Origin of the sequence: Psychrobacter sp. Pi2-1, from assembly GCF_904846645.1 — a bacterium.
Taxonomy (GTDB): domain Bacteria; phylum Pseudomonadota; class Gammaproteobacteria; order Pseudomonadales; family Moraxellaceae; genus Psychrobacter.
Map to the genome: position 1 here is coordinate 1 of NZ_CAJHBO010000017.1, position 57,671 is coordinate 57,671.

Genomic DNA, 57,671 nt, shown 5'->3' on the forward strand with positions numbered 1-57,671 from the left:
GCTTTGATAATGCGCCCATAGAAAGCTTCTGGGGCATATTAAAGAATGAGTTGGTGTATCACGAAGACTATAAAACAAGGTTTGAAGCCATCAGTGATATCACTAAATATATTGAGCTTGAGTACAACCAGACTAGAATCCAAAAGGGTTTAGGCTATAAAACGCCAAGACAGGTATGGTTTGACTTTTATCGTCAGGCTGCGTAACTAAAATCTCCCAAGTCAATGTCTACAGATTTGACAGCATAGGTCAGATAGACCATACAGCTGATTTAATTCAAACGCCAACCTGTCCAAGGTGTAACGGTGAGATGATTAAGAGAGTAGCAAAAAAAGGCCTGAATCAAGGTCAGACCTTTTTTGGTTGTAGCAAATTTCCTAAGTGTCGCGGTGTAGTGAATATTGATTAGTCGTTAGCCATTTTAACCTTAGCCATCCTAACTTTAGTCACCTTAACCATATATCTCTTCTAAACGTAAACAAGCAACCAATCGACCGTCCCATTCGCGCAGTTGCGGCTCTACTTCGCTGCATTGCTGTTTGGCATATGGGCAGCGTTTGTGTAGGGCGCAGCCACTTGGTGGATTTAGTGGACTTGGTAGCTCACCTTGTAGGGTTAAATCATTTTTATGGCCATTTACCGTTGGAGCAGCAGCCAATAACGCGATGGTATACGGATGTTTTGGTTCATTATAAATCGCTTCTTTGGGGCCGTGCTCAACAGCTTGACCTAGATACATCACCATCACATCATCAGCGACGTGGCGCACGACTGACAAGTTATGCGAGATAAAGACGTAAGCGGTGCGATACTCATCCTGCAAATCCATAAATAAGTTTAAGACTTGCGCCTGAATCGATACATCGAGCGCGGAAGTCGGCTCATCAGCGACGACGATTTTAGGGTTGAGCATCATGGCGCGTGCGAGGGCAATACGTTGACGCTGACCACCCGAAAACATATGCGGATAACGACCAGCGTGTTCGGGTCGTAGACCCACATGTCTCATCATCTCGTTAATTTTGTCACGTTTTTCTTCTTTGGACAGTTTGGTATGGATATCCAATGGCTCTGTCAATTGATAGCCAATAGTATGGCGCGGATTTAAGCTACCATAAGGGTTTTGAAAGACCATTTGAATTTCAGTACGCAACTCTTTTAACGCTTTTCTGCTATAGCCTGTAGTGCCTTCATTGTTGATAAATAGCTCACCATGTGTAGGCGCTTCGATCAGCGTCAACTGTCGGGCAAGGGTAGATTTACCACAGCCTGACTCACCAACGACGGCCAATGTCTTGCCAGCTTCAAGCTCGAAAGAGACACCATTGAGCGCTTTCACGTAGGCCTTTGCTTTGCCCAGACCTTGTGATACTGGGTAGTGCTTGTGTAGATTGTCTGCTTTTAGGACCACTTTGTTACTCATACTTGTGACTCCAAGATAGCAGCGTGAGATGGGCGAGAAGTAATATTAGAATCAATACAACGCACCTTACCATTGGGCGTATCTAAAATAGGTGGCGGTACTTCGCAAGCAGGCTCCTTATACGGGCAACGAGGAGACAACAAGCAACCAGTTGGCCTGTCATATTGACTTGGCACGACCCCTGGTAAGCTATTTAATCTATCTTGACCGATGGCTAATTCAGGGATGGCTTGTAGCAATGCTTCCGTATAAGGGTGGGCAGGGTTTTGGAAAATTTCTGGCACGGTACTGGTTTCGACCACTTGTCCCGCATACATAACCGCGACATCACGCGAGTTTTGTGCAACCAGACCTAAATCGTGGGTGATTAATACCATGGCCATTTGTTTTTCGCGTTGCAATCGGCTCAGCAAGTCCATAATTTGCGCCTGTACTGTGACATCGAGCGCGGTGGTTGGCTCATCTGCGATAAGTAGTTTTGGCTCACAAGCAATCGCCATCGCAATCATAACCCGTTGACTCATACCACCTGATAGTTGATGCGGATATACCTTGAGTCGATTTTTGGCATCGGGCATCTCGACCAACTCTAGCAGTTCTAAGATGCGTGTTTGTACTGCTGCGCCTCGCAAACCAAGATGCTTGCGTAGCACTTCACCTAGCTGCATCTCAACCGTAAAGCTTGGATTTAGGCAAGACATCGCATTTTGAAAAATCATAGAGATGTCTTTACCAATGATACCGCGTCTCTCTTTGGCTGACATACTAAGCATGTCTTTATTGTCAAAGACCACTCGTTGTGCGCGTACGGTCGCGGAAGGTGGTAACAGTCCCATCAATGCCATCATCGTGACCGATTTACCTGAGCCAGATTCACCCACGACAGCGATGACCTCACCTTGGGTAATCTTCAACGATACATCATCGACTGCGCGAAAGGCACGCACTCCTTGTCCGAAAGTGACAGACAGGTTCTCAATATCTAGCAGCAATGGTGAGTCTTTTGTTGATGCACCATTCATAGACGTATGAGTGATAGGTGTGTTCATTAATGGTTCAGTCATCTTAGGTCACCTGCTTTAATTTAGGATCTAGCGCATCGCGTAAGCCATCACCAGTCAGGTTGATCGATAGTGCAGCTAAGAAGATAGCGACACCCGGCCAGATGGCTAGCCAAACATTACTTTGAATATATTGACGCGCCGTACCTAGCATCGCGCCCCATTCGGCATCTGGTGGCTGTACGCCAAAGCCTAGGAAACCAATCGCACCTGCTTCTAAAATAGCAGACGAGAAAATCATCGTTGCCTGTACGATAAGCGGTGCCATACAGTTGGGCAAAATGGTGATAAACAACAATCTGAGCACGCCAGCACCCATCACTTGTGAAGCAATAAAGTACTCACGTTGTAGCTCTACCATTGCTGTGGCACGAGTCAGACGAATAAATGGCGGTGTACAGACCAGTGCGATCGTAATAATCGTATTGGTCATAGATGGCCCTAAGATAGCGGCAATGATAATCGCCAATAGCAAGCTCGGATATGACATCAAAATATCATTGACTAGCATGACCGCTTTGCCCCAGACCTTTGGCCAAAACGCAGCACTTAATCCTAAAGAAATACCAACCAACATCGCCAAAGTCGTTGCGCTTAGACCGATAAATAACGAATAACGTGCGCCATACATCACTCGAGACAATGTATCTCGGCCCGCATCATCAGTACCTAGCCAAAACATCGCATTACCACCATCTAAAAAAGCAGGTGGCAATTGCTCTTGACCGGTGAACAGCTCATAAGGATCGTGAGGCGCAATAGCAGGCGCGAGTATAGCAACTAGAACCATTAATGCCAGTACGATAAAACCAATCACGGCGCCTTTGTTTCGGCAGAACGTCGATAAAAATAGCTGCCAAGATGACGGCGGTGTGGCTGCCATCAGATTGACATCAGAGGGGAGAGCAGAAGGCTTCATGAGCATTTCCTATAGTGGCTAGCGCATTGGATTCGTTTGGGCTTCCTTCCTAATAATCATTAGAAATTTGCCAAAAACCTTTATAACCATGCAAGTGCTAATCATCACTATTTATAATGTGAGTATTTATCAATGTTAGATTAAGAAGTATGGCGGATACGTGGATTAATCAGACCATACAAAATATCAATAAATAAACTAACCAAAATCAGAGCGGTGGCGACCAATAAAATACCATTTTGTACAATAGGGTAGTCACGAGTGAAAAACCCATCGAGTAGCCAATTACCAACGCCTGGCCAGCTAAAGATGGTCTCGGTAATAATGGCACCTGCGAGCAATGTTGCCATCTGCAAGCCAACGACGGTAACCACAGTAATCAAGGCATTACGCATTACGTGGACTAGTATCACTCGGCGTGGAGATAAACCTTTGGCTCGCGCTGTACGCACATAATCCTCATCCAATACCTCTAGCATCGCAGAGCGTGTCATCCGTGCAATCATCGCTAACGGAATGGTCGATAGAGCAATAGATGGCAATATAAAGTGTTTGACCACGTTCCAAAACGCACCAGGTTCTCCTGAGCTTAGTGAGCCAAGTAACCATGAGCCATACAATGGCTGCACATCTAAAAACTGTGCGACAGATATCACACCAGCGACGGGCAAGAGGCCTAAATAGTGAGCGAAGATACCAGTCAGGATAGGGCCCAATAAATAGATGGGCATAGAGTAGCCTGCCAACGCGCCTGACATTAGGGTGTAATCAATCCATGTACCACGGCGCAAGGCAGCAAAGATGCCTAAGCTAACACCAATGACACTAGCGATAACAATAGCGCATAACGCTAACTCTAAAGTCGGAACAAAGTGAGCAAAGAAGTCTTGTAGTACAGGCGTACGAGTACGAAAGGACTGACCGAAATCACCCGTTAGGATACCAGTCAAATAATCCCAATACTGGGCAACGAGCGGTTTGTCTAATCCTAGCCTTTCTAACGCACGAGCATGTAGCTCGGGATCGACCATACGCTCGCCCATCATAATCTCGACCGCATCTCCAGGTACGAGACGAATCAGAGTAAAAGTCGATAGCGTTAGGCCAAGATAGACGGGTATTAAAATGGCAATACGACGCAGAATATAAAGTAGCATGGGCTGCTCAATAGTTGTGGTTCAATGATTAGAGTATTAGCGATGATGAAGAGGTCCGTGACAAAGCGCTTAATTCATATTGTTCATATCATTCATATAAGTGCGGCTGGAGCAGAGTATCTGACCCAGCCGCACTTATATGGATGAATAAAATGAATAAATCGCGAATGTCGTAACGGAATTAATCAGTCAAGGTTATTCAACTTTTACACCATCGAAGCGTATTGAGCCAAGTGGGCTAATTTTATAATCGACCACGTTTGGTGCGGTGAATACGGTTACTACCGAATGCGCCATCGTCGTCCAAGGAAGCTGCTCTTTGAATATCTGCTGAGCTTGTTCATATTCACTGACACGCTCATCTTGATTGTTAATCTGACGGGCATTGGTCACCAAATTATCGAAGTCTTTATTACACCAGCGCGAGTAGTTGTTACCACCGACAGCGTCACAAGACAATAACGAACCAAGCCAGTTGTCTGGATCACCATTGTCGCCAGTCCAGCCGGCTAGAATGACATCAGGTTCACCTTTAGCAGCGCGCTTTAGGTACTCGCCCCACTCATAAGTCACAAGCTTGGTATCGACGCCAATCTTCGCCCAATCTGCTTGTAGCATTTCAGCCATTAGCTTGGCATTTGGGTTGTACGGACGCTGAACTGGCATATACCATAGATTGATAGAAAGGTTATCCGCGCCAGCTTCTTTGATCAGTGCTTTTGCTTTCTCAACATCGTAAGGCGCGTCTTTAAGTGACTCGTCATAGCCCCACTGCGTTGGCGGCATTGGGTTGGTTGCCTTGAGGCCTTCGCTCTGATAAACCGCATTGATAATAGCGTCTTTGTTGATCGCCATATCTAATGCTTGACGCACTTTAAGATCGCTCAGTTGAGGTTTTTCTACGTTGTAACCGACATAGCCAACGTTGAAGCCAGGCTGATCGAGAACAGTGGCTTTACCTGATTTTTTGACAGATTCGATTTCGGCAGGTTTTGGATAAGCGGATACGTGACATTCCCCAGCTTGCACTTTCTGTGCACGAACTGCCGAGTCTTTAGTGATGACAAACACTAGGTTGTCGATATAAATGTCGTCTTTATTCCAATAGTCTGGGTTTTTGGTATAACGAATTTGCGCGTCTTTTTGATAAGAAGTAAAGACGAAAGGTCCAGTACCGACTGGCTTAGTATTGATATCAGCAGCGTTGCCAGAGGCTAGCAATTGATCTGCGTACTCAGCAGAACCAATATAAGCAAAAGGCATCGCTAGGTTCTGTAGGAACGGCGCATTGGTTTCGCTAAGGGTAATTTTTACCGTATAGTCGTCAACCTTTTCGATATTAGAGATAATATCAGGTAGTCCCATGCCGACTGAATATGGGAATTCAGCAGGATAAGCTTTATTAAATTCAAAGTCTGGGTCAGTGATACGTTCTAGCGTAAAGACAATGTCATCCGCGTTGAAATCGCGAGTCGGAGTAAAGTAATCAGTTGTACCGAACTTAACCCCTTTGCGTAGATTAAAGGTATAAGTCTTGCCGTCTTCGCTAATATCCCAACTCTCCGCAAGTCCTGGTTGAATCTCAGTTTCCGCTCTTTTGAATTCTACCAAGCCATTATAAATAGGGAAGGCACTCGCATCAAAATCCGTACCTGAAGTATATTGCGCTGGATCGAATCCAGCAGGGCTACCTTCTGAGCAATAGAGCAATGTTTTGGCGGCTTTGGCATCTGAGCTAGCAGCAGAATCATCCGTAGTTTTGTTGTCTCCACTACAGGCGCTGATACCTAAGACAAACGTCGCCAGCATCGTAAGTTTGAAGAGTGATTTTTGCATTATTACATCCTATGTAATGGTAGGTAGGTACTCATGTATCCATATGTTCGTTCTCGATCATGAATACGATGAGAAAGCGTTTAGTGACCTCTAAAGTATCTATCTATGCAGTATTTTATATATACAAAATAAAACATATTAAAGCTTGTTATAACTTTAAATTATATGGATATAAACTAAAAATATAAATAAGTCGTTCGAATATACTCTTTTAATCTGTGATAATGCAAGCGATAAATAGACTAATTTTGATAAAAACTGCACGATTTTGCCGTATTTAGCATTAATAAGATATTAAATACTAAATTCTATGGCTTTATGTTTATTTACTCTAAGTAGCAAAGAGACACGCTTTTAAATCGCTAACTAGTTACAATTTTACTCATTGTTAACAATTAGAAATAATAAAGTTATGTCTCTTTGAAGTAGCCAACTATAAGCCGTTTGTCCAATGCAGCATTAAACAGGGCTATGATTCGCTTTAATGAGATCGGCTATTTTTTCGGCAATCATAATAGTTGGCGCATTGGTATTGGCGCTAATAAGCGTTGGCATCACTGATGCATCGATGACTCGTAGTCCGCTCACACCTCGTACCTTCAATTCCAAATCAACCACAGAACTGTCATCTGAGCCCATGCGGCAAGTGCCTACTGGGTGATAGATGGTATCTGACTTATTACGGATATAGCCGAGCATGCCGTCTTTTTCGAGGTAAGGGGCAGGGTAGTCTTCAGTAATGTATTTAGCGAGTGCGGACTCTTGCATGATGGCTCGAGTACGCTCGGCACCAGCTACCATATACTCTACATCTTTTGGATGCGACAGATAGTTTGGATCGATCAAGACAGCATCAGAAGGGTCGGCTGAGTCCAACCTAACAGTACCTCGACTTTCAGGCCGTAAGTAGCAACTGTGACAAGAGACAGCGAAGCCGCGTCTGAGATCACGGCCATGCTCTATCACGCGCGAGATGACAAAGTGCAGCTGGGTATTTGGCCACTCCTTTGGATCGTCACCGACGCTAAAGAACGCACCTGCCTCTGCATAGTTGGTAGACAGCAGCCCTGTACCGTCTTTTCTCCATTGCCGAATACTTTTGGTTAATGTCGAAATCGATGCCATGCCAATACCGATGACATCAGTAGTATTGACCTCATAATCAAAGACGACGTCTAAATGATCCTGCAAATTACCACCGACTTCAGGTGCATCTACCACCACATCGATACCATGAGACTGCAAATGCTCTGCAGGACCAATACCTGAGAGCATCAGAACTTTGGGTGAACCAAATGCGCCACCTGATAACAGGACTTCATGACGCGCCGTGACAGTATGTTCGACACCGTCTTTTTCGTAGACGACGCCTGTCGCTTGATTGTCTTCGATAATGACGCGGTTAGCCTGCGCATGAGTGATAACCGTCAGGTTGGAGCGGTTTTGGACAGGATGCAGATAGGCGGCCGCAGCAGAACAGCGTTGGCCTTGTTTTTCGCCATGGAAATGAGTGACTTGATACAATCCTGTACCGTCTTGCTTTTCGCTATTAAAGTCGGTGTTATGATCTAGGCCATTGGCAATCGCAGCTTCTACGAATGCTTTGGAGATGTCTCGTGGACTGAGTAGGTCGCTAACATGCAGCGGCCCGCTATCACCATGTAGATCATCGCTACCACGAACGTTGTTTTCAGCTTTGATAAAGTAGGGAAGTACATCGTCGAATCCCCAGCCAGTACAGCCTTGCTCTACCCAGCGCTCATAATCTAGCTTACTACCGCGCGTATAGATCATGGCATTGATAGCTGATGAGCCGCCCAGACATTGTCCACGCGGCTGAAAACCTTTACGGTTGTTAAGGTGCTCTTGCGGAGTAGTATGAAAGCACCAATTGTTCAATTTAAGCGGTTTACCAGGAACCATCAGAATCAGTCCAGCAGGCACGCGTACTGCTAGATCTTTGCCATCACCGCCGTACTCTAATAAACAGACACTGATATCTGGGTTTTCAGTGAGACGGCTAGCGAGCACGCAACCTGCTGATCCACCACCGACGATAACATAGTCAAATGTTGTGTCAAATTCCATTTTATATTCCTTATAGCATCCATGCTAATTAAAATAGGGTACGCTTTACAGTAACTATTATTCTGCTGAAATAATAAAATAAAAATGACTCTGCGGTATCTATTTGCGTCAATATCTTAGGACAAGCGAAGACTGTTATATTCGGTATGTTATATAAAATTAATGCTACTTAATTTTGCACTGAACAAGCTTATATCGAACAGATTTCTGAGCGTACGATAAAGCGTTTGCCTTCAGGTATTTCTAACGAAAAACTCGCACCGCGACCATTGACGACATCAATGGTGAGATCGGTATGCTGCCATAAATTGTACTGTGCCTTACCCATATAGAATGGACAGCCAGCAATCTCACCAACCAGCACATCCTGACCGCCTACCTTGAACTCTCCTAATGGATAGCACATGGGCGAGCTACCATCACAGCAGCCGCCTGATTGATGAAACATTAAATCGCCATGCTTTGATTTCAATAGCTCAATGAGTGCCTTACAAGACTCTGTTGCCGTAATTTTCATACTCAGCTCCTATGCTATCAGTGTCGAAAAACTATACTATTCTGAAAAGCTATTATTCAAAATATGGCTTTTTACGACCTCCTAAAGTGAAAATGCAACCTATCTTGCGACAGATTGCATTTGTTTTCTAAGTACTGTCATGCGTTCACAGGTTAGATTAGAAGAAACCCATTTTTTTAGGGCTGTACGAAACCAGCATGTTTTTGGTTTGCTGATAATGATCGAGCATCATCAAATGGTTTTCGCGGCCGATACCTGATTGTTTATAGCCACCGAATGCAGCGTGTGATGGATATAGATGATAGCAGTTGGTCCATACGCGGCCCGCTTGGATACCACGTCCGAAACGATAGGCTTTATGTACACTACGTGTCCAAACGCCAGCGCCTAGACCATATAGGGTGTCATTGGCAATTTGCATGGCTTCTTCGTCGTCTTTAAAGGTGGTGACAGCGAGCACAGGTCCAAAGATTTCTTCTTGGAACACGCGCATGTCATTGGTGCCTTCAAAGATAGTTGGCTTAACATAATAGCCGTCTGCTAGGTCGCCATCGTGTTTGGCTTGATCGCCACCGACTAGGACTTTTGCGCCTTCTTTTTTACCGATATCAAGATAAGATAAAATCTTTTCTAACTGATCTGAGCTGGCTTGCGCGCCAATCATAGTCTCAGTATCTAGTGGATTGCCCATTTTGATGGCTTCGACACGAGCGATACAGCGTTTGATAAATTCGTCATAGATGCTTTCGTGTACGAGCGCACGTGACGGACAAGTACAGACCTCACCTTGGTTTAAGGCAAACATGACTAGGCCTTCGACCGCTTTGTCCAAGAAGTCATCGTCTTCGTCCATGACATCGGCAAAGAAGATATTTGGACTTTTGCCGCCAAGCTCTAGCGTCACTGGAATGATGTTTTCGCTGGCGTACTGCATGATGAGGCGACCCGTTGTGGTCTCACCAGTGAAAGCAACTTTGTTGATACGAGGGTTTGAGGCAAGTGGTTTACCAGCTTCGACACCGAAGCCATTGACAATGTTTAACACGCCCTTAGGCAAGATGTCAGCGATACCGATCGCTTCTAACATATATAGTATAGAGGCAGGCGTTTGCTCAGCAGGCTTCATAACGATACAGTTACCCGCGGCTAGAGCCGGGGCGATTTTCCATACTGCCATTAGAATAGGGAAGTTCCATGGGATAATCTGCCCGACAACGCCTAGCGGCTCATGGAAATGATAAGCAACGGTGTCTTCATCAATTTGACTGATACCGCCTTCTTGTGCGCGGATGGCACTGGCGAAATAACGGAATTGATCGATGGCTAGTGGAATATCTGCCATTAAGGTTTCGCGTACAGGCTTGCCGTTTTCGTAGCATTCAGCAATAGCGATCGCTTCTAGATTGGCTTCCATGCTATCTGCGATTTTTAATAATAAATTGGCACGTTCAGCGACGCTGGTTTTGCCCCAAGCGTCTTTGGCAGCATGCGCGGCATCTAGGGCTTTTTCGATATCTGCTTCTTTTGAACGGGCGACTTGGCAAATGGTTTTACCATCGATAGGACTTGGGTTGTCAAAATACTCGCCATCGACAGGAGGAGTCCACTCACCATTAATAAAGTTATCGTATTTTTCGCGGAATTGGACGGGACTGTTTTCAGTATTGGGATAAGCGTATAACATTAACCACTCCTTGTTGTGTATTATGGTTATTTAAAATATGGTTACTTACGTATGACCATTTAAAAATACATTCTTGGTCTTCCTAACCAAGTTATCATCCTATCGTACTGAGCTTTTTAGCAGAACGATAATGACTTTTTATAATGATATATTTTGTATCGTATAACTTTAAGTTATGTGATATGAGTCGGTTAAAATGGTTCGCAAACGGTATGCAGCTGTTATAATTGTGAGCATCTACTTTGGCTTGCTATGGTTATTAAGTTAGTCATGGCGGCTTTCTTTTTGTACTATTTCTTCTTCATAATATTGGTTGGTTTGGATCTATGCGTCAATCTTCTGCTCTTGATATCCTAAAAACAGGTCAAAACGTCTTTTTGACCGGCTCAGCAGGTTCAGGTAAGACTTATACTCTCAATCAATACATCGATTATTTACGCGCCCGCCGCGTCCCTGTTGCGGTGACAGCCAGTACGGGTATTGCTGCCACGCACATGAATGGTACGACGATTCATAGCTGGTCAGGCATCGGTATCAAAGATGAGCTAACTGATCGGGATTTGTCCGCCTTATCACGCAAACAGTTCTTAGCAGACAGATTGAAAGATACAGCGGTCTTGGTCATTGACGAGATATCAATGCTACATGCCAAGCAGCTTAACTTGGTCAGCCAAGTGCTCAAGCATATTCGCAAAAATGACAAAGCGTTTGGCGGTATTCAGGTGGTGGTTGCAGGAGACTTTTTTCAGTTACCGCCGATTGGTAGTAAAGGTGAAACGAATCGTGAAAAGTTCGCCTTTATGTCTGAGGCGTGGCTCGATGCCAAGTTTCATATTTGCTACCTGTCTGAGCAGCATCGTCAAGTCAGCGATGCAGCCAATGGCGGTCTCGATTTAGACGATATTCTTAACCAAATTCGTCGTCAGGAAGTAACCTTTGAGGCGATTGCCGCTTTAGAAGCGACTTATGACCAAAGCGTCGATATCAAGCGCACCCGTCTGTATACCCACAATCTCAATGTTAATAAAATCAATGACAAAGAACTGGCGTCTCTAGATGGCGAGATGATGCGTTTTGAGGCGACGGCGACAGGCGATAGTAAGCTGGTTGAGACGCTAAAAAAGACCGTACGTACCCAAGACGAGCTGATTCTCAAAGTCGGCGCCAAGGTTATGTTTATCAAAAATAATGCTGAGCTTGGTGTCTCTAACGGGACGATGGGCGAGTTGGTAGGGTTTGCTGCTGTCAAAATAGACGATAAAGACAGTAATGACGCGTTAATCGAAGACGATAGCAGTGATGACGTTGATGAAGATGCTGCTAGCGAAAAAACGACAAAAGGTAAGAAGTCCGCTGCTAAAAAAGACAAAGAAAAACCAAAGTCGAAGAAACCAACGACTCAGAAAATGCCTGTCGTGCGGCTTAATTCAGGACGAGAGGTCATCGCTGAGCCTGAAGAATGGATTATCGAAGATGAAACGGGTGATGTGCTGGCAAGTTACTTACAAGTGCCGCTCTGTCTGGCATGGGCGATTACCATCCATAAATCGCAAGGCATGACCCTCGATGCGGCTGAAATCGACTTGTCGCGTACTTTTGAGTTGGGACAAGGCTATGTGGCATTGTCACGCCTCAAGTCGCTATCAGGTCTACAGCTGTTGGGTATGAACGATATGAGCTTGCAACTCGATCCATTGGCTCGCGGCGCAGATAAGCGGTTTTTGGTATTGTCTGAAGAAGCGGATGCCAACTATGCGATGCTAGATGAAGAAAGCATGCAGCAGGCACATGAAAAATTCGTGCTGAAGTCAGGTGGGACATTAAGCAAGTCGGTAATCGATGCTTACGCCACCCTACAAAAGAAGCGCCGCGAACAACAGCAAGCTAAAATCGATAAAAAACAGAAATTAGGCAATCAGGTCTCTGATAGGTCAGACAGTACTCTACTTGCGACCAGAGTGTTGTTAGAGGAGAGTTTGACCATTGCGGAGATATCACAAGCCCGTCAATTGTCACAGTCGACCATCATGCGTCATATTGCTGACCTAAAATCACAAGATCCAAGCCTTGCCTGCGATCATTTGCGCCCAGATGATGAGGTAATGACAGCCGTTGGCAATGCTTATGTCGCTATTAAAGTCGCTAATAATCCAAATGACTTCAATGATGACGGTAGTATCAAATTGCGTCCGATATTTGATCATCTTAAGCAAAGCATTGACTACAATACCATTCGCCTCGCATTGATTTTTATCACCCCATAGTTTTGCTGCCTATAATTTTATTGCCTATAACTTTGTTACCTTTATTTTTATAGGCTTTCATTTTACTATTTTTTAGTATTCAGCAATCATTAGCGCACTCAACGTGATAACGCTCAGTTTCTACCCCCATTTATAGCGATACCCTTTATGTCCAATGTTATGCCTGATTTTTCGAGCGCTACTTATCAATTGACCTCTGACCCGATAGCGGCGACGTTCCGTACCACTGGTGAGCATACACAGCCACTGAGAGTTGCTATCAATGGCTTTGGGCGTATAGGGCGCAATGTACTTCGCGCTTTGCTAGAGCGCTTTGAAGTGTTAGGCCGTGCGATTCATGTGGTGGCAATCAATGACTTAGCGCCAGCGGATATACTGCTGCATTTACTCAAGTTTGATAGCACCCATGGTCGCCTCAGTCGATTAGGCGTAAATGCTGAGATTGTAGAAAGTGAGTCAGGTGATACGAGCAAGACCGAACTCTGTCTGACCAAAAATAATCTGACTTACTGCATCAATATGCTATCAGAGCCTGATCCCAAAAATTTACCTTGGCAGGCGCTGGGTGTCGATGTGGTTTTAGAATGTACTGGGCATTTTCGCTCGTATGAACAAGCGACGCTACATATCGATGCTGGCGCGCAGCAAGTGATTATCGGTGCCGCGCCATTTGACGATGTGGATGCTTGTATCGTGATGGGCGTGAATACCGATGCGCTCACGCTTGAGCTGCCGATTATTTCTAGTGTTTCTTGTACCACGCAGGCATTGGTACCGTTGATTGATACGCTAGATAAGGCGTTTGGTGTGCAGTCCGCCATGATGACAGAGATTCATGCAGTTACCGCTGATCAGACAGTGCTCGATCAAGCACATCGAGATCCAAGACGGGCGCGCGCTTCTGGCTATAATATCATTCCAACGACATCCAGTAGTATCGCTGCGACAGAGCGGGTGCTACCAGGCATGGTCGGCAAGATAAATGGACATTCGATACGAGTGCCCACTATCGACGTGGCTGCGATTGATGTTACCTTTGTGTTTGATACGCCAGATGTCGATGTCGAGACAGTACGAGAGGTACTTAAATCTGCCAGTCAGGCGCATTTGCATGACATCATGGCATATACCGATGAGCCGTTGGTATCTAGTGATTTTATCCATCAGACTGAGTCGCTTATCATTGATGGTCAGCAGCTTATGCAAGTGGGTGGTCAATATAAGGTTTTTGCATGGTACGATAATGAATGGGGCTATGCCAATAGGCTGCTCGATATGTGCTTACATCTGGCCTCAAGCAAGCGATAATGCACCAATTTACAAGTATTCGAAAATTAATTGGATTTTTTTAGTTTAGGGGCTTGCATTATAAAATGATATCTATATAATGATGCACCAATGGAGACGTGGCAGAGCGGTTGAATGCACCGGTCTTGAAAACCGACAAGGGTTAATAGCCCTTCGAGAGTTCGAATCTCTCCGTCTCCGCCAAATTCGAAAAAGCCCCAATCAGCAATGATTGGGGCTTTTTTTTATGGTATCGATAAAAATATTAATTAGTACCTTTCATAAAATCCTCAATAGTAGGTTATACAGCTACTTCACCAGTGAGTTTTCAAATTCGATTGTCTGATCGTCTACTAAGGTAAGCGTACCTTTATTAATCTCGATAGTGATGCCACTAGCGTTTTTGATAGCGCGCATGACATTGATATCCTCAATGCTGCTTTCAATAATGATCTTGCCGGATTGTTCTGGTGCGATAGGTGGATCAAACGTTGTCAAAGGCACATTAAAGTTTTTGCCCTTTGTCAGGTTGGCATCCTTCATGGTCAGCGTCCCTTTAAAACTTTTTATCGCGCCTTTGCCATGATTAGATAGCATAAACTGCATTTTGACTTGATTTAAGCTATCGCTATCACTGGTTTTCACAGGGAGCAGGGCGACAGGATACATCTGTGCAGTAGCGTTCGCCGCCTGACCTTTGACAATTGGGCTTTTCTTGCCCGTTGGGTTATTTGGATGCAGCCGCTCGTATTCACGCTGTTGTATCAGCGCTTGCTTGATAGTGGTGCGCGGCATGGCTCCTGATTCATAAGCATCGCTCAATTTCATACGCAGCATATATCGGCTAAGTACTTGTTGATCGGACTCAGACAATTGCTCAAAAGTTTGCCCTAGCTTTTTTTGCCATTGGTCAGAATCTGTCGGTATGGTTGTTTTACTTGGATCAGTCTGCGGTGATGAGCAGCCAGTCGCAATCACTAGCATTGCTACCGTCATGGTTGAAAACAAATTTTTGTTTAAAAGCTGATGTAAGTCCGTCATCGTACCCCTCCTTACAGATCTTTATTATGTTGAAACCTTATAAATAGTCGCGACTATATTCTTAATATACCTTGTTTAAACATCTGTTGTGTTTAATTATGGCTAACTAAAATTGCAAATATCGCAGAGTACTTAAAAACATATGTACTATGAATCAGGTGCAAGAAGGACATAACAAGAAGAGAGTTAGAGAAGAATCAGTAATGCTTTAACTTTTATAGCAGCCACAAAAAAGACCAAGCTCGCGTTAGCAAACTTGGTCTTTTTTATTTTAATACTATTTAGCAGCGATACTATTAATTAGCAACGATATTATTAATTGTTTAATCGTTGTCTTGTAACTCAGATAGCGGATGAGTGATGTTATTATTATGCGTCACTACAATCGCTTCATCGATAATGTGCTGGCTAACGCCGCGTTTACGTAGCGTTTCGATGAATACTTCATCATGGGCAAGCGTATAATCCTGATGGTCACGATCCAAGCCCTGACGAATATAAAGACGGATAAGCCCTTGAATGCGCTTAAAGCCCAAGTCTGATGACGTCGTTTCTAATAGACCAATCATCTCTTCAGACAAACGAATACTAATCGGGCGCATGATCTTTTGCGGATGATCAGAAAACTTATTTTTTATACGTACAGGTATCATAATAAACCATTACTTTTAGTGAGTAAGAGCGAAGCACTCAAACAAAAACGAACCCAATCAAAACTAATCTTACCATACAACAAAAATGTCTAAAAGAACACCACAGCCGTGCTAATATTATTAGAAGTAAATATAAAAGACACAGCAATAAAAAAACCTCCATCAAATTATGATGAAGGTTTTTAGTATATGGCTCTCCAACCTGGGCTCGAACCAGGGACACACGGATTAACAGTCCGTTGCTCTACCAACTGAGCTATTGGAGAATAGCTGGTCATAACAGCAAGTTATTGACGCTTTATATTAAAGCAGTTAATTAGCTTGTTTGCGTTATGTGGGGCACATTTTAGCCAAGTCACTACAGGCTGTCAACCTTATTATGCGTTTAATTATAAATATTATCGCAATTATTGAAAATTAACGTCAATCCCTTATCAGATAGGCTATTTCAAGACAGAACTCAGTAGAAAATGACGATAAATGTGTTTTAAAAATAAAATGTGCTTTGGAAATAAAAATTATTTTCAGAAAATTTTATAGGGCACATAGGATAAACGATAAGAATATGGAACCAGACATCGATTCGGCAAAGTAAAACTGAATTTGGTGCTTTGTATTTTTGAATACAAAGGTGATGCGACACCGTTTGACACAATAAAGTTGCAAGACAGCCCTTCACATTGGCAGTAGAGTTCTATAAAATACCGACCATGTGGTTTCTTTGCTATGTTTTTTCATAGCATGCGTTGAACAAAAGCGGGTGTTCTAAAGATGAGTCCTACTACTACTATTGCTTATGGTTACTTAGCCATTGCCATCATTTGTGAAGTGATCGGCACTACTTTTTTGATGAAGTCAGAGCAGTTCACCCGTTTGGTGCCGACGATCATTATGGGTTTGCTTTATGTCATCTCATTTTATCTATTGGCTCAGACGCTCAAGATCATACCGCTAGGTATTGCGTACGCACTGTGGGGCGGACTCGGAATCGTACTGACATCGCTTGTTGGCTTGGTGTTCTTTAAGCAAAATCTTGATACAGCAGCAGTGATCGGTATCGCGATGATCGTCGGCGGTGTTGTTGTGATGAACTTATTGTCTAATTCTGTGGTGCATTGATATGGAAAATGCTTATAAGCGTAAAAAACAGCCAGAAGTTATTCGTCGTGCGTTGTTAGATCAGGCAGCACGTATCACGTTGGAGCAAGGCTTATCTAAAGTGACGTTTCAGGCAGTCGCTGATGCGGTTGGAGTGACAAAGGGTGGGGTGATGCATCATTTTTCTACCAAAAATGCACTCGTGCTAGAAGTTTTCAACGATGCAATGGCTAAGTTTGAGGCAGAAGTAAACGCAGCAATGGCTGACGATCCTGTTAAGTACGGTTCATTTACCCGCGCTTATATAGACGCCACTATCAGCCTCGGCGAGCAAGGACAGGAAGAGTACGATAACCAAGCGACCTTATATGTATTGATGCTAGGCGATAGTGAGCTGCGTGAATTGTGGGCTAAATGGGCGAATGAGCAACTCAAAAAGCATGCAGCAACGGATAACACTGAGACATTATGTATGGTTCGCCTCGTCGCTGACGGTATTTGGCTCTCAGACTTTTCAGGTATTAATATCGCAGACAAACAATCATTACGTGATCGCTTGATAAAAATGACGCAACAAGACTTTGATTTATAAGACGATGCTGATTTATAAAATAATTTTTATTTTACTATTTAAAGACTAAATTTCTTAAAGACTAAATTTCGAAACTTAACTAACGACGACACTATTCGGCCTGAGTACTTTTATATAGCTACTTTTGCCAATCGTCCTAAGGAGAATTTATGACTGATTTTAATAATTTGACAGATATTATCGATTTAGACCAAGTACAAACAGCCTATATCAATGGTCGCTATCTAGCGGTTGATGAATCGCTGACGACTTTTGAAGATATCAATCCAGCCACTGGTGAAGTATTGGCAACGATTCAGCAAACCAGCAATGAGCAGATTGACGAGGCCGTAAAAGCCGCACATAAAGGTCAAAAAGTTTGGGCGGCGATGACAGCGGTCGAGCGTGGTCGCATTTTATCAAAGGCTGTTGAGATATTGCGCGATCGCAATGATGTGTTGGCACTACTTGAGACCAAAGACACAGGTAAAGCCTACTCTGAGACGAAGTATGTCGATATCGTCACTGGTGCTGATGTCGTTGAATACTATGCAGGTCTGGCACCAATGATTGAAGGTCGTCAGATTCCATTACGTGATACTAGTTTTGTATACACTCGCCGTGAGCCACTTGGCGTGGTCGCGGGTATTGGCGCATGGAACTATCCGATTCAAATCGCGATGTGGAAAGCGGCGCCTGCACTGGCTGCTGGTAATGCGATGATTTTTAAACCATCAGAAGTGACACCGTTGACGGCATTAAAACTGGCAGAAATATTGACAGAAGCTGGATTACCAGATGGTGTGTTTAACGTCGTACAAGGTAACTATGAAGTGGGTCAGGCGCTGACTGAACACCCGGATATCGCAAAAGTATCGTTCACAGGTGGTGTACCAACTGGTAAAAAAGTCATGTCGAGCGCGGCAAGCTCATCTCTAAAAGACGTAACTTTAGAGCTTGGTGGTAAGTCGCCATTGATCATATTTGATGATGCAGATATCGATACGGCTGCTGACATCGCTATGATGGCCAATTTCTATAGTACTGGTCAGGTATGTACCAATGGTACGCGCGTATTCGTCCCTAAAGCGCTACAAGCGAAGTTTGAGCAAGCTATCTTAACCCGTGTTGAGCGTATCAGACTGGGCGACCCTATGGATGAGAACATCAATATGGGTCCGCTAGTTAGCTTCCCGCATATGGAGCGCGTGCTTGGCTATATTGAACAAGGTAAGAAAGGCGGCGCACGTCTACTAACAGGTGGCGAGCGCGTTACAACAAACGATCTTGCAAACGGCGCATTTGTCGCACCGACAGTATTTACTGATTGCACGGATGATATGACTATCGTACGCGAAGAAATCTTTGGCCCAGTGATGTCGATATTGACTTACGAGACCGAAGAAGAAGTCATTCGCCGTGCCAATGATACCGATTATGGCTTAGCAGCTGGGGTTGTGACTGCAGATCTAAAACGTGCGCATCGAGTCATCGCTCAGATTGAAGCTGGCATCTGCTGGTTGAATACATGGGGCGAGTCGGCAGCACAAATGCCAGTAGGCGGCTATAAGCATTCTGGTATCGGCCGCGAAAACGGTATCGAAGCGCTCGAACACTATACTCAGACCAAATCTATCCAAGTAGAGTTGGGTGTGTTTGAATCTGTCTTTTAAACAATCTTATTGAGAAAAACGAAGCCAGTAAGGTTGCTTATTAGCTTTTATTTAGCCTTTTTAGTAGACCTTACTGGCCCTAAACGATTTATGTTTTTTCAATATTATGGAGTATGTTATGACATCAACCACACCTGAGTATGACTATATTATTGTTGGAGCAGGCTCAGCAGGAAATGTGCTGGCTACGCGTCTGACCGAAGATGCCAGTATTAAGGTACTGCTGTTAGAAGCAGGTCGTCCCGATTATCGTTTTGACTTCCGTACCCAAATGCCAGCTGCACTTGCCATGCCATTGCAAGGGACGACTTATAACTGGGGTTATAAGACAGATCCTGAGCCATATATGAATAACCGTGTCATGGACTGTGGCCGCGGCAAAGGGCTAGGTGGCTCATCACTGATTAACGGTATGTGCTATATCCGTGGTAATGCGCTAGATTTTGATGATTGGTCTAAGATAAAAGGTCTGTCAGACTGGACGTATTCGGATTGCTTGCCGTACTTCAAAAAGCTAGAAAACTGTGACGCTGGCGAGAATGACTATCACGGCGTGGGCGGTCCTGTTGAAATGACTACCTCAAAGCCAGGAGTCAATCCACTGTTCCAAGCTATGATTGAAGCGGGCGTACAAGCTGGCTATCCACGTACCGAAGATCTAAACGGCTATCAGCAAGAAGGTTTTGGTCCGATGGATCGATTCGTGACGCCTAACGGTCGCCGTGCATCAACAGCTCGCGGCTATCTTGACCGTGCTAAACCGCGTAGCAATATCACGATTTTGACGGGTGCGTTGACTGACGTAATTTTATTCGACGGCAAGCGCGCTGTCGGTGTCAAAGTCGAACACGAAGGCCAGACCAAGAACTTCCATGCCGCTCGTGAAGTAATTGTTTCATCTGGTGCGATTGCCTCACCGCAACTGCTGCAGCGTTCAGGTATCGGCCCAGGTCAGTGGTTAAAAGACGCTGGCGTGACCGAAATATTGGATCTGCCAGGGGTTGGTAATAATTTGCAAGACCATCTAGAGCTATATATGCAGTATGAATGCAAACTGCCAGTGTCAATCGCGCCTGCCAATAAATGGTGGAATAAGCCTGCGATTGGTGCGGAATGGTTATTCAATGGCACAGGTCTTGGTGCGTCTAACCAATTCGAAGGTGGCGGTTTTATCCGTACGGATGAGAAGTTTACCCATCCAAATATTCAGTATCATTTCTTGCCACTAGCTGTACGCTACGATGGCCGCAGTGCTGTTAAATCGCATAGCTTCCAAGCACACGTTGGCTCATTGCGCTCACCAAGCCGTGGCCGCGTCAAGCTAAAATCACGTGACCCGAAAGCGCATCCAAGCATTTTGTTTAATTACATGTCACATGATCAGGACTGGCAAGAGTTCCGTGCTGCAATGCGTATCACGCGTGAAATCATGCATCAGCCAGCACTTGATCCTTATCGTGGACGTGCGATTGCACCGACCGATGATCTGGTCACCGATGCTCAATTAGATGAATACGTACGCAATCATAGTGAGACGGCTTATCATCCATCTTGTACTTGTGCGATGGGTGAGGACAACGATTCGGTAGTGAATGGCGTAGGTCTGGTCCATGGTATTGACGGCTTGCGAGTGGTTGATGCGTCTATCATGCCAAATATCATCAGTGGTAATCTCAATGCCACGACCATTATGTTGGCAGAAAAAATCGTCGACAAGATGAGAGGCGTACAGTTGCCACGTTCAACGGCAGATTATTACGTGGCCAATGGTGCACCGCTGCGCTCAGAGCCGATGCGTGATTATCTCTCGACAGTGTAGGCTGCGATATAAGCCTGCATACAGGATACTGAATAAATAACGATATGAGAAAATTTTAACCAAAAGGCCTTTCCAAGTAGAGGCCTTTTCTATCAGCGCTAACGTATTAGAATAATGAATACCGTTCAGGTTGAATTTGTTTATAATTTTATTAGCTTTTTATTTATTGGTACTGCTTTGTCCGTCATGCGGTTGGTTCCACGTATACGGTTAAAGATCATCAGTCTACTATTAGACGATGCCGGACAAAGCAATATCGGACCCTGTTTAATTTACTTATTGAGGTCTTTTATGTACAGTTCGCCATCACAAGATGTGACGAAACCTCTGACCCTAAACAAAACCGTGTTTATGGGCTCAGCTATTATTTCTATTTTATTGATAATCTGGACCATCGTTTTTCCAGATTATAGTGAGGCCTTGTTGAGCGCAAGCATGACTTGGGTATCAGACAAGTTTGGCTGGTATTATATGTTGGTGGTTGCCGCTTATAGTATCTTCGCGTTGTTTGTTGGTTTTTCTAAGTACGGTGATATAAAGCTTGGTCAAGACCACGAAAAAGCGCAATTTCCATTTTTAGCGTGGGCGGCCATGCTGTTCTCAGCGGGTATTGGTATTGACCTGTTGTTCTTTGGTGCCTCTGAGCCTTTGATGCATTATTTGACCCCTCATACAGGCCTAGAGCCTGCTAGTGCTGAGGCCATGCGTGAAGCGCTTGCTCAGACCTTCTTGCACTGGGGTCTACATGGTTGGGGTATTTATGCACTAATCGGTATGGCGCTGGCTTACTTTGCTTATCGCAAAAACATGCCACTCGCGCTACGCTCGCCGCTAACACCGATATTCGGTGAACGCTTAATCAAAGGTTGGTTAGGCGATGGTATTGATACCTTCGGCGTCGTCTGTACGTTGATGGGTATTGCGACCAGTTTGGGTATTGGGGTATTGCAGGCCAATGCTGGCTTGACCCATGTGTTCGGTATCGAATCTAGCAAAACGGTTCAGGCGCTCATCATTGTAGGTGTTGTCGCTGCCGCCGCTATTTCTGCGATGACAGGTGTCGAAAAAGGCGTTCGTCGTCTATCTGAATTCAACATGCTGTCGTCAATACTGTTGTTGCTTGCCATATTGGTTATGGGCAATACGGTGTATCTATTAAATACCTTTACTCAAAATATCGGTCAATATTTCCAAACCATCATTTATAAAACCTTTGACGTTTATGCTTATGACGGTGCTGCTGGTGCCGAGTGGAAATCTTGGTGGACGATATTTTTCTGGGCGTGGTGGGTTGCTTGGGCACCATTTGTAGGTCTGTTTATCGCGCGTATTAGCCGTGGCCGTACTCTACGTGAGTTTGTATTTGGCGTGATGTTTATTCCGCTTGGTTTTATCTTCGCATGGTTCTCTATCTTTGGTAATTCAGCGATAGATTTGGTTGCCAATGGCGCAACAGAGCTAGGCGAAATCGCAGTCAATGATGCAGCAATGGGCATGTTTGCGCTGTTTGAGTACTTCCCTTACAGCGAAGTGTTGTCATTTGCTGGTGTGGTTATTGGTCTTATTTTCTTTGTGACTTCTGCTGACTCAGGCGCGTTAGTACTAGCGAACTTGAGCTCAAGAGGTATGACCAATGATACCGATGCTCCTGTTTGGTTACGTCTGTTTTGGGCAGCAGCCACTGGTCTTATTACGTTAGGACTGCTATTTGCAGGTGGTTTTTCCTCACTACAGTCTGTCTCTGTCATTGCAGGTTTACCATTCTCTATTATTCTTGTGCTTTACATGATGTCTATGTGGAAGTCGCTAAAAGAAGAAGGCAATAAGCGTAAAGCCAGTACAATCGGCACGGCAAATGTGTTGGACAGTGGGAAGAGCTGGAAAGCGCGTTTGCAACGTATTGTGAGTTTCCCAGGACATGCACAGGTTGAAAAATTCTTGCATACGGTCGTTATGCCAGCGATGTCTGAGGTCGAAAAAGAGTTTAAAGCAGGTGGTCTCAAAACCTCGTTAGATACCAAAAACCTTGCTAGTATTGGTGAAGGTATCGATGCAGGCATGGACCAAGATAGTGGTCAGGTAGACGGTCTAAAACTACGTGTTGGTCATGGCGATGAAGATGACTTTATTTATGAAGTCAATCTGATTAAAGCTCATCGTCCTAACTTTACATTGAGCACATCTACCAAGCACGCAGAGTACTACTACCGTGCGGAAGTGTTCTTGAGCGAAGGCTCGCAAGAGTATGACTTGGTTGGCTACTCAAAAGAGCAAGTATTGGTTGATATCTTAAATCAGTACGAACGTCACTTGCAGTATCTGCATTTAGAGCGTTAATCAGGCACACTTTTTAAGTAAAACTATTAGTAAAAATGTCCCCATAAGTTGCACGCAGCTTATGGGGTTTTTTATGGATAACCATTTATAAATAACTATTGTTTGAATTGAGGGTATATCCCAAATAAGTGGCAAACAAGCGCCGCAAATATAAGGTAAAATTCATTAAGATTAAATTGATCGACTAATACGCTGCAACGTATTAGCAAAGGATACATTTGTGACCAAATTAAAGTACATAGCGCATTACTCAGAACAGATTCAAACTCAAGCTGCTCAGCTTATAACTGAGGATAGGTTGGGCGAGTATCTGGAAAAAAAGTACCCAACTCAGCATCAAATCCAAAGCGACAAAGCGCTCTATCAGTATATAAATGAGATAAAAACTCAATACATGCGTAAGATTGGTCAGCTATCAAATGTCAGCTATAGCAGTAAGCTCAAGGTTTTAAAACATGCCCTAGGTATCCATACGACGCAATCGCGTGTACAGGGCAGTAAGCTCAAATCGCACAATAGCATCACGGTAGCCAGCCTATTTAAAGACGCGCCGCCAGAGTTTTTGCGCATGATAGTGGTGCACGAGCTTGCCCATTTCAAAGAGCATGAGCATAACAAAGCTTTTTATCAATTATGCTGCCATATGGAGCCTGAGTATCATCAATTTGAGCTGGATACGCGACTGTGGTTACACTGGCGAGAGTTGTAACACTAATATAGTCATTCCACTATAAAAGTATTACGGCGTTAACCTCGCTTGAAGTATCAAATATACCTCTGCACTCGGTTGCCTTGTACTACTTTTAAATTGAATCGACTATAGTATGAATAACAACCTTAACAAGGTTCATAGTGATGTTAACAGCCGCCACATAAATATCGTGTCTTCTTTTAAGCCAATCATCTGAGCCGCCAGAATTACGTTATAATCCTAACCACACACGATAGATATAGTCCATAAAAGGTTGTAAACAATGATCAGTACCAAAATATATAAAGCCATTTACACCTTAGCCGAAGAATTATTAGAAGCGGACCGCAGAGGTAATCAAGAGAAATTTGATTCGCTGTATGCTGAACTAAACGCCATTTGTACCGATAATGAAGGCACTGACAAAGACCACCCAGAACAATGGGAAACGCTTGCTGACTTCACAGAAGATTTGGACGCAGCACTGGTGATTTATGACAAAGCACTGGCCAAGGCTACTGCCATTAACTCAAAAGATCATATGTCATCGATTGCTTTTTCTATGGCGGTGCTACAGCTTGAGACAGGCGAAAAAGAAGCCGCTGTCCAAAGTCTACAAAATGCTAAAGTCACAGCCAATAAAATTGAAGACAAAGAGTTCAAGGTTGAGATTGATGAGATGCTTACTAAGCTATTGGCAGAGTAGTTTGGTTTATAGTTAGTCCTCCAAAAATTGGGTACGGTGTCAGTCTCGCTTAGCTTACTACTTGTCGTACTTTCACTAGGCTTCCTTGTATCCAAGTTATATTGAACCGACTATAAATAGAGCAATCCGATATGCAAGACATACCTGTGGTAATCGTTGGTGGTGGGCTAAGTGGATTATATGCTGCCTTCTTATTAGAGCAAAAGGGTATAGCGTATAGACTGCTAGAGGCGTGTGATACCTTGGGTGGTCGCATTGCAGTTGCTAAATATACAGATGCGCATGCTACTGATAACAGTACTGATATCGATCAAGCAGAATCAAGCGCGGCGTTTGATTTAGGGCCGTCATGGTTTTGGCCTGATTATCAAACGCAGTTAAGTACGCTTATTGAGTCGTTATATTTATCACGTTTTTCGCAGTTCGAAGAAGGCAATATGATGGTTGAGCGCGCTGCCAACCAGCCACCTGTGCGTATGCAAGGTTATAAAAGCGCACCACCTTCTATGCGTCTAGTTGGTGGTATGGCCGCTTTGATTGAGGCGCTATATGCTCGCCTAGATGCTAGTTGTATTATGACCGGTCAAACCGTACAGCAATTAAACAGGACGCCTCAACATATCGAAGTACAGAGTGAAGATACTTCTGGACATGTGAACGGACATGTGACCACGCTCCGAGCGCAGCATGTGCTACTTGCATTACCGCCTCGATTGGTAGAAGGTCAGATAGTATTTCAGCCAGCGCTACCGCAAGACTTAAGTGAACAGTGGCGCGAGACAGCCACTTGGATGGCTCCCCATGCCAAATATGTCGCTGTTTATGAATCACCATTTTGGCGTAATACTGGTCTCTCGGGTGCCGCGCGCAGTGCGATAGGGCCGCTCACTGAGATACATGATGCCTCTACGCTAGAGGGCGATGGGGCATTGTTTGGTTTCTTTGGTGTTCCTGCTCAAGTACGACAGAGTGTCTCTGATACAGTGCTAAAAGAACATTGCCGTGCCCAGTTAGTGCGACTATTTGGTGAGCAGGCGAGCACACCAAAAGCTGAATATCTCAAAGACTGGGCACAAGACCCATTAACAGCGATGCCCGCTGATGCTAGCGGCAACGGTCAGCATGCAGTAGCACCGGCGTCCAAGCCAAAAACAGGCGTGTGGCAAGACTGTCTAACAGGTTGTGGTAGTGAGTGGTCAGCGCAATTCCCTGGCTATCTTGCTGGGGCAATTGATGCAGCAGCCGTCGCTGTAGGAAGCCTACCTGCTACCATTTTGCGCCAGTAGCTATTAGGGTGCTGTTATACGTTATTATAAAAGCCATCAAACATGATTAAGAAAATTCGTCATCCAATAGGATAGTCGATGAATGACTCGCTCAAGCAAACCAGTATTCACAAAACCACTTGGCTGTTGCCTTTCGTTTGTCTACTGGCAGGTGGCGCACTCACTGGTATCTCGACCAATGTGGCAAAGTACGCTATCGATGTCGGTCTGACCCCATTAGGGTTTTTGTTCTGGTCGATTACTGGCGCTGCTGTTATTTTATTTATGATAGCGCTCATCAGAAAAGAACTCCCTCCTCTTAATGCGCGCAGCTTAGAGTATTATTTCGTCGCGGCGCTTGTCAGTGTCGCGGCCGCCAACTTACTGTTATTTTCTGCTATTCCTCATGTGGGCGCAGGTTTCGTCGCCTTAATCCTCTCATTGCCGCCACTGCTAACTTATCTTGGTACGCTGATACTACGTATAGAGCAATTTTATATTGTCCGTGCGCTTGGGGTCATCGCAGCACTCATCGGGGCAGGAACATTAGCCATACATAAATTCTCTGCGCCAGATTCTAGTGTGTTTTGGATTTTAATCGCGCTTTGTGGACCAGTGCTACTCGCTATTGGCAATATATATCGGACATTACGCTGGCCTGATAATGCGTCTTCTGGCGCACTCGCTCCAGGTATGTTGATTGCGGCAGCGCTGCTGCTAGGTTTATTTAGTGCGATGTCAGACTTTTCTATCGCTGTATCTTTAGAGAGTTGGCTACCGCTAAGCATGATAGCTATACAAGCATGCGTATTCGCTGGACAGTTTTTACTATTATTCCTACTACAAAAGACAGGTGGGCCCGTGTTGCTGAGTTTGTTAGGTGCGGTAGGGGCCATTGTCGGCGTACCCGTCGCTATTTTTTTGCAAGGGGAAAGTCCACCAGAAGGTTTATTTTTAGGCGCCACCTTAATTGCGATTGGCGTGGCATTGGTGACATGGGGTGGTATAAAAATAGCAAGAGTAAAAGAAGAAGTCTCATAAATGTGTATAGGCGATAGCATTAAACTATAGAGTTATTAAAACCGTTACTGCCTAATGGGTACTTCTTATCTCACTCTCGTTATCAGTATCTAGCTTATCAATAGCTGCTATGACTCAATAATTGGTTACGATTAACTTCAATCACTTTTTGTGGATACGACAAAAAAGGAGTATAAGTATCGTGGTTATCGTTGTCATGGACTCAGGCTATGAATGCAGCCACGCGTTATCGATTATTAAATAATTTTACGATTCTGATTAGTGTCATCGGGGTAGCGATTGCCTTGTTAGATAGTGGTTTTACACTACCGACGTGGCTCCAACAAGTGTTCCATATTTTCTATTTGGTCATTATTTTTCTCAGCTTTATGGTGACCGCTGGGCGTTACGTCTATACCAAAAAGCCATTAACGCTTAATAAAGTCGCCGTCTTTGACGCACTGACCAGCATTGCCATTATTATTTTATTGACCGCGCATTTTACGGACTTAGTACGTTCGGGCCTATCTGCTGCCGTTGATGGCTTTGTCGCGATAAAGATAGCAGTGTTTGTCACCTTCGTCCGCGAACTCTCCGATCACAATTTCAATCTCAATCGTACCTTTCTACATCCTGCCCAGTTTTTTATTCTAAGCTTTTTAGTCGTGGTGCTGGTTGGAGCATTGCTATTGATGATGCCCAATGCGACAACGCAGCCGCTGTCTTTTGTGGATGCGCTTTTTACCGCGACCAGTGCGGTTTGTGTGACAGGGCTTATCGTAGTGGATACTGCCACCTATTTTACGACTTTTGGCCAAGTCATTATTATGGGGCTGATACAAATTGGCGGCTTAGGTATTTTGACCTTTGTGACCTATTTTAGTTATTTTTTTAAGGGCGGTGTCAGCTATGAGACACAAGCCAGCATCAGCGAGATGTCTTACATGCGCGGTATGGGTGATGTGGTGTCGACACTCAAGTCTATCTTATACGTCACATTTGCTGTCGAGGCGGTAGCGGCTGCGCTGATTTATATCAGTATTTATGACATACCCAATATGGATTGGTCTGAGCAGCTATTTTTTTCGGTCTTTCATGCGATTTCTGCTTTTTGTAATGCTGGGTTTTCTACCTTTAGTGCTGGCTTGTACGATGATTCGCTACGTTTTAATTATTCACTACAGCTGATTCTGGCAATGACATTTATTTTTGGTGGTATGGGTTTTACCATCGTGGTCAATGTGCTTAGGTATTTACGTTATCGTGCTCAGCGGCTGATAAATCGTCATGACCAACGCTACATTTATCAGCCTTGGTTACTTAATATCAATAGCCGTATTACTTTGATTACCACAGGCGCATTATTGCTAGTCGGTCTGATTGGGGTGATGATATTTGAATACAATAATGTGCTCGCTGACCACACGAGCTTCCTCGGTAAGCTAGTGACAGGGTTCTTTACTGCGGCTACCCCGCGCACGGCAGGGTTTAATGTGATTGATATGGGCGAACTTACATTTCCAACGGTGATGCTGACGATATTTCTGATGTGGATTGGGGCGTCACCAAACTCTACAGGTGGGGGTATCAAGACCAGTACCTTTGCGATTGCGTTATTGAATACATTGAGCCTAGCTCGTGGTCAGACCAAGATAGAGGTATTTAAACGAGAGATTGCGGAGATTTCAGTTCGCCGCGCGTTTTCTATTATGTGGCTGTCGCTACTGGTCATCGGTACGGGCGTGACACTCATCAGCTATGATCAGCCAGAGCTTGATTTGATCAAAGTGGTATTTGAGTGCTTCTCAGCTTATAGCACGGTGGGCCTAAGTTTAAACCTGACAGCAGACTTATCAGATTTTAGTAAAATAGTGGTTTCGGTCATTATGTTCGTTGGCCGCGTCAGTATGCTGACAATCTTTATTGCACTGCTTAAAAATATGCGCCAACGTAATTATCGCTATCCTACTGAAGAGATTACGATTAACTAATCCGTCGCAATCAGACTGAGTCGTTCTTAATAAATAGCAAAAAAATATTAACAAAGGTTGTATAAATTATGAAGTACATCATCGTAGGACTAGGGAATTTTGGGGCATCATTGGGCTCGGCATTGACCAGTCAAGGGCATGAAGTGATTGCTATTGATAGTAGTATGCAACGGGTTGAAGCTTACAAAGAAGTGATTTCGCATACGCTGTGTATGGATGCCACGGACGAGTATACGGTTAGCGGATTACCAATCGTTGATACCGATATTGTCATTGTGGCGATTGGCGAAGATCAAGGGGCCAACGTTATGGCAACAGCGCTATTTAAGACGTTAAAAGCCAAGCGTTTAATTAGCCGTAGTATCAATCCACTACACGAAAAAGTCCTGCAAGCTATCGGCGTGGACGATTTGATTCACCCTGAAAAAGAGGCGGCCAATCGCTGGGCCAAGCGTCTGTCATTACGCTATTTTGTCGATTCGTTTGAATTGAGCGATAACTTTAGCATGGTAGAGATTAAGATTCCAAATGTATTGATTGGTAAGACTGTCGACGACTTACAGTTAGAGCAAAAGTTCAATATCCGATTGCTTAGTACGTTGCGCTATGAGTATTATGAAGACAGTTTCGGTCGTACGCAGAGCAAGCCTAGCATTCAAGGTTTGGCGACGCCTGAGCAAGTATTGCAAGAGCGCGATGTATTAGTGATTTATGGTGCCAACAAACACATTAATCAGTTCTTACGTAGTGTGGGTATGAAAATCAAATAGCAGCTTGCCATCGCAGTGATACCAGAAGGTATAGGGAAATGATTATGAATAAGCGAAGTATATCTGTCCTATTGATCGCTATAATGGCACTACTGTCAGGTTGTGATCAATCAGCGCAAGACCCGAACGTTCTTTTGTCTGAGCATCAAAAAGACCCGATTAAAGAGTTGGCGATTACCTCAGACGTGGATCACAGTCAGTTTGGTTACAAGCAAACCTTTTATGTACCGATTTATTCTGATATCTATACCGATAGAGACGCTCGCAAAGTGCTGCTATCGGCCACGCTGAGTGTACGTAATACCACGCTCAAAAAGTCACTGTATATCAATAAAATTGATTATTACGATACAGATGGAGCATTGGTCAAATCATATCTAGATAAGCCTATCGAGCTACCAGCGATGGCCACGCTCAACTATATCGTCGAAAAAGAAGAAGACAAAGGTGGCTCTGGTGCCAACTTTATCATAGAAGTCGAAGGTGTAGATGAGACAGTCAGACCAGTGATAGAAGCAGTCATGATCGGTAACTTTAGCAATAAAGGCTTTGCCTTTAGTACAGAAGGCACGCCCGTGATACATTAAAGGAATGTATTCAGTGAAGTAATAAGTAACAAGGAAAGTTTAATTCAACTCAAGGAAGCGTTATGTCTGCAACCAAAGAAGAAATCAGCGCCTTTATGGCATTGGAGTTTCCCCAAACCAAATGCGTCGTCGAGACGGTCAACGAAAATGGTGCGACCTTATCGCATGAGATCGGTATAAATGAATTGCGTCCCGGTGGCACAGTTTCGGGACCTGTCATGATGGCCGTTGCTGATGTAGCCATCTATGTGGCGATACTCGGAAGAATCGGTATTGTCCCGTTAACGGTGACGACGAGTTTGACCATCAACTTTTTGCGTAAGCCATCAGCAAGTGCTCGTATTATCGCTGAATGTACCTTGATGAAGGTAGGGCGCACGTTGATAGTAGGCGAGGTATCTCTGTATTCAGAAGGCTCTGATGACATTGTGGCTCACGTAGTTGGTACGTATTCGGTGCCGCCTAAGCGTTGTTAAAGCTAGTTAGTTTGTCGTGTATTTTACTCACTCACTAGGGTCTGATCCTGGTGGAAAATCATGGCGTAGCTGTGCGACGTTAGCAGTAGTCACTATATCAGTGAAATTATTTAGATCGCTATGCACGTATTGTGTGACAGCTGCTATTTGCTCGTCATTCATCATGCGGTGGAATGATGGCATGCCGCGTAGACCATTAATAACGACACTAATAATGTAGTATTTCGATTGCATCTTGCTGTTATTGGCTAGCGGTGGATAGTAGCCAGCACCTTGTGCGCCTTCACCTTTTTGCATATGACAACCTGCACAGGAGTCATCGTAGAGCTTTTTGCCATTAGTGGTAAAGAACCCCGTTTTACCTTGTGTGCTGCCTTCAAATTTAGTGAGCCACTGCTGCATGCTGGCATCTTCACTCATCTTTGGTATTGAGCGTACATCGACTATATTGGTAGTAGGTTCAGCCAATTCTGCTTTGGACATATATACGCCGCCCCATGCACCTTGATTGCGACTGGCTTGATTGTCAAAATTTTTGTCGAATATCATTGGTGCTGTCTGCGGACTGGCGATAGTGGCTGCGTTTTCTGCCTTGTACTGACTACAGCCTGACAACGTTGTGAACGCTATCGACCCGCCGACCATGAGCATTATTATTGCCTTGCTCGAGCTAGATAATTTGATTGAGTTTGCTGTCATCACGTTCATAATTGTTCCTAATGTGCTTAGTCTCATTGTTATCATCCTTGCTTCAACGGCAGACTGGTTATTCAAAGCTCATTACTCAAAAGCTGGCTATCCAAGTTTCTTGGCCTTTTGATGTAAGCGTTTGGCAGCATCCATACCGGATAATATCGCGCCCTCTTGCCATGCAGGAATATGTGAGCAATGCTCTCCTGCTAACACAATACGATGATCTATCTCGCATAATGTCTCATAGTACTGCTCACGACTTGACTCGCTCCAAATACCGTAGCAGCCAAGCGACCAAGGGATACGGTGCCATGCGACAGACGTGCCCGAACGGAACTCTTTGGTATATTGCGGATGAATCTGTTTGCCATAGGCGAGCGCGGCATTGATACGTTCTTTAGGAGTCAACGAGTTAAATTTGTATGAGGCTTCCCCAAATCCATACGCGCCAAGTAGCACGCCCGAGCCTGTGCTAAACATATCTTGTGACGGGTAGGAGATTTGCGAGATAGGCATATCGGTATAGGTGATGCCGCCATAGATCCATTCATCCTCTTCCCAAAACCGTCGTTTAAACTCCAAGCCCACTTTGTAAGAGCTGTCATAAGGAACGGCTGCCATCGCTTGCTTCATTGGCGCGGAGACATTGATATCAATCTGCGTCAGTATGGATAAAGGAATCGTACAAATGCACCAATCTGCGCGCACGGTTTTGATAGCACTATCAGGGCTGTTGCTATCAACATAATCAACAGTGACGCCAGTTTCGTCTTGATTGATTTTGGTGACTTTGGCATTGAAGGTAATCATCTCGCGACATTCACGTGTGAACGCATCACCGATTTTTCCCATACCGCCAACAGGCTGAAACATCGTTGGTTGATGCACATGGACGGTATAGTTGGTATAAATATCCGACCACATGCCTGAGTCTAGTAATTTGTCCATCGGTATGGGGGTTGATGGCTTGGCATCTGGCATTAGACCACCACCGGGATATACGCTATAGCCACGATGCTTACCAGTCTCATGGCTTTTGACATAGCGATAGTTATTATCAAGGACACCCCAGCCTTTTAAGCCTTCGAGTAGTTTTTCTTTGTCCTCTTTATTGACCGTACTATCGAGACTGCCCTTATTGACGGCTTTGGACAATAACTCTGACACATAACCGCGAATATCGCTTTGTACTTCGCCTAAGCGCTGCGGCGCCCCATCGAAGTGATTGGTACGATGCAAATAAGCGCGATCATTGGTTTGGATAAAAGGCTGCAATGCCACACCGAACTTTTTGCAGTAATGAAAGACCGCGTAGTGATGGATGGGCAATCGCCATGGACCGCCATTAAAGTAATTACCTTTTTTAAAGTCGCACGTGACCTCAGCACCGCCCAGCTCCGTATATTTATCACCACTATTGAGCGTCCAGCTACGTCCGCCGCCGCGGTTTTGATACTCAAGCACGGTCACTTTGTAGCCTGCTTTGCGTAGCTCATAGGTCGCAGTCAGCCCGCCCAACCCTGCACCCAAAATCACGATGCTGGCACCAGCCGGTGCGCCTTCGAGATTCATCTCTTCTTTAAAGCTCGACTCGGATGCAAACCCCAACGTGGTCATCGCTTGATACATCGCGGTCGCGCCTGCAGTCTTGCCTATCATGGAGAGCAGTTGCCGACGCGTAGGGGATTGGAGCAGGTCATTCATAGGATTATCCTTATCGTGCTGGTCTTTGCCATATGACAAAAGGCGAAGATTAGAGCGCATTTCTTATAGTTAGTTTTAATGCCAATTCTTAGGGTTAGCTTTTTTCTTTTATCACACGCGTGACATCCGCTGCGCTGACATCGCTGTTTGGTAAACCACCAAATTTAACTCGTACGTAGTTAGTGATGCTAGCGATTTGTGCAGAGCTTAAATCTTCTGAGAAGCCAGGCATTTTTGGTGCTGTGTTAAAGGCACCTTTTGCCCCAAATGCAATGACGCCAATGAGTGCATCAGGTTTTACGCGGCGAATACTACTCAAACCAACGATGGAGGCGTAGCGTGCATCGGGCTGGGCGTAACCGTCGACGCCATGACAGCTAGCGCAATGTGTCAGATACAACTCTTTTGGCGTGTTGCTGTTCAGACCGCTATTGTTGGCACTGCTGACAGTATTGGTTTTGGCACGCGCCAGATAGTCTTTCTGCTCTAGCAAGTCATAAGTAATCGAGTTACTGACTGGTTGCGGTAGACGAGAGACATTGACAGGTATCAAATAATCATCGGTCTTAATGGCTGGGACGACTTTTAAATAGTCAGCCATCGCTATCAGGTCTTCATCAGTGAGATAACGCGTACTATGTGCCACGGCTTCTGCCATTGGCCCGCCCGCATAAGCGCGCTTATCAAGTGTTCCTGTACGTAGGTAAGTTACGATGTCCATTTCGCTCCAACGACCAATCCCTGTGTCGTTGTCAGGCGTGATATTCGGTGCAAACCATTTGCCAAGTGGCGCCCCAGATAAGTAGCGGTCTTTATCGAGGCCTTGAGTTAAGTTGCGCGGTGTATGACAAGTGCCGCAGTGTTCTAAGTTATTGACCAGATATTCACCGCGCTGCTGGGTTGTCGTCAGCCCTGAACGATTTTTAGTAGAGGGCACATTAATGACATTCCATGCCAGCATCAAGCTACGGAGGTTTAATGGGAAAGGCAAATGAGTGGTTTTTTCAGGGGGTTTGTCTACGATAGGTACGGTCTGGAAATAAGCAAATAAGGCGCTGATATCCTCATCTGTCATGCCATGATAAGACGGGTAAGGCATCGCAGGATAAAGCTGATGATTGGGTGCACGACCTTTTTGCAAGGCCTTTCTAAAACTGGCTTCGGTATAGTTGCCGATGCCATAGCGCGTTGACGGTGTAATATTGGTTGAGTAGATATTGCCAATGGGTGTCTCAATTGGTACGCCGCCACTATAGTCTTCACGGTGGCAGGCCATACAGTCAGCGGTACGCGCCACGTAAGCGCCGCGGTTGGCAAGCGCACTATTGGCTGGACTGACATTTGGTAGGGTTATTCGACTGTGCAAATTTTCCATTGGCAGGCTGACCGTGCCTGCCATCACGACGGTAGACACTAAGCTGAATCCCAATGTCAGTATTATTATCGAAGAAAATGACAATGCTGGCATGACGGCAGAAAGTGGCTTCACAATGTCCTTATAATACCGATAAATCATGTCTAATTCCTTTTTAAGCTTTCTGCAAATCACTACTAGTAACTATTAAGACAGTGGCGAAACATTAAAAAGCACTACTGTCTGGCGGCTTCGACCTTGATACTTAAGTCAAGGTTTTTGGTCAGGCCGAACCAAGCGAATTTATTGATATTCCATTTTGTGCGATTAATCGTAGTAGTGAACTCGCCACCGCAAACATCTTTTTTGATGCTCGTGTTTAGATAACAATCGAACTTAGTCGCGGTTAGGCTAATTGGGTGGGTCTCGCCATGCAGTGTCAATTGTCCATCTACCCGAGTAACATGAGGGCTTCTATTATCTTGATTGAAATGCCATTTCGTCGATTCGAAATGTGCTGAAGGAAATTTCTGCATATCAAAAAACTCAGGCCCCGTTAGACTATTATTGAAAGAAGGGTTGCCCGTATTTAAGGAGTTTATCGGTATGATCAATGAGATATCACCTGATCTTAAGTTTGGATCGTATTGCAATTGACCTTTGATATTATAAAAACCACCAGTCGTGGCTGAACTCTTAAAGCGTTCAATAGCAAATCGGATATGAGTGCTGGCAGGATTAATAGCGTAACTGGCAGCTTGACTGCTATTTGCAGTGCCTACGAGTAGTAATGGAATGGTCAAAAAAGAATAGATATGCGATGGTTTTGGTCTAATAGACAACAAGCGCATAGCTACATTCCTTTGCAGGCTATTGATATAGAGGAGCTTATTCACAAGCGCTATCCTTGCATTTGCTTAACAATAAGCCAGTGATTGTTTATTATTTATACAGGGTTTTTCAAATACTTAGTAGTGCTATTTTAGTAAAGAGTTAACGAACGACTCTGTTATGCCCGAACGTCAATTCCAAATATTGATGCATAAGTATTGATACCTAATTATTGAAGCTAAGTACTGATGCATAAGTACTGAATCTAAGTGCTGACTTTAAGTATTAGAGTGCTCAATACTAGACAAGCTAAGACCAGTACGTCCTTTATCATCGTTGGTGCTGTGTGCCTTACTCTTAATCGATTGTTTGAAAAATAGGGCTGCGAGCGCACAGGCTATGGTTAATGACAGTAGCATTGAGACCAATGTATGGCTAAAGAAATGATCGCCAAACAGCATCTTATACAGTCCCATTGTCCAGCCCAAAATAGTTACTGATACGACTATCTGGTAGCGGTATTTTCTTAGTGTCGGTAAAAAAGCCAGTCCATATAAAGAAAATCCTGCGCTGGCGTGAGCTGCTGGGAAGCATCTGGCTGGCGTTGCTGCTACGATGTTTTGCCATAGATTGAGATAAGGCAAATCCCCATTAAAAATAACCAAGTCATTTGGGCAGCTAACATGGGTGACGCCTTTGAGCGTGGCAATGGTAGCAGGTACAATCGCCAATATAATCAGTAGGTAGCCGATCTCCCGAACGGATAAAGGAATCAAAAATCTATCAAATTTATTGCGATGATGCGATGCAATGTCAGGCACAGGCAAGGGCTGTCTGTACTTAACAATTAAAACGACTATTAAGTATATAGCTAGCAGGATTAATAGTGCCTTGGGCAAATCATAAAAGATAAACGCATAAGGCTGTGCGCCTTTTTCTAGTAGCCAGTGTCCATTGGTATAAAAAAGCTCACTAATGCGTATATCTAACTGACTGTGCTCAAAAATTAAGGTGGCCATGACGGTCACGCACAGTAGTTTTAGCCAGTCCCAAGTCATTGCGTTGTTTTCTGAAGTCATGACTACACCTAATACCGTATATGCGATGTTGATAGTTCTTAATACGACCTTCGTTTTATTGTTTAAGATAGTGCTAGCAGCTCAGCGTGCTTATATGCGAGTGCTCGTCATCCTTTAATAAAATAGAGCAGACTTTAATAAAGTAGAGCAGATAATGCCATTACCCATAAAACCATTAACAAACTTAACGCTAAGAACTGCGCCGCAGAGCCGACATCTTTTGCTATCTTCGCAAGTGGATGCCTGGCTGTTGATGTATGGTCGACGCAAGCTTCGAGTCCTGTATTGAGCAGTTCAACAATCAACGACAAAAAAGAAGCGACGATTAGCATCATTTTTATACCAAGCGCAAAAGGCAAAACGATGACAGCAGCTAGCAGTACAAGATTGAGCCACACAACTTGTCTAAAAGCCGCTTCAAATTTATATGCGGCTTTAAAGCCATCTATAGAGTAACCAGTGGCCTTTATAATGCGGAGGATTCCTGTTTTACCTTTAGCATGACTCGCAAAGCTATCAGCTGCAAATGGACTATCATGTGCTGTTTGGTTGACAGAACTATGCTCGGCTGACGGCTCTATAAGGTTGGTATGAGTGATTTGCTTCATAGGGCATTCTTAACGGTCTATTAAAATTAAGATAGCCTGAGTATAAGATGAGAGAGGTTAAGAAAACGTTAAGAGGATATAGAGGGATGAGAATAAAGCGTAATGGTTGTTTAAATTTTCATTTCCCAATCAGTAATTATGATTAGGAAATGAAGATGTATTTGGACTATCACAAGGTTATTTATAATAAATACTAAAGGTGCTACCACCTGAGCGATTGGCTTGGTGAGTGAGCTGCCAGCCCATATGCGACATGATACGCTGGACGATACTGAGTCCTAGACCTGATCCTTCAACCTTATGTTTTGTCTCATGCTCTGACGACAGTATTGTTTGCTCGTCTTTATACTGAGACTCTAGTCGCTCAAACCGTTCATAGAGTAGAGGCATCATCGCCTCAGGAATACCTAAGCCAGTATCAGTCACCGTGACTTTTTCTTCATCGATAGTAATGGTTACCTCGCCATCATCGGTATATTGAAACGCATTTTTTATAAGATTGCCCAACGCCATTTTTAGTAGTTCGGGCCGTACGTAAGCGCTGTATTCTCGCTCAGCAATTATCTGACAAGTAACAGGCTTATACCGCAGCAAGTACTTTAGTCGCTGCATTTCTGCTAAGGCGATATTGTTGATAGAGGTTTGCGGTGCGTCTAACTTTTCAGGCGCGCGCGATAGTAGAAGCAGGGCGGTTATAATCTCAGAAGTTTCTTTGGCAGTAGTGCTAATGCGATTGGTAAACTCATTTAAGTGGCTGTCAGGGTCTAGTTGCGAGGCCAACACCTCGGAAGCCCCCATGATAATAGTTAACGGTGTGCGTAACTCGTGACTGACATCACCAGTAAACAGTTGCTCACGCTTGAGATACTGCTCTAACTTGTGGTTTTTCTCATCGATGGCCCGTGCCAAGACACCAACCTCAGATGGCAAGTGTGTCAAATCGCTTAAGTTGTGATGGTCAGTCTCGACGGCTCGCTTCAAATCTAATAGAGGCTTGATGATTTGTTTAGAGGACAACTGAGAGAAGATAGCGGCGATAAGTAAGCTTAGAATCACGGCTACTTTTAGCGTATCTGCAAATATGTCTTCTAGGTGTTCAAATATCGCCAAAACTGGATAATTTTCCATTACCATTTCGGTGTTTTCTAGGTAAGTCAAAATATAGGTTTGACCGTCTTGGGTGTAGGCGAAAAGATGCAAGTTGGCATGACCTGCCCCAGATTCTTTATTAATAGTGACAGAAGTCTCTTGCACTGTGTCATTGGCTATCGCTTGTAAACTAGCAGGTGCTTTGTCATAGCGATAAATCTTGATACCTGGGTCAGCGATATAGATAGGCTGGTCACCATACTTTTCTTGACTAAGCTCTAGCTGCTGCAACAAGCGAGCCTTGACCAAATCTTGCTCTATTCGGCTCTCTGCGTATAAAAAAATACTGACAAAAGCTGCGCACAGTAATAACGCGAATATGAAGTAAGACAGTCTGAACTTATTGGCTATCGAGTCTATATTGAGCATGGCATGGGACAACCTAATAGAAGAAGGCGATATATAACAGGGCTATATATAATAGAGCGATAAATACGATATGGTAAGTCGGTTAGTAAGTCACATGAGGTTTATTCAATTCATGCTGCAATCACGACTACGCGCTTGCTGATTTGTTAGGGTCAACAACTTGGTAACCCACGCCAGGTACTGTGACTATCATGGGTGCGTCAAATGGCTTATCAACCTGTGCACGCACGCTGTGCATATGGGTGCGCAGTGCATCACTACTGGGTACGTCTAGTCCCCATACTTTTTCTTCAATCTCATTTTTACTGACGACTCTAGGCGCTGCACTTATTAGGATATGCAATATTTTAAAGCCAGTTGGGGTAAGCTTCAGTGATTGTCCCTCACGCATAATAGTATGCTCACTATTGTTTAAGGATAGTGCTCCGACGGCAATACTGTGGGCAAAATGATCGTCTTCATGGCGACGTATGAGCGCTTTGATACGGCACTCCAACTCAACCAACGAAAACGGCTTGACCAAATAATCGTCAGCGCCACTATCAAACCCAGCGACTTTATCCAAGATTGTATCGCGAGCCGTGAGCATGAGCACAGGCGTTTTGTCATGCAACTCTTCTCTGAGTTTTTTGCACAGCTGCGTGCCATCCATACCTGGTAGCATCACATCTAGCAATATCACATCATAACGATTGTTTGAGGCAAGTGTTAGCCCGCTATAGCCATTATGTGCGTTATCCAACTCAAACCCTTTTGGCTCAAAAAAAGCATAAATATTGGCCACGATATCGGGGTTGTCTTCAATAACGAGTATCTTGTACATGATGCTGACCTAAAAAATAGTGGTTACCTAAAAGGACTGAGTAATATAAGAACGAATGCCGCGAGCTATTTCTAACAAATTAATTTTATTAACTCACTTTTAACCACTCAATTAGAATGGGCAAGTTTAAAAAAGGTTGATGTACCTTTGATTTCATCGGTTGTAATACCAAAAAAGCTAAGCAATGTCGGCGTAATAAAATCGTGTGACACTGGCTGATTGACCATACTAGAAAGACTTTCAGTATCGATACTATTGCTATTGGGCGACCAAACTATCGTAGGCACGTGTTTTTGGGCATCTGGTGCGAACTTATAGGGCAAACCGTGCAGGTAGATATTATTTTCACCCAAACTCTCCCCATGATCACTAATATATACCATTACCACATCATAATCTTGCTCATAAGGCTTTAGCGTATCAATCACATTACTCAAAAAGTAATCGGTATAACGAATCGCATTATCGTAACCATTTATCACAGACTGAGCATCACATTTAGACAGCTCATTGGTCATGCAGACAGGGTTATATTTTTCAAATTCTTTAGGATAGCGCTGATAATAGGCGGGGCCATGATTACCCATTTGATGCAGTAGAATAAGCGTATCTTTCGGCATCTCTTTCTGTGAGCTGCCTGACTTTACAAGTTTATCAAACCCGTCAAGCATACCGATATCTCGGCATTCGACATCACAGTTATGGTTTGTGTCAGCTGTTTTGTAGTCTTCAAAAGTAACGCGATCAGCCACGCCTTTTGAGCTAGAGTTATTGTCGCGCCAAACGACATTGATCCCTTGCTTGCTTAGTGTATCTAGTACGTTTTCATTATACTTGGCTGTATCGATATCGTAGTCTGCTCGATTTGCATAGCTAAACATGCAAGGTACGGAGTAGGCTGTAGAGGTTCCACAAGAGACGGCATCTTTAAAGCTATAAAGGTCTGACTGCTTTGAGAGCAGCGGTGTGGTATTGCGTGTATAGCCGTTCAAGCCGAAGTGATCTGCGCGAGCCGTTTCGCCAACCACAAACACCATTAGTTTAGGTTTGCCGCCGCCAGTAACACTATTAGCAGGTGCCACGCGCTTTGCGTCTGTCGCATGTAGCGTGAAAGTATCAGGACGGCGTAGCTCATCGACATAGTTTTCGCCAAGTTTGATCGTAGAGTAAATAGGCGTGATTGGGTTGGCATAAGAGCGAACTTGTTTATGTTGACGGAAGAAACTGGCGTACTGGTCACCAAATGGTAAAAGACAAGCTGCGATCAGTACGATAGACAATATCAAGGTTGCCGTTTTTTGTAGAATACTGCGTTGCCAAGTAAAGCGTTTCAACCGTATCTTGCTAATGATAAATGCCGGCAACACGCCCAGTAGCAGCACCCGAATGACCATGCTAGGGGCAAACAACCCCATCGCCTCTGCTTGATCGGTCTCCAGACTGTTGATCAGCATGTTGGTATCAAATATCGTTCCATAAGCATCGGTAAAATAACCACAGATAGCGGCAGTAATCAGTAGCGCAATCAATACTGGTTTGGCAATTGGGCGATAGCAAAGCAGTTGCAATACCAGCCACATCAGTCCAAATAGTAAGCCTGTAATAGAGAATATAAAGCCAACGTTTTTGCTAAATGGATAGACAGCCAGCACCTGCTCAAAGAACCCAATATTTGCGGTCGCTACCAAATATAAAGCCACAATGAAAATAAGATAACTGAGATTTATCTCACGATTATAGAGCTTACTAAGGTAGCTGGTCTTTGTATTGGCGTTGGGTGCTTTGATTTTTAGCACATTGGTCTTGATGACTTGAGGTATGGACATACAGATACTTCTCAACAGATGGTAGGAAACGTCATTCCTTACCATAGCAAGTGGTCTGTTAAGAAGATGTTAAGGCAGTTGATGCTAACTATCATAAGTTGGATGTTGTGTGGATTGTTGAAACGATTTTATATATTCAAGTCAGGCAGGATTCATCATTGCCATCAACTGGGGCTTGTCCTTTATGGTGATAAAACCATAGTGCATATCGATAAGGCTCTGCTTTTGCCACGATTGAATGATTTTATTGATGGTTTGTCTGGTAGTACCAAGCATAAAGCCAAGCTCTTCTTGCGATAAGCGCAGATCTATTTTGATATCGTCTCCTATTTGCTGTCCATAAGTGTCAATCAGCCCAATCAGCATGCTAGCCAATCGCGCTGAGGTATTGAGTGAGGTAGCATCGTCAATCCAATCAAATGCTCGGCGAATTCGCTCGCAGGTTATAAGCGCGAGGTGCTTGTATAAAATCGGATGCAACTGCGCTGTTTGAATGACTAGATTTCTTGGGATAGAGATTAGCGTTACTTTGTTAATCGTCCATGCATCATGGGTGCGAGGATTGTCATCTATGATAGATATTTCACCAAACCACTCGCCATTAGATAGATGTGCCAGAGTCATAGCATGGCCACTAGCGCTCACGTTACAGACTCTAATCGTACCCGACACGACAAAGTGTAGCGCCGCATCATCGTTGTCACCGATGGCATGAATCATTCGTCCTTTTTGGTATACCTTTAGCACCGCATCGCCTGCCAGTAGCAGCTGCACAATGGCTGGCAATTGACTAAACCATGGGTCGTTATTCAAATAATCATTGATATTCATAAGTGTAATGTTTTTGACAGATTTGGTTTTATGAAATGGTGTAAAGTAATCATTCAGGATATCTAACACAGTAAAGGAATACAGCATGCAAACAACTATGCAAACCGCGACATCGACCGATTTAACCTCGAGTGTACACCATAATATGAGCGAACAAGAGTGGCAGATGCGCGTAAATCTTGCCGCCTGTTATCGAATGATTGCCTCTTATGGTTGGGATGATCTGGTATTCACTCATATCTCTGCGCGCGTACCAGGTACTGAAGATGAGTTTTTAATCAACCCGTACGGCATGTTATTTGAAGAGATTACCGCCTCTAGTCTAGTCAAGGTCAATAAAGCAGGCGAGAAAGTATCACCATCAGAGTTTGACGTAAATCCAGCTGGATTTATCATTCATAGTGCTGTGCACGAAGCTCGCGACGATGCGCATTGCGTTATCCATCTACATACAAATGATGGCGTTGCTGTCTCAGCGCAAGAAAAAGGCCTGCTACCTATCTCGCAACAATCATTATTTCCGCTATCCAACTTGGCATACCACGACTACGAAGGCGTCGCATTAAACCCTGAAGAAAAGGTCCGTTTGGTTAATGATTTAGGTGATGCTCACTTTATGATTTTGCGTAACCATGGTCTGCTCACCTGTGCCGATACAGTCGCCAATGCGTTTTTGTACATGTATATCATGCAAAGAGCCTGTGAGATTCAGATTAAAGCACAGAGCGGCGGCGGTGCATTGACGCCAATACCAGCACAAATCTTGGCCGGTATCCAAGCGGCATCAGAGCAAGTGACTCGGGGCGCGAATGGTGACATCGCATGGCCTGCGTTACTAAGAAAACTGCGCCGCACCGATCCATCATTTGAGGAGTAAATCTCTAATGATAACTCTTGATGAGTGGCAACGGCAGGGACAATATGAATCCATTCATGGGCATCAAATATTCACTCGGTATGCAGGGGATAAGAGTGCGCCTGTATTGCTATTGATTCATGGTTATCCTAGTGCCAGTTGGGACTGGGAGGGCATGTGGGATGCGCTAACCGAGCACTATTATGTCATCACGCTTGATATGCTGGGGTTTGGGTTGTCAGACAAACCAAAAAACGCGCGCTATCTAATCAGTGAACAGGCTGATATTTATCAAGTTTTTTTGCAAAAACTGGGCGTCAGTGATTATCATATATTAGCGCATGACTATGGTGATACAGTGGCTCAGGAATTGCTAGCCAGACAAGTTGAGAGTAGCGCTGAGCGACACATTGCTAGCGTATGCTTTTTAAATGGTGGTCTGTTCCCTGAGACGCACAAACCTATCTTGGTACAGAAGCTACTACTATCGCCATTGGGACCTCTGGTATTAAAGCTGATTAATAAGCAGAAATTTGCAGGCAGTCTACAGCGGATATTTGGCCCCGACACGCAGCCCACAGCAGAAGTGATAGATACGCTATGGCAGCTGTTAAATCACAACAATGGACTGGGTGTGATGCATAAGCTAATTAACTATATGCCTCAACGTCAGCAGTACCGCGAGCGATGGGTAGGTGCGATTATCAACAGTACTGTACCGGTGAAATTAATCGCAGGCGCCAAAGATCCTATCTCAGGTCAGCATATGATTGATCGTTATCGTCAACTGATACCCAATGCTGATATAACCAATATGCCTATGCTAGGTCATTATCCGCAGGTAGAAAATGCAGCAGCGATCACAGCGGCTTATCTACAATTTAGACGCAGTATTCTGTAAATACAGTTCAATCTAACAAACGCAAAGCATCAAATGGTGCTCTGCGTTTTTTTATGGGTAGTAAGCACTGAGTGCATCACTGTCTCTTAGTATGTGTCTGTACGGCTATAGCTGGTCAGTACCTAAAGTCTATGCACTACACCTATCTGGTATGCCATTAATCAACTGTGCCCTTTTATCATGTCATAAGCTGCATTGTCAGCATCGTCATTTATATTAGCTATCTTTACTTATGCGATTAAATTCCCAATAACTTTCTATTTTTAATTCTGTTTATTTTAATAAAAATAAAATATGACCCATTATATTTGTTTGTCTGAATATATTTGTTTGGCTGAATATATTTGTTTGGCTGAATATATTTGTTTGGCTGAATATATTTGTTTGGCTGAATATATTTGTTTGGCTGAATATATTTGTTTGGCTGAATATATTTGTTTGGCTGAATATATTCACTTAAAAGAATATAAAGAAAGCAGACATTAGTCTTTTGCAATATTGCTGAGTATAATTCTTATATTAATGTTCTATATGTCTTTATTAATAATGATTATTGAAAGCATAAAAAATGTATCTCGGAAACTCAGTTTCTCTATTGGTTTATGCCTTACAAACAAAGGGATTGGCTATCAAATAAAATCTGAAAAATTTAGATTCATGAGTATTTTGTAAGTGTATGTTATATATATATTTTATCATTTGTATACAAGTTTTTTATGCATACAAAAATAGGGCAGTTCTCATCACCTAAAAAATCTATTACTGCTTGGTTAATATTGATTACACAATGCCTATATATAATCGTTTTAGCGATTGATTATTTTGCTGTTTGTACTAGAATACTAAATAAGCGTATCTAAATTGTTAGTCATATATCTAAAGTATTTCTAGCACAAAGAAGTTTTAAATTAAGCCTAGAGTAATGTTGCCTTATTTACAGCAGAGAACCATAAGTCCTTCCGTGTTGTACGAGCTCTTTAATTAATAAAGGAATAGAGATTATGAACCGTAACTATAAAGTCATTTGGAATAGATCACTAGGGTGCTTCACGGCTGTCGCAGAGTATGCAAAGAGCCGTGGCAAGTCTTCAAGTTCTGCTGTCAGTTCTGGCGCTAGTCCTTCTACAGGCGCTATGATAGGAGGTGCACGACTGGTAAAATTAAGTGCATTATGTGTGGGAATGGCTGCTACTGGATTTAGTATGCAGGCAGTAGCAGGCTATGAAGCAGGTGGTGGGACGACTAGGGTAAACTGTACAAGAGATTCTAATGGTTTTGGTGGTGAAGAGGCTTCGGTAGCTATTGGAAATGGTGTTTTAAATAATATTGCTTGTGCCTCAGGTGCAGAGACAATAGCAATAGGCGCAAATCTTGCAGCAACAGGTTCACAGGCTACGGCAATTGGTAGTGATATCATTGCGAGCGGTGATTTATCAGTCATTATAGGTCAAAATTTCAATAGTAATCCTACGACATCTACTGGTGCAGGCGGGGTTGCTATTGGTAGTGGTCTAAGTGGAGCCTTAGATAGCCCAATTGCGAATGGGATTGGTTCTGTTGCTATCGGGTCAAGTGGAAATGCCACAACCAATGGCTTAAACGGTGCTATTGCCTCAGGAAACCATGCCTTAGCTCTCATTTCTGGTGCAGAGGCATCAGGTGTAAACTCTGTTGCTATTGGTGCAGGTTCTAAAGCTTCTGCCGCCAATGCTTATGCCCTTGGTGAAAGCGCTAACGCAGCAGCTTTAAACACCGTTGCCCTCGGTGCAGATACTAGCAGTGCTACACAATATGGGGTCAGCATCGGTCGTGCTGCAAGCTCAACAGGTCAATCCTCTGTTGCCATAGGCGGCGGGTCAGCTGGCGGCGGGGCTGCCACTACCAATGGCACTGGTGCCATCGCTATCGGTAGTGGTGGGAATAATACCCTCGGTGCAAACGCTGTTGGCACTGGTGCCATCGCCGTTGGTCAGGCCTCTAAAGCAACTGCAGCTTCTAGCATTAGTATCGGTGCTACTGCCAATGCAAGCATCGCTAACTCTGTCGCTTTGGGTGCAGGCTCAACAACAACCACACCATCGGGCAACTCATTCTTGACTAATGTCGCAGCAGTACCTGCAAACGGTGTGGTGTCTGTCGGCACTGCTGCCGCGACCAGACGTATTCAAAATGTCGCTGGCGGGTCCGCTGCGACTGATGCAGTAAATGTCGCGCAGTTAACAGCGCAAAACACATTAACGAATAAACAAGGTACTGATACAGCCGCGGCACTTGGTGGTAACTCTCAGTATAGTCCTACGACAGGAGCTATCACGGCACCTACTTACTCTGTCGTCAGCAACCCAGCTAACGCAGCAGGTAGTGTCACTGGTGTCGGTGGTGCTATTAGCGCACTAAACTCAGCCGTACAGACACCACTGACCTTTACTGGGAATACGGGCACAACCACTCGTAAGTTGGGCGAAACGCTCACTATCTCTGGTGGGTTAGCTGGTGCAGGCTCTAATAGCAACATCAAAACAGTGGTAACTGGTAATACGGTCGATATTCAACTTGCCAATGCTCCAGTTTTTACTGGGCAAGTAAAAGCCAATGGTTTTGATGCAAGTAACAGTAAAATTACTAATGTAGCCAATGGCACTGTTGCTGGCGATGCAGTAAACTTTGGGCAATTAGAGACAACTAACACTAACGTCAGTAATGCTCAAACCAGTGCTAATAGTGCTCAGACCAGCGCAAATAACGCTCAAACAACTGCTACTAATGCTCAAACTGCTGCTACTAATGCCCAAACGACAGCTACAACAGCACTCACTGAAGCAAATAAAGGCTTCAATATTAAAGCTGGTAGTAGTGCGGTAGACAATGTCAAGCTTGGCGAGACTGTCGGTTTTACTAATACAGACAGCAATCTAGTTGTGACTAATAACGCTACTGATAATACTGTCAATTATAATCTTGCTCAAGATATCGACCTAGGTCCTGCTGGTAGCGTGACCACTGGCAACACCGTCACAAACAGTAATGGTGTCACAATTACTGATGGTACTAACGTAACCACCATGACATCAGCAGGCACCAAGGTTACAGATGGCACTAATACCAGTAACTATGGTGCAGAAGGCTTAACCTTCCTTGACACTACTGGCGCTGTATTGGCGAACACGCCAAGCATTACCGCAGCTGGTATTGATGCAGGTAATAACAAGGTTACGAATGTTGCTGATGGGACTATTGCTGCTAACAGCAAAGACGCCATCAACGGTGGTCAAGTGAATACGCTAGTCACCACAGTCAACACAAAGACCAACCAACTAGGAAGTGACACCGCAGAGAACCTAGGCGGCGGCGCTATCTATGATCCTGCTACAGGCACCATCAGTAATCCAACTTACAACGTTAATGGCGTCGCTAATGACAACGTTGGCGCTGCAATCACTGCACTAGATCAAGGCTTTACCTTAAACAGCAATGGTGCTGATGGCGCTGCGATCAAGGCGGGCGACACCATTGACATCGGAACCGCTGATGCTGAGAACAACCTTAGCGTCACTAAAACAGGTAACGTTGTTGACTTCAGCTTAAATAAGAACCTTGACTTAGGCGCGACAGGCAGCGTGACCACTGGCAACACCGTCACAAACAGTAATGGTGTCACAATTACTGATGGTACTAACGTAACCACCATGACATCAGCAGGCACCAAGGTTACAGATGGCACTAATACCAGCAACTATGGTGCAGAAGGCTTAACCTTCCTTGACACTACTGGCGCTGTATTGGCGAACACGCCAAGCATTACCGCAGCTGGTATTGATGCAGGTAATAACAAGGTTACGAATGTTGCTGATGGGACTATTGCTGCTAACAGCAAAGACGCCATCAACGGTGGTCAAGTGAATACGCTAGTCACCACAGTCAACACAAAGACCAACCAACTAGGAAGTGACACCGCAGAGAACCTAGGCGGCGGCGCTATCTATGATCCTGCTACAGGCACCATCAGTAATCCAACTTACAACGTTAATGGCGTCGCTAATGACAACGTTGGCGCTGCAATCACTGCACTAGATCAAGGCTTTATCTTAAACAGCAATGGTGCTGATGGCGCTGCGATCAAGGCGGGCGACACCATTGACATCGGAACCGCTGATGCTGAGAACAACCTTAGCGTCACTAAAACAGGCAACATTGTTGACTTCAGCTTAAATAAGAACCTTGACTTGGGCGCGACAGGTAGCGTGACCACTGGCAACACGGTCACAGACACTAATGGCGTTAGCATTACTGATGGTACAGTTGGCGGTGCTAGCACCACCATTACCGCAGCAGGTACCACTGTTACAGACGGTACCAACACCAGCAACTATGGTGCAGAAGGTTTCACCGCAACTGACGACGCTGGTAACAGTACTGTTGTAAATCAAGCAGGTGTGAGCTTTGTTAACGCAGGTGGCGCACAAACAGGTCCAAGTATTACTGCTACTGGCATTAATGCTGGTGGTCAGACAGTAAGTAATCTAGCTGATGGTGTGAATGCAAATGATGCAGCAACCAAAGGACAAGTGGATGCAGTATCTGATGGTTTAACAGACTTGACAGCAGGTGCTGTGAAGTATGAGCGAGATCCCAATGACAACAGCATCAATTATGATCGTGTTATCTTAGAGGGTACACCTGCAGTGATTGAGCAAGACGATGAAGGCAACGACTATGTAGCGAGTGGTGGTACAACATTGTCTAATGTGGCAGAAGGGGTGAATGCTGATGACGCTGTGAATAAAGGACAGCTGGATACCTTGATCGCTCAAAACGTTACCAACGTCGAAGTAACTGACCAAAACGGCAATCCCGTTACGGTCAATGTGACGGATCAAGTTGTGAACCGCAGTATCGATGACAGCAATATGGATTCGCAATTCTTAACGTATGATGTTAATGGTCAAGAAGTTACTGATCGTCTGACTATCGGTCAAACTGTACAGAAAATGAATACTGAGGGTGTGAAGTTTGCTCATACCAATGCAGTTAGTACTGAAGGTGATATAGGCGTGACTAATGACTCAAGTGCTGGTGGCGATAACTCAACTGCAATTGGTGTAAATGCAATTGTAGAAGCTGGTGCAAACAATACCGTTGCATTAGGACTTAACACCAGAGCAACTGTAGATGCGACAAACTCAGTTGTGATTGGTAACGGTTCACAGGTAGCAGGTCAGTCATCAGTCGCTATTGGTGATGGTGCTCAAGCGCTAGGTAATCAGTCTATCAGTATCGGTACAGGTAACATCGTCAATGGCGATAACTCTGGTGCCTTTGGTGATCCAAGCACTATCAATGGCAACAACAGTTACTCAATTGGTAATAACAACACTATTAATAGTGATGATACTTTTGTACTTGGTAACGGCATCACAGCAAACCAAAATGGCTCGGTAGTACTAGGTCTTGGTTCTGCAGCTACGACAGGTGCTGGTATTGTAGGCTATCGCGCAGCGGGTAATGCTGCTATTACAGCAACGACTAGCACAACTGGTGCAGTTGCAGTGGGCGATGCAGCCAACGGTGTATATCGTCAAGTTACAGGTGTGGCCGCTGGTACAGCAGATTCTGATGCAGTCAATGTCTCACAGTTAAAATCAGTCAGCGATGCATTAGAAAGTAGTAATGAAGCGCTTAGCAATGCTGCGGTTCAGTACGATACAAACCCAGACGACACTGTCAACAAAGGCAGTATTACATTGGGTGGCGGTGCTGCTGGTACTACTATAACCAACGTCAATGGCGGTGCTATCAATGCAGGAAGTACTGACGCTATCAACGGTAGTCAGCTATACAATCTAGGAAATGATGTGGCTGGCATTATCGGTGGTGACGCAGCGATTGATGATGAAGGCAACTTAACAGCCACTAATATCGGCGGTACAGGAGCAAATAATCTTAATGATGCTATTGCTGCTGTAAACAACGGTAATGCTCAGGCCAACGAAGATATTCAGGCCAATACCGATAGACTCGATAATGGTTTGAGCTTCAGTGCAGACAGTGGTAATGATGTTAATAAATCAGTTGGTAATAGCACTGCACTTAAGTTTGAAGGCAGTGATAATATCACGACGACAACCACTGATAGCGGTATCAAGTTTGATTTGAGTGGCAACATTAGCGTAGATAGTGTTACTGCAGATACGATCACAACTGGTAATACTACCGTTAACACAAACGGTGTCACGATAGCTAACGGTCCAAGCATGACAACTGAAGGTATCAACGCAGGTGGCAAGACTATCACCGGTGTTGCTGATGGTCTGAATCCTACTGATGCTGTGAACTTTGGGCAGTTGAGCGCTCTAGATGGCAAGCTAAGCAACAGCGTTAACGAGTTGGGTTATAAGATTAATGAAGTAGAAGATGATGCTAATGCTGGTATCTCTGCTGCCATGGCAATGTCTTCACTACCGCAAGCTTATATCCCTGGTAAGTCAATGATCGGTGGTGGTGTCGCAACATACAATGGTGAAAGTGCAGTTGCTATCGGTCTATCTAAAGTCTCAGACAATGGACGTTGGGTAATGAAGATTAATGGTACAGCAGACACCCAAGGAAATGCAGGCGGCGCAATTGGTGCAGGCTTCCATTTCTAATATAGCCACATCACTGTTTGACAGCGTTTGCTTGAATACATGCGCTGTCAAATTACTTATAAAATATATTAAGGGATAAATAATGAAAAAATCTTTTTATCGTTACGGCTTGTTGGCTACGTCTGCTTTACTATTCACAGTCACTGGTTGTGCTCAAAAAAACATCATGCCAACTTGGCATTTGACGCCTGGTGCTCAGCATGGAGCTGTTGATGCTAACGATTTAGTATTTCCAGATCCAGAAAAGGCATGGCAGAAGGGTGGCACTATCGTCAATCATAATGATATTGCTAAAATACAAGTAGGTACTACTAAAGATCAGATTTATAAAATAATCGGTACACCTCATTTCAGCGAAGGGTTCAACGCTCGTGAATGGGATTATATCCTCAAGTTTTATGATGCCAATAACAATGTAGAGTCTTGCCAGTATAAGATTATCTTCGATGATAGCTACGAGGGTAGATTGCGCGATGATGAATTTTTTGCCACTGAGTTCTACTGGCAGCCAGCATCTTGTGCCAAATATTCACAGTTCTAATATTAGTCGCTATCAATAATATAAAAAAAGAGCAAGACATTAAGTGTCTTGCTCTTTTTTATGATAAATAGTTTGCTAGATGATTATTATAGCAACATGACTATTAAATAACTGCTAACTATGATGAAGTGAACTATATGCATAGTGCTACAAGATACTGATAAGTTAATAAAAAGGTATTTTGAAAAATTTGAGATTTTGGAGCGTAGTATAAGAGATTGTCTTTTCAAGTCCCCACTAGGAACTTAAACCTCAACACTATCTTCCCAAGAGAACTCTTCTAAGATACGCATCCATTGATTGTCTAATCCCGCTTTTAGTACTAGTGGCTCACCAGTGACGGGGTGGCTGAGTGCCAAAGTCTGAGCATGCAGCAACATACGCGTGCAATCATAGTGAGTACGAAAAAATCGTGTGTGACGTATATCGCCGTGACTGGTATCACCCACAATGTGATGGAATACATGTCTCATATGCCGACGCAGCTGATGTTTGCGTCCAGTTTCAGGCGTTAAGCGAACCAGACTATAGCGGCTAGTGGTATGCTTCTTTGATACTGCAAATGGCAGCTCAATTTGTGCCAAACTCTGCCAGTGGGTGACCGCTTCTTGAGCAGGTTTATCTAAATTGGCAAATTTATCGGCAATGGCGTCAGGCTTAAAGCTCAACGCATAATCAACAGTACCTTGCTCAGACATAAAGCCACGCACCACGGCCAAATATTGCTTGGTCACTTTGCGTTCAGTAAACGCTTCGGTAAGGCTACGTGCCACGGCTGAACTCTTGGCAAACAACAATACACCTGATGTAGGTTTGTCTAACCTATGCACTGGAAACACATGGCAGCCTACCGCATCACGGGTGAGCTGCATGGCAAAGCGTGTCTCACCTTTGTCCAGCCAACTACGATGCACCAACAGACCAGCTTCTTTATTAATCGCTACTATATACTCATCTTCATAGATAATTTCTATTTGATCAGCAGTATTGCCTTCGATATCCATGTTTTCATTGCTCACATTTTAGATGCGTCAATTATATATTCTTTTGTTAGACCTGTAGTGGCATAATAAATTTAGAGCCAGACTTTGAGTACGGTATCTTGGTTTCAGAAGGAGAGGTAGCGTCCGAAGGCAAGGTTTGTCGGCAAGATCAGTTATTCCGTTTTCATGATAGCGATGTCGCCAATAATAAAAGTATTAAGTTGGCTGCTAAAAAGGGCACACGTATCATGTTCATCGGCGGCGAACCGCTTAATAACCAAGTACTAATGTAGTGGAACTTCGTTGCTGATAACAAAGCTGAGATTAAGCAGTCTATTATTGATTGGAATAATGGCCATGAGCGTTTCGGTAATGTTGACTCTGATGTGAAACGTTTGCCTGCACCTGAATTACCTAGGGGTTTTGAAGGCTGATGACAACTTATCTCGCCCCTCACTATTTGACCTTAACTCGTAGAAAACTGCTTAAGTAAAATAAAGGTAGTTTGATGTAAGGATTAGAAGGTGTAAGTCGACCAAATACCAAGTCCTGATTCACACATAATTATCACGATGTTAAATCACATATGAATCAGGACAACATTTGAGGCATACTCCAGTCGGCTTACAATCAAAACGCCAATGCTTAAGTTCTATAAAGGACTTTTACGACATGCCAGCCAAATTTGGTCTTTACTAGATGCGGAGTAAATAGTTCGCCGGTAAAGCAAACCTTATCGAATGGCCCTACCATATCGCCTTTGCCAAACTCACCTAAGCTGCCACCTTTCTTACCTGATGGGCAGGTCGAGTATCGCTTGGCCAGTACATCAAACTTAGCGCCTTTTTTAAGCTTGGCAATAATGTCCTCAGCTTGTTCTTTATGTTTTACTAAAATGTGCAATGCGCTAGCGGTACGAGCCATAAGGTAACCCTTTCATAAAATATCAATTATCAGGACATTATATCACTACTTACCTTGGTTGCTAACCTCACTTGTAAGTGCTGAGCTCTCCCAAGTCATCCTTATACAATCGTGACTATAGGGGTTAGAGAAAAGAAGTCTTAGTCATGTAGTGTTTTATTTAAACTATAGTCTTTATTTAAACTAAAGCCCTTAAATGATGGACATAAAAAAAGCCTCAATCTTCAGATTGGGGCTTTTCGAATTGGGGAACTGTACTTTACTCATATCAAATCACGGAATCAAACTATCTACCAGAAGTTGAATACTAGTATTTAATGCCTCATTAGCGAACTTTTTATTTCTCAAGCTATGATTACATACCGCTTCAGTTTGCGTAGAAAAATCAGAGTAGTGCTGAGTGACTGCCCAAATATGAAAAATCAAATGGATGGCAGACACGGACTTAATCTTGTTATCTGCAATCCAGCCATCAATCACTGCCACCTTTTCACGAACCAAAGACCTCAAAGGGCCTTTTAATACGGCCATCAAATGAGGTGCCCCTTGTATAATCTCTAACGCATATAGTCTCGATGCTGCAGGCGATTTTTTTGAGATTTTATATTTTTCTTCAATATAGGTCTTAAGGGCAACCCTTGGATCTTGGTTGGCGTTAATCTCACTCAAAGGCGATAGCCACTTACTCAGCACCTTTTCTAAAACAGCAACATACAGAACTTCTTTACTTTGGAAGTAATAAAATATATTCGATTTAGATATGTCAGCTTCTTCGGCAATTTGCTACATACGCGCGCCATTCAATCCCTCTTGGGAAAATACGATCAATGCAGCATTAATGATATGTTCTTTCTTTTTTAATATCTTTGCACTCGTCTCTGTCTCTTCTTTTAGTGCGTATTCTTTCACTATATTTTCCCTCATCGTAAAGCCAAAAAACCTAATTTTAACTGATAGTTGATGCAATTTAAAAAAGGGTCGAAGCAACCAAATATAGATGCTACTGGTTGATTAAAACAGATATGCCAACTACTCCAACAGCGAGCAATACCATATCGGTTTGCAGGTTCACTAACTATAGCAACCTGCTGTTGACCAGTCTTTTCTGCTGCTTATTCCACCTTATCTTCATTCAAACCACCATCAAAATGTACTTATAAACAATTTATACATTTGTGCACTATTTTATAACACTTTGCACCAATTTATAACAGCCCGCACTATTTCTCTGCATATTTTTAGACCATATGGTTTAATAATTTTTGTATAAAAAACATATAAATTATTGATAAATAACAATTAATTAATTTGGCATAAATTATGCCACATAAAAAACATGAAATAATCTTTATTTCTTTTATCGCTCTTTTCTTCCTCAAACGTATAGGTGAAATCATGGAAATAGGTATTTTTTGTCCGATTGGTAATAACGGTTGGTTAATCTCAAAAAACGCGCCGCAGTACAAGCCAACATTTGAGCTAAATAAACAGATTGTGCAACGTGCCGAGCACTATGGGTTCGATTTTGCGCTTTCAATGATCAAACTGCGCGGTTTTGGCGGGGAAACTGAGTTTTGGGATTACAACCTCGAGAGCTTTACTTTGATGGCAGGACTTGCGGCAGTCACGTCTAAGATAAAAATCTATGCCACATCGGCGACGTTGGTCATGCCACCGGCAATCGTAGCGAGAACCTCTACCATGTCAAGGTAGGTCAACGAACCTGTAAGGAATTACATTATCTTGTATACACTGATTTCATTGACTTTAAGATACTATAGAGATAAATAATTAAGATGTAAATTATTATACAATAAAATTTAACTCGTATTTAGGCACTATACTTTTATAGTATTTTTACCTCTACTCAATCATTGCTTATAATAAAAAGCCGCGTATTCTTATTGAAAATTTCTCTTTATTGCGTCTATTATTAATATCACTTCTCTAGTTTTAAAGTTCGCGGGTGCTGTTTCTATTGCTTATTCTCTGCATAATATAAGGAGGTTAATAGCTTTATCTCTGCATATCTTTGAGGAAAATATAAAGCATATTGCCTATATTCATGAGCATTCAAATTGGACTGAATGGCAATGGTCGGACAAAAAGCTATTGCCACTCTTCAGTCGAGCACGGATATTACAAGGTCGTTTACTAGGAAAGCTGCTAACACTAGGATTCGATCTGAATGTTGAGGCACAATTAGATGCGGTGACTTTAGAGATTATTAAAACTATCTGAGATAGAAGGTGAGACTCTAAATGATGAGCAGGTTCGTTCCTCAGTTGTGCGGCACTTATGGTTAGATAAGGCCAGTATGCCAACGACTACTCGTGAGATCTATTGATTCGATGATGCTAATGGGAGATTTACCTGACTTGCTATGACAGAGAGAGTATTAATGCAAAGCTATAGTAGAGCCCAGCATCTTTATAGTATGTAAGCGTAGGATTCTTAGATAGCCTAATGATTACTGTGAAATTATAGACGTGTAAAAAATGAGCTATATTGAAAAGACTGTAATAGAGATGGCTTGGCCTTGATCATTGAAATATGTAATTGAAGTCTCTCAAGTTTATCTCTACGGTTTCTTCAGCATAGCTCAAACCTTATTATCGACGTACGTCTTTAGGCGCATCTCCATTGGGCCAGTCTTTATCTTTATTAGCTTTTACAGGGCGTGGTAAGTGAGTAAAGTAACTAGCAATATCGACTGCTTCTTGATCGCTAAGAGAGTTACCTTGTCCAAAAGGCATCTTACCTTTGATAAAAGCAGCTGCTGTGTATGTTCGTGCCATACCTGCGCCATCGTTAAAAGACTTTTCTCCAGCTACCGCTGGATAAACGTAAGAACCATCGTCATTATATTGACCTTCACCATTCTCACCATGACAAACACTACATTTTTCAGCGAATAATTTTTTGCCATTATCTGTGTCAGGCTCCAAATTTTTATCTATTTTTACAAAGCCGCGACCTTCGGGTGAGACACCGTATGGCAAGTCTTGTGATAGCCAGCTCATATAAGACACCATTGCATTCATATCATCTGAACCTAGATCAAGCGCTTTGCCGTTCATTGAGCGTTCAAAACATCCGTTAATACGCTCTTGAATTGAGTTGACACGACCACCACGACTACGGTAAATAGGATAGATACCTGGCATACCATTCCAAGGAGCAGCGTAAGCTTCTGAGCCATTACCTAAATGACAGCTAGTACAATTTAATTGGTTGCCAACATTGTCGGGCAACTCTTTATAAGTATGATTAGCAATTTGCAAGCCGCGACGCACAGCTGCGCCAAACTCGTCATCTGGAATAGTAGACTCGTCAGGCATACTAACAGTCAATTTAGCGCTTGGATTTGAGGCCATATCTTCCTTAATTGCTGCAGCTTGTGACTCAAGTGATTTAACTCGTGCTAAAGCTTCAGCTTCTTCCACTCTGTCAACCGCTTTAACCTCTGTTTCACTACATGCTGTTATGCTTACTGCACTAATAGTTAAAGCGGTAGCCATCAAATAAGAAGTATGATTAATTTTAAATAATTTCTTCACTGGAATATCCTTATTATAAAATATAATATCCGATTTTATATCTATATGTTAAATTGCCGAACATACTGATAGTAGTGTGTCTAATTTTAGGGATAAGTCAATTAGTTAAAAACTTCTTAACCTATAGTCAGCCATGCGGTATCTGTCCAAATGAATTAATAGAAATCAATACCTTCATTTGCCATAGTTATTGGTATGTCCGCTTCAAGACATGCCTCATAACCACCAGCAATTGAGGCCACTTGCGTATAGCCAAGTTCTGCTAGTGACTGAGCTGCTAGCGCCGCGCGTCCACTGCTTTATGACAAGCAACTTGAGCCTGTGCTACAGGTATTTCAGTAATTTGTATTGTTAAACGATCCAATTTAGATTATTTAGCATTTTTTCTTATGGATATGAAGCGCTATGCTTGGTTAACCCAGACAGTCCGGTTATCAGTGGCAATATAACCACATAAGCATAAACAAACAATGCTGCCACCATTGCCAGATGGAAGGCCCAATCTACCCAATAATTGAGACTTCCTAAACTAGAATTAAAAAATAATGGCAAAGTAAAAAAGCCAATCCCTGCCGCAATAGCTGCTAGTACAGTGGTAAAACGATATGCTAGCTTTTGATGCCTACCTACAATGCCCCAATAACTCCATGTGATCAGTAATAATAGAAATAATGTACCGACCAGCATCGCATTCTCTAATATAGCTTCCCACAACATCATAAATGCTTGATTTAAAAGTAACATGACAGCTCCTTTGCAAATGTTAGCGAAACTTAGTAAAAGTCCTCGCTTATATAAACGGTAGCCAGCTCATTGAAACTTATGAAGATACTGACTATCTGTACTATACGAGGTTAAACTCGACCTTTGGCAACAGCCATATAAGCAGGTTTCAGCATCATTTCTTCTAGAAACCATGCGAAATAGCTTTCTTTTAACGGGTTAACCAAAGGCACACTTGGGGTTAAATTATTTTCATAATCGAACTCAACAAGCATTGCCTCACCTTCTTTGATTAACAACGGACACGAGGTATATCCATCAAATTTTTGACTGGGTGC

50 protein-coding genes, 2 tRNA genes and 2 pseudogenes (1 of these 54 running past the window's edge) are annotated in these 57,671 nt (G+C 43.6%); 26 read left to right on the top strand and 28 right to left on the bottom strand.

Annotated elements, in window-relative coordinates:
• Together JMX91_RS09915 and JMX91_RS09920 are read left to right on the top strand one after the other, a co-directional pair.
• A partial coding sequence (locus tag JMX91_RS09915; protein WP_201548892.1) for an IS3 family transposase occupies positions 1-206 on the top strand: 206 nt, incomplete at its 5' end.
• 68 nt (positions 207-274) lie between these two features.
• Positions 275-409, top strand: a complete 135-nt coding sequence (locus JMX91_RS09920) for a topoisomerase DNA-binding C4 zinc finger domain-containing protein (RefSeq protein ID WP_227679374.1) — start codon at positions 275-277, stop codon at positions 407-409.
• Positions 410-451: 42 nt separating this feature from the next.
• Here the strand turns inward: JMX91_RS09920 and JMX91_RS09925 are convergent, their stop codons facing one another.
• From JMX91_RS09925 to JMX91_RS09960, 8 genes are all read right to left on the bottom strand, one after another.
• A complete protein-coding gene (locus tag JMX91_RS09925; RefSeq protein WP_201548893.1) occupies positions 452-1,423 on the bottom strand; it encodes a peptide ABC transporter ATP-binding protein in 972 nt (323 codons plus the stop codon).
• Positions 1,420-2,487, bottom strand: a complete 1,068-nt coding sequence (locus JMX91_RS09930) for an ABC transporter ATP-binding protein (protein WP_201548895.1) — start codon at positions 2,485-2,487, stop codon at positions 1,420-1,422. Before JMX91_RS09930 ends, JMX91_RS09925 begins: the two co-directional genes overlap by 4 nt.
• A 1-nt stretch (position 2,488) precedes the next feature.
• A complete protein-coding gene (locus JMX91_RS09935; RefSeq protein WP_201548896.1) occupies positions 2,489-3,403 on the bottom strand; it encodes an ABC transporter permease in 915 nt (304 codons plus the stop codon).
• A gap of 140 nt (positions 3,404-3,543) precedes the next feature.
• Entirely contained in the window at positions 3,544-4,560 is a 1,017-nt protein-coding gene (locus tag JMX91_RS09940) for an ABC transporter permease (protein WP_057761126.1), read from the bottom strand.
• Positions 4,561-4,755: 195 nt separating this feature from the next.
• Positions 4,756-6,396, bottom strand: coding sequence for an ABC transporter substrate-binding protein (locus tag JMX91_RS09945; RefSeq protein ID WP_201548897.1), 1,641 nt, complete (start codon positions 6,394-6,396; stop codon positions 4,756-4,758).
• 459 nt (positions 6,397-6,855) lie between these two features.
• Positions 6,856-8,484, bottom strand: a complete 1,629-nt coding sequence (locus JMX91_RS09950) for a GMC family oxidoreductase (RefSeq protein WP_201548898.1) — start codon at positions 8,482-8,484, stop codon at positions 6,856-6,858.
• 190 nt (positions 8,485-8,674) lie between these two features.
• Positions 8,675-9,001 carry a DUF779 domain-containing protein gene (locus JMX91_RS09955; RefSeq protein ID WP_201548899.1) on the bottom strand — a complete coding sequence of 109 codons (327 nt, stop codon included), beginning with the start codon at positions 8,999-9,001 and terminating at the stop codon, positions 8,675-8,677.
• 157 nt (positions 9,002-9,158) lie between these two features.
• Complete coding sequence (locus JMX91_RS09960) at positions 9,159-10,685, bottom strand: aldehyde dehydrogenase family protein (protein WP_114700459.1); 1,527 nt, start codon at positions 10,683-10,685, stop codon at positions 9,159-9,161.
• A 326-nt stretch (positions 10,686-11,011) separates the two neighbouring features.
• Here JMX91_RS09960 and JMX91_RS09965 point away from each other — a divergent pair, with 326 nt between their 5' ends.
• The 3 genes from JMX91_RS09965 (at position 11,012) to JMX91_RS09975 (ending at position 14,440) form a co-directional block, all read left to right on the top strand.
• Complete coding sequence (locus JMX91_RS09965; RefSeq protein WP_201548900.1) at positions 11,012-12,949, top strand: AAA family ATPase; 1,938 nt, start codon at positions 11,012-11,014, stop codon at positions 12,947-12,949.
• A gap of 159 nt (positions 12,950-13,108) precedes the next feature.
• Positions 13,109-14,257, top strand: a complete 1,149-nt coding sequence (locus JMX91_RS09970; protein ID WP_227679376.1) for a type I glyceraldehyde-3-phosphate dehydrogenase — start codon at positions 13,109-13,111, stop codon at positions 14,255-14,257.
• A gap of 92 nt (positions 14,258-14,349) precedes the next feature.
• Positions 14,350-14,440, top strand: a tRNA-Ser gene (locus JMX91_RS09975).
• Between the two features lie 105 nt (positions 14,441-14,545).
• On the opposite strand, the gene JMX91_RS09980 is transcribed toward JMX91_RS09975, so the two are convergent.
• The 3 genes from JMX91_RS09980 to JMX91_RS09990 form a co-directional block, all read right to left on the bottom strand.
• The gene (locus tag JMX91_RS09980) at positions 14,546-15,277 is read right to left on the bottom strand and encodes a hypothetical protein (protein ID WP_201548901.1); all 732 of its coding nucleotides are present in this window, start codon (positions 15,275-15,277) and stop codon (positions 14,546-14,548) included.
• A 323-nt stretch (positions 15,278-15,600) separates the two neighbouring features.
• A complete protein-coding gene (locus JMX91_RS09985) occupies positions 15,601-15,930 on the bottom strand; it encodes a hypothetical protein (RefSeq protein ID WP_057761113.1) in 330 nt (109 codons plus the stop codon).
• 190 nt (positions 15,931-16,120) lie between these two features.
• Positions 16,121-16,196, bottom strand: a tRNA-Asn gene (locus tag JMX91_RS09990).
• A gap of 505 nt (positions 16,197-16,701) precedes the next feature.
• Here JMX91_RS09990 and JMX91_RS09995 point away from each other — a divergent pair.
• From JMX91_RS09995 to JMX91_RS10055, 13 genes are all read left to right on the top strand, one after another.
• Positions 16,702-17,049 (top strand): DMT family transporter, encoded by a 348-nt coding sequence (locus JMX91_RS09995; RefSeq protein ID WP_201548902.1) that lies wholly within the window; start codon positions 16,702-16,704, stop codon positions 17,047-17,049.
• Between the two features lies 1 nt (position 17,050).
• The gene (locus JMX91_RS10000; RefSeq protein WP_227679367.1) at positions 17,051-17,620 is read left to right on the top strand and encodes a TetR/AcrR family transcriptional regulator; all 570 of its coding nucleotides are present in this window, start codon (positions 17,051-17,053) and stop codon (positions 17,618-17,620) included.
• A gap of 149 nt (positions 17,621-17,769) precedes the next feature.
• Positions 17,770-19,272, top strand: a complete 1,503-nt coding sequence (gene betB, locus JMX91_RS10005) for a betaine-aldehyde dehydrogenase (RefSeq protein WP_201548903.1) — start codon at positions 17,770-17,772, stop codon at positions 19,270-19,272.
• A 118-nt stretch (positions 19,273-19,390) separates the two neighbouring features.
• Positions 19,391-21,091, top strand: coding sequence for a choline dehydrogenase (gene betA, locus JMX91_RS10010; RefSeq protein ID WP_201548905.1), 1,701 nt, complete (start codon positions 19,391-19,393; stop codon positions 21,089-21,091).
• Positions 21,092-21,382: 291 nt separating this feature from the next.
• On the top strand, positions 21,383-23,428 hold the full coding sequence (gene betT / locus JMX91_RS10015) for a choline BCCT transporter BetT (protein WP_201548907.1): 2,046 nt from the start codon (positions 21,383-21,385) through the stop codon (positions 23,426-23,428).
• Positions 23,429-23,648: 220 nt separating this feature from the next.
• A complete protein-coding gene (locus JMX91_RS10020; protein WP_114700452.1) occupies positions 23,649-24,137 on the top strand; it encodes a M48 family metallopeptidase in 489 nt (162 codons plus the stop codon).
• A 265-nt stretch (positions 24,138-24,402) separates the two neighbouring features.
• Positions 24,403-24,825: a tetratricopeptide repeat protein gene (locus tag JMX91_RS10025; protein ID WP_201548909.1), complete on the top strand. Its 423-nt coding sequence runs from the start codon at positions 24,403-24,405 to the stop codon at positions 24,823-24,825.
• A gap of 131 nt (positions 24,826-24,956) precedes the next feature.
• Positions 24,957-26,111: a flavin monoamine oxidase family protein gene (locus tag JMX91_RS10030; protein WP_201548911.1), complete on the top strand. Its 1,155-nt coding sequence runs from the start codon at positions 24,957-24,959 to the stop codon at positions 26,109-26,111.
• Between the two features lie 78 nt (positions 26,112-26,189).
• Positions 26,190-27,131, top strand: coding sequence for a DMT family transporter (locus JMX91_RS10035; RefSeq protein WP_201548913.1), 942 nt, complete (start codon positions 26,190-26,192; stop codon positions 27,129-27,131).
• A 209-nt stretch (positions 27,132-27,340) separates the two neighbouring features.
• Positions 27,341-29,101: a TrkH family potassium uptake protein gene (locus JMX91_RS10040; RefSeq protein ID WP_201548915.1), complete on the top strand. Its 1,761-nt coding sequence runs from the start codon at positions 27,341-27,343 to the stop codon at positions 29,099-29,101.
• Between the two features lie 68 nt (positions 29,102-29,169).
• Positions 29,170-29,871 carry a potassium channel family protein gene (locus JMX91_RS10045; RefSeq protein WP_201548917.1) on the top strand — a complete coding sequence of 234 codons (702 nt, stop codon included), beginning with the start codon at positions 29,170-29,172 and terminating at the stop codon, positions 29,869-29,871.
• Positions 29,872-29,915: 44 nt separating this feature from the next.
• Complete coding sequence (locus tag JMX91_RS10050) at positions 29,916-30,458, top strand: DUF3124 domain-containing protein (RefSeq protein WP_101206454.1); 543 nt, start codon at positions 29,916-29,918, stop codon at positions 30,456-30,458.
• A 62-nt stretch (positions 30,459-30,520) separates the two neighbouring features.
• Positions 30,521-30,934, top strand: a complete 414-nt coding sequence (locus tag JMX91_RS10055; RefSeq protein WP_160022205.1) for a PaaI family thioesterase — start codon at positions 30,521-30,523, stop codon at positions 30,932-30,934.
• Positions 30,935-30,961: 27 nt separating this feature from the next.
• Here the strand turns inward: JMX91_RS10055 and JMX91_RS10060 are convergent, their stop codons facing one another.
• From JMX91_RS10060 to JMX91_RS10105, 10 genes are all read right to left on the bottom strand, one after another.
• Complete coding sequence (locus tag JMX91_RS10060; protein ID WP_227679368.1) at positions 30,962-31,642, bottom strand: c-type cytochrome; 681 nt, start codon at positions 31,640-31,642, stop codon at positions 30,962-30,964.
• Positions 31,643-31,729: 87 nt separating this feature from the next.
• The gene (locus JMX91_RS10065) at positions 31,730-33,331 is read right to left on the bottom strand and encodes a flavin monoamine oxidase family protein (protein ID WP_201548918.1); all 1,602 of its coding nucleotides are present in this window, start codon (positions 33,329-33,331) and stop codon (positions 31,730-31,732) included.
• 94 nt (positions 33,332-33,425) lie between these two features.
• A complete protein-coding gene (locus tag JMX91_RS10070; RefSeq protein WP_413786792.1) occupies positions 33,426-34,799 on the bottom strand; it encodes a c-type cytochrome in 1,374 nt (457 codons plus the stop codon).
• 122 nt (positions 34,800-34,921) lie between these two features.
• The gene (locus tag JMX91_RS10075) at positions 34,922-35,536 is read right to left on the bottom strand and encodes a YceI family protein (RefSeq protein WP_201548921.1); all 615 of its coding nucleotides are present in this window, start codon (positions 35,534-35,536) and stop codon (positions 34,922-34,924) included.
• A 258-nt stretch (positions 35,537-35,794) separates the two neighbouring features.
• Entirely contained in the window at positions 35,795-36,595 is an 801-nt protein-coding gene (locus JMX91_RS10080; RefSeq protein WP_201548922.1) for a PAP2 family lipid A phosphatase, read from the bottom strand.
• Between the two features lie 134 nt (positions 36,596-36,729).
• A complete protein-coding gene (locus tag JMX91_RS10085) occupies positions 36,730-37,203 on the bottom strand; it encodes a diacylglycerol kinase (protein WP_201548926.1) in 474 nt (157 codons plus the stop codon).
• Positions 37,204-37,380: 177 nt separating this feature from the next.
• Complete coding sequence (locus tag JMX91_RS10090) at positions 37,381-38,721, bottom strand: sensor histidine kinase (protein ID WP_201548928.1); 1,341 nt, start codon at positions 38,719-38,721, stop codon at positions 37,381-37,383.
• A gap of 127 nt (positions 38,722-38,848) precedes the next feature.
• Complete coding sequence (locus tag JMX91_RS10095; protein WP_201548929.1) at positions 38,849-39,544, bottom strand: response regulator transcription factor; 696 nt, start codon at positions 39,542-39,544, stop codon at positions 38,849-38,851.
• Positions 39,545-39,651: 107 nt separating this feature from the next.
• The gene (locus JMX91_RS10100; RefSeq protein ID WP_201548932.1) at positions 39,652-41,370 is read right to left on the bottom strand and encodes a phosphoethanolamine transferase; all 1,719 of its coding nucleotides are present in this window, start codon (positions 41,368-41,370) and stop codon (positions 39,652-39,654) included.
• Positions 41,371-41,511: 141 nt separating this feature from the next.
• Positions 41,512-42,288, bottom strand: coding sequence for a Crp/Fnr family transcriptional regulator (locus JMX91_RS10105; protein WP_201548933.1), 777 nt, complete (start codon positions 42,286-42,288; stop codon positions 41,512-41,514).
• On the opposite strand from JMX91_RS10105, the gene JMX91_RS10110 reads away from it, so the two are divergent.
• The 4 genes and pseudogenes from JMX91_RS10110 (at position 42,287) to JMX91_RS10125 (ending at position 51,143) form a co-directional block, all read left to right on the top strand.
• Positions 42,287-43,078, top strand: coding sequence for a class II aldolase/adducin family protein (locus JMX91_RS10110; RefSeq protein WP_227679370.1), 792 nt, complete (start codon positions 42,287-42,289; stop codon positions 43,076-43,078). The two genes, JMX91_RS10105 and JMX91_RS10110, sit on opposite strands and share 2 nt — an antisense overlap.
• A gap of 7 nt (positions 43,079-43,085) precedes the next feature.
• On the top strand, positions 43,086-43,958 hold the full coding sequence (locus JMX91_RS10115; RefSeq protein ID WP_201548935.1) for an alpha/beta fold hydrolase: 873 nt from the start codon (positions 43,086-43,088) through the stop codon (positions 43,956-43,958).
• Positions 43,959-44,971: 1,013 nt separating this feature from the next.
• Positions 44,972-50,587: pseudogene (locus tag JMX91_RS10120) on the top strand (YadA-like family protein); the annotation flags it as partial.
• 97 nt (positions 50,588-50,684) lie between these two features.
• Positions 50,685-51,143, top strand: a complete 459-nt coding sequence (locus JMX91_RS10125) for an outer membrane protein assembly factor BamE (RefSeq protein WP_057761070.1) — start codon at positions 50,685-50,687, stop codon at positions 51,141-51,143.
• 245 nt (positions 51,144-51,388) lie between these two features.
• Here JMX91_RS10125 and truC read toward each other — a convergent pair whose 3' ends face one another.
• The gene (gene truC / locus JMX91_RS10130; RefSeq protein WP_265089192.1) at positions 51,389-52,162 is read right to left on the bottom strand and encodes a tRNA pseudouridine(65) synthase TruC; all 774 of its coding nucleotides are present in this window, start codon (positions 52,160-52,162) and stop codon (positions 51,389-51,391) included.
• Positions 52,163-52,212: 50 nt separating this feature from the next.
• Here truC and JMX91_RS10135 point away from each other — a divergent pair, with 50 nt between their 5' ends.
• Complete coding sequence (locus JMX91_RS10135; protein WP_227679377.1) at positions 52,213-52,419, top strand: pirin-like C-terminal cupin domain-containing protein; 207 nt, start codon at positions 52,213-52,215, stop codon at positions 52,417-52,419.
• Positions 52,420-52,771: 352 nt separating this feature from the next.
• Here the strand turns inward: JMX91_RS10135 and JMX91_RS10140 are convergent, their stop codons facing one another.
• The 3 genes from JMX91_RS10140 to JMX91_RS13410 all read right to left on the bottom strand — a co-directional run bounded on the left by JMX91_RS10140 (position 52,772) and on the right by JMX91_RS13410 (position 53,959).
• Positions 52,772-53,050 (bottom strand): peptidylprolyl isomerase, encoded by a 279-nt coding sequence (locus JMX91_RS10140; protein WP_102078430.1) that lies wholly within the window; start codon positions 53,048-53,050, stop codon positions 52,772-52,774.
• 273 nt (positions 53,051-53,323) lie between these two features.
• Positions 53,324-53,830: a TetR family transcriptional regulator C-terminal domain-containing protein gene (locus JMX91_RS10145; protein ID WP_227679378.1), complete on the bottom strand. Its 507-nt coding sequence runs from the start codon at positions 53,828-53,830 to the stop codon at positions 53,324-53,326.
• A gap of 3 nt (positions 53,831-53,833) precedes the next feature.
• Positions 53,834-53,959, bottom strand: coding sequence for a hypothetical protein (locus JMX91_RS13410; protein ID WP_265089193.1), 126 nt, complete (start codon positions 53,957-53,959; stop codon positions 53,834-53,836).
• A gap of 486 nt (positions 53,960-54,445) precedes the next feature.
• Here JMX91_RS13410 and JMX91_RS10150 point away from each other — a divergent pair.
• The 3 genes and pseudogenes from JMX91_RS10150 to JMX91_RS13420 all read left to right on the top strand — a co-directional run.
• A pseudogene (locus JMX91_RS10150) lies at positions 54,446-54,751 on the top strand (LLM class flavin-dependent oxidoreductase); the annotation flags it as partial.
• Positions 54,752-55,162: 411 nt separating this feature from the next.
• The gene (locus tag JMX91_RS13415; RefSeq protein ID WP_265089194.1) at positions 55,163-55,291 is read left to right on the top strand and encodes a DUF4172 domain-containing protein; all 129 of its coding nucleotides are present in this window, start codon (positions 55,163-55,165) and stop codon (positions 55,289-55,291) included.
• 1 nt (position 55,292) lies between these two features.
• Positions 55,293-55,397 carry a DUF4172 domain-containing protein gene (locus JMX91_RS13420; RefSeq protein WP_265089195.1) on the top strand — a complete coding sequence of 35 codons (105 nt, stop codon included), beginning with the start codon at positions 55,293-55,295 and terminating at the stop codon, positions 55,395-55,397.
• A gap of 265 nt (positions 55,398-55,662) precedes the next feature.
• Here JMX91_RS13420 and JMX91_RS10160 read toward each other — a convergent pair whose 3' ends face one another.
• The 3 genes from JMX91_RS10160 to JMX91_RS10170 all read right to left on the bottom strand — a co-directional run.
• The gene (locus JMX91_RS10160) at positions 55,663-56,610 is read right to left on the bottom strand and encodes a c-type cytochrome (protein ID WP_227679371.1); all 948 of its coding nucleotides are present in this window, start codon (positions 56,608-56,610) and stop codon (positions 55,663-55,665) included.
• Between the two features lie 387 nt (positions 56,611-56,997).
• Positions 56,998-57,354: a hypothetical protein gene (locus tag JMX91_RS10165; protein ID WP_201548939.1), complete on the bottom strand. Its 357-nt coding sequence runs from the start codon at positions 57,352-57,354 to the stop codon at positions 56,998-57,000.
• 110 nt (positions 57,355-57,464) lie between these two features.
• Positions 57,465-57,671: the 3' end of an NAD(P)/FAD-dependent oxidoreductase gene (locus tag JMX91_RS10170; protein ID WP_227679372.1), read on the bottom strand. Its footprint extends 1,194 nt past the window's final position; only the last 207 of its 1,401 coding nucleotides appear in the window; its start codon lies beyond the right edge, outside the window; it ends in the stop codon at positions 57,465-57,467.

Bases quoted from the DNA above. Each gene is read 5' to 3' on its own strand.
- JMX91_RS09925 (WP_201548893.1), bottom strand. From the start codon at position 1,423: ATGAGTAACAAAGTGGTCCTAAAAGCAGACAATCTACACAAGCACTAC.
- JMX91_RS09930 (WP_201548895.1), bottom strand. From the start codon at position 2,487: ATGACTGAACCATTAATGAACACACCTATCACTCATACGTCTATGAAT.
- JMX91_RS09935 (WP_201548896.1), bottom strand. From the start codon at position 3,403: ATGAAGCCTTCTGCTCTCCCCTCTGATGTCAATCTGATGGCAGCCACA.
- JMX91_RS09940 (WP_057761126.1), bottom strand. From the start codon at position 4,560: ATGCTACTTTATATTCTGCGTCGTATTGCCATTTTAATACCCGTCTAT.
- JMX91_RS09945 (WP_201548897.1), bottom strand. From the start codon at position 6,396: ATGCAAAAATCACTCTTCAAACTTACGATGCTGGCGACGTTTGTCTTA.
- JMX91_RS09950 (WP_201548898.1), bottom strand. From the start codon at position 8,484: ATGGAATTTGACACAACATTTGACTATGTTATCGTCGGTGGTGGATCA.
- JMX91_RS09955 (WP_201548899.1), bottom strand. From the start codon at position 9,001: ATGAAAATTACGGCAACAGAGTCTTGTAAGGCACTCATTGAGCTATTG.
- JMX91_RS09960 (WP_114700459.1), bottom strand. From the start codon at position 10,685: ATGTTATACGCTTATCCCAATACTGAAAACAGTCCCGTCCAATTCCGC.
- JMX91_RS09965 (WP_201548900.1), top strand. From the start codon at position 11,012: ATGCGTCAATCTTCTGCTCTTGATATCCTAAAAACAGGTCAAAACGTC.
- JMX91_RS09970 (WP_227679376.1), top strand. From the start codon at position 13,109: ATGCCTGATTTTTCGAGCGCTACTTATCAATTGACCTCTGACCCGATA.
- JMX91_RS09980 (WP_201548901.1), bottom strand. From the start codon at position 15,277: ATGACGGACTTACATCAGCTTTTAAACAAAAATTTGTTTTCAACCATG.
- JMX91_RS09985 (WP_057761113.1), bottom strand. From the start codon at position 15,930: ATGATACCTGTACGTATAAAAAATAAGTTTTCTGATCATCCGCAAAAG.
- JMX91_RS09995 (WP_201548902.1), top strand. From the start codon at position 16,702: ATGAGTCCTACTACTACTATTGCTTATGGTTACTTAGCCATTGCCATC.
- JMX91_RS10000 (WP_227679367.1), top strand. From the start codon at position 17,051: ATGGAAAATGCTTATAAGCGTAAAAAACAGCCAGAAGTTATTCGTCGT.
- betB (WP_201548903.1), top strand. From the start codon at position 17,770: ATGACTGATTTTAATAATTTGACAGATATTATCGATTTAGACCAAGTA.
- betA (WP_201548905.1), top strand. From the start codon at position 19,391: ATGACATCAACCACACCTGAGTATGACTATATTATTGTTGGAGCAGGC.
- betT (WP_201548907.1), top strand. From the start codon at position 21,383: ATGTACAGTTCGCCATCACAAGATGTGACGAAACCTCTGACCCTAAAC.
- JMX91_RS10025 (WP_201548909.1), top strand. From the start codon at position 24,403: ATGATCAGTACCAAAATATATAAAGCCATTTACACCTTAGCCGAAGAA.
- JMX91_RS10030 (WP_201548911.1), top strand. From the start codon at position 24,957: ATGCAAGACATACCTGTGGTAATCGTTGGTGGTGGGCTAAGTGGATTA.
- JMX91_RS10035 (WP_201548913.1), top strand. From the start codon at position 26,190: ATGAATGACTCGCTCAAGCAAACCAGTATTCACAAAACCACTTGGCTG.
- JMX91_RS10040 (WP_201548915.1), top strand. From the start codon at position 27,341: ATGAATGCAGCCACGCGTTATCGATTATTAAATAATTTTACGATTCTG.
- JMX91_RS10045 (WP_201548917.1), top strand. From the start codon at position 29,170: ATGAAGTACATCATCGTAGGACTAGGGAATTTTGGGGCATCATTGGGC.
- JMX91_RS10050 (WP_101206454.1), top strand. From the start codon at position 29,916: ATGAATAAGCGAAGTATATCTGTCCTATTGATCGCTATAATGGCACTA.
- JMX91_RS10055 (WP_160022205.1), top strand. From the start codon at position 30,521: ATGTCTGCAACCAAAGAAGAAATCAGCGCCTTTATGGCATTGGAGTTT.
- JMX91_RS10060 (WP_227679368.1), bottom strand. From the start codon at position 31,642: ATGAACGTGATGACAGCAAACTCAATCAAATTATCTAGCTCGAGCAAG.
- JMX91_RS10065 (WP_201548918.1), bottom strand. From the start codon at position 33,331: ATGAATGACCTGCTCCAATCCCCTACGCGTCGGCAACTGCTCTCCATG.
- JMX91_RS10070 (WP_413786792.1), bottom strand. From the start codon at position 34,799: ATGCCAGCATTGTCATTTTCTTCGATAATAATACTGACATTGGGATTC.
- JMX91_RS10075 (WP_201548921.1), bottom strand. From the start codon at position 35,536: ATGCGCTTGTTGTCTATTAGACCAAAACCATCGCATATCTATTCTTTT.
- JMX91_RS10080 (WP_201548922.1), bottom strand. From the start codon at position 36,595: ATGACTTCAGAAAACAACGCAATGACTTGGGACTGGCTAAAACTACTG.
- JMX91_RS10085 (WP_201548926.1), bottom strand. From the start codon at position 37,203: ATGAAGCAAATCACTCATACCAACCTTATAGAGCCGTCAGCCGAGCAT.
- JMX91_RS10090 (WP_201548928.1), bottom strand. From the start codon at position 38,721: ATGCTCAATATAGACTCGATAGCCAATAAGTTCAGACTGTCTTACTTC.
- JMX91_RS10095 (WP_201548929.1), bottom strand. From the start codon at position 39,544: ATGTACAAGATACTCGTTATTGAAGACAACCCCGATATCGTGGCCAAT.
- JMX91_RS10100 (WP_201548932.1), bottom strand. From the start codon at position 41,370: ATGTCCATACCTCAAGTCATCAAGACCAATGTGCTAAAAATCAAAGCA.
- JMX91_RS10110 (WP_227679370.1), top strand. From the start codon at position 42,287: ATGCAAACAACTATGCAAACCGCGACATCGACCGATTTAACCTCGAGT.
- JMX91_RS10105 (WP_201548933.1), bottom strand. From the start codon at position 42,288: ATGCTGTATTCCTTTACTGTGTTAGATATCCTGAATGATTACTTTACA.
- JMX91_RS10115 (WP_201548935.1), top strand. From the start codon at position 43,086: ATGATAACTCTTGATGAGTGGCAACGGCAGGGACAATATGAATCCATT.
- JMX91_RS10125 (WP_057761070.1), top strand. From the start codon at position 50,685: ATGAAAAAATCTTTTTATCGTTACGGCTTGTTGGCTACGTCTGCTTTA.
- JMX91_RS10140 (WP_102078430.1), bottom strand. From the start codon at position 53,050: ATGGCTCGTACCGCTAGCGCATTGCACATTTTAGTAAAACATAAAGAA.
- JMX91_RS10165 (WP_201548939.1), bottom strand. From the start codon at position 57,354: ATGTTACTTTTAAATCAAGCATTTATGATGTTGTGGGAAGCTATATTA.